We start from the raw sequence: 55,970 nt of genomic DNA on the forward strand, positions 1-55,970 counted from the left end.
CGGGGCGGGGAGTCGCGCCGCGCTCCGTGGCGGTGTCCGCGGCGCCCGGTCGCGGAATATCACCGCGCCAAGCGCCTGTTTCGCTGCCTCGTTCTTCGACGAAGTGCTTGAAGCGCTCGAGGTCACCGCTCACGCGGTGCTTCAGCACCCCGAGCTTGTCGGCGACGTTCTCCACGAACCCTTCGGGGTCGACGTCCATCTGCGCGGTCACCCGGGTGTGGGTGTCGTCGAGCCGATGGAAAGTGACGACGCCCGCGTGTTTGGGTCCGCTGTCGGACTTCCAGGCGATCCGTTCGTCGGGATGCTGCTCGGTGATCGTCGCGTCGAACTCACGCGTCGACGGGCCGACATGGACACGCCAGTGCGTGTGCCGGTCGTCGAGCTGGTCCACTGCTTCGACACCCTCCATGAAATGCGGAAACGACTCGAACTGCGTCCACTGGTTGTAGGCGGTACGAACCGGAACCTCGACGTCCACCGTGGCGGCCATTGTGCTCACTTGCTACCCCTTTCCTCGCCCACCCACACCATCTCGCGTGGACGGGCGTCTTTCGGTTGACAAGCGCTCCCTTGGGGGCGACTCGGGACATTCATCGCTTACCCGAGGGGTGGGAGGACAAACAGGCGCGGTCTACACCAGCACGGTCGCCGCGTAAACGTCCAGCTCCCGGACCGGTTGTGTCGTGGCCCACGGTTCGAATCCTGCCCGGGTTTCGGTGTATGCCCGGCGCAGCCGCGGCGAGGTGTTCCGCGCGGCCAGGTCGATGGCATGCCTGGCGGCCGCGCACGCGCGGTCGAGGTCACGTGGCACGGTCAGTCGCGCGAGGCTGAGATTCCACAAGGCCCGGTCGCGGGCCGCATGGACCGGAATCAGTCCCAGCACGCCGTCGATCGTGTCGGCCGCCGCTTCGAGCTCGCCACCCGTTTCCAGGCAGCGGGCGGTCATGGCGCCGGTCGTCCACGCGCTCTGGTAGTAGCAGTACGACTCGTCCGGAGTCGTCTGCTCGGTGAATTCGTCGCGTACTCGAAGCAGCTGTCGCCACGCGTCGAAGTTCCGTCCGTCGGAGGCGAATGCCTGCGCGGCGCACAGCTTGCGGAAGTCGTCGACGCGACCGTCCTTCACCTGCGGCCGCAGCATTCCGTCCGCGAGGGCGGCGGCAGTTCGGAATTCGCGCATCTGAACCGCCAGTTGGGTTCTGTGACAGAGGATGCCGGTCGCGATATCGGGGTCACCGGATTCGTCCGCGTGCTGATAGGCGATTCGAAACCGCTTGTCCGCGTCGACCAGATCGCCCTGATCCCACGCGGACCACGCGCTGCTGGCCATGGCCTCCGCCGTCAGCGATTGCAGTGCCGGGCGCAGACTCGCCGGACAGTCGCGCAGCAGCGATACGCATGTCTGCGCTTGGGCTTCGATGATCGGTCGCGCCGCGTCCGACCCCAGCTGGTCGTCCAGGAGTTGGGCGGAGTGCACGGTGTTGCGCAGATGGCCGATCGCGTCGGACGTGACGGTCGGACAACCACTGCTTCTGCTCATCGTCGCCACGCCGATGACCGCGCCGGTAGCGGCGATGAAGTGTCGCCGGTTCACGTCCAGGTCTCCAATCAACGCCCGGAAACGCTTCTGCGCCCCATGGTCCGCATCTTTCAACACGCCGTCCAGTCGCGCTTGATGACCGATACCTATGTGACGGTCCGGTCGACTCTCCCAAAAGCTCACCGTCCGTTGACCGCAACGCAGCAGGTCCGCGAGTTCGCTCTGCGTCAACCTGCACGCGTGGCGCAGCGTCTTCACATCCGCGCCGGTCCACATCGTCACTTCTGCCACGGTGCCCCCTCTGCCCCTGCTGAACGGTCGTTGCTGCCGATTGCTCGAACTTGCGTGTCCGTTGCCTTCCACCAGGCATTTTGCCCCGGCATTGTGACCTGTGTACCTGGAACCGGGAAACCTTGTCGCACAACCGAACCCTGTGGGACGGGACGTCCGAATCGTGCACGACACCTCGTGCGGGTGGCGTCGCGTCCCCGGTCCCGGCTCGACCGACGATCGCGAAGGGCCTGTCAGTGCAGAAAATTCCTGATGGGGACGCTCCGTCGCCCCGCCGCGGTCGACGACCACCAGCGCGACCCAGAGGCGACCGCATGATCTACGACGAACGCGCCGAAGCCGAGATAGCCGTTCTCACCGACGTCATCGTCGCCGTCGACGCGGCACTGGCGGTCGACGCGTGCGAGGGCCGCCACCCGAGCGATCAGCGCGCCCACGTGGTCGCGATCGTGCTCTACGAGTTGATCGCCAGCGCCCGAACCGTGTCCGGACCCGACACCGGCCGCCTTTACGCCGCCCCCCTCCTAGATCATCCTGTCGAAAACGCGGCCCCCGACCTGTCCCCGCTCGACCTCTTGATCCCCCTCCTCGTCAACCGGCACACCTCCTGACGCCCTTCGCGCAGCCACCTCGGGCCAGGTGCGAGGACCACCCGAAATGTGCGAAGACATCCGAGAACGCGCAGCGCCATTCTTGTGGATGCGGCAATGACCGCTTGCGTAATGGCGAGTGCACATGACCATCGAGTCGAGGAGGGTGATCGCGGCCACCGGGGCGGAAGAGAACAACAGCAACGACAGCACATGTCTCGACCAATTCGCGGATTCGCTACCGGGCTGGCTGAGCCGCCTCGGCTTGAACCTGGACGTCCACGCGTGCGGTGTCCTCCACACGGCGGACGGCAACAACACCACCGATCGTGGCGACGCCTCATCGATCTATTGGACGATGACCGGATTCAGCGACCGCCCTCGTGTCTACGAGGCCATCGCTTTCCCAGCCGGTACACCGGCGCCTTCCGGCTCGTTGATCCAGCAATACGATGGCTGGTCAAACAATGCCGCCAGGATAGCGGAGGAGGAGTCCAGTGACTCGGCGCGATTCTCCGCGTTCGTGGAAGCGATGTCCGGCTCGCTGAACTCCTCGGGCAAGAACTTCGGCGGAACCTCCTTCAGTTACTGCACCTGCGACGGCAGCGAAACGTACACGCCCGCCGATGATCCCGAAGTAACCTCTCCAGGGAGCGCGTTCAGCGGCAGCAGTTGGGGTCGAGGACTACGCAAAGGGCTGCCAGGGCGTCGCGGCGGGCGCGGTGGAAGGTGTTCATGCCGCGACGTTCCGACTCCACCAGCCCGGCCTTGCGGAGCTGGCCGAGATGATGGCTGACCGTCGACTCCGACAGTCCCACCGCTGTGGCGAGGTCGCCGCCGTTCTCTTCGCCAGGAGCGCTGGTCAACAGCAGGGACAGCAGCTTCACCCGCACCGGGTCGGCGATCGCTTTCAACCGCAACGCCACTTCCAGCGCGGCCTTGTCGTCCACCGGCGCGGCCGCGACCGGCCGGCAGCAGACCGGGGCGGACATGTCGATCACGGGCAGCGTCTTGGGCATGCGATCAACCCTACCGACTCCATTGACATATGTCGAAAAGGTGGCAGACTCGGCTCGAACCGGTTCTTCGATATATGTCACACAAGTGGAGGTAGTCATGTCCCGTATCCAACTCGCCCTCAACGTCGACGACATCGATCGGGCCGTGCGGTTCTACTCGACGCTCTTCGGCGCCGAGCCCGCCAAGCGCAAGCCCGGCTACGCCAACTTCGCCATCGCCGAACCGCCGCTGAAACTCGTGCTGATCGAGAACCCCGGCCACGGCGGCAGCGTCAACCACCTCGGCGTCGAGGTCGAGTCCTCCGACCGGGTGCACGCCGAGATCGGCCGTCTGTCCGAGGCGGGGTTGTTCACCGAGGAGCAGATCGCCACCACGTGTTGCTTCGCGACCCAGGACAAGGTCTGGGTCACGGCCCCGGACGCCGAGCGCTGGGAGGTCTACACCGTCCTCGCCGACAGCGACACTTTCGGCGCCGCCCCCGCCGGCGCGGCCGGGCTCACCGACGCCGAAGCGGTTCAGGCATGCTGCGGCACCGCCGAGGAAGCCGCCGCCGAAGGTGCTTGCTGCGGCTCGAATGCGAAGAAAGCGGCAATCGCCTCCGGCGTCACCTGCTGCAACTGATCCGGCACGGCGCACGGGTTCACCGAGTGTTCGCTTGCCCGTGGATTCGATATACATCAATATCGACGAGTGTCGAAATCGGAGTTACCGCTGATCGGCGTGACCTCACCGTCGTGTGAGGTCACGCCTATGGTCCGTCGTCCGCTGACCACCGGCGCCGCCGTGGAGCTGGCGGGCATTTTCAAAGCACTGTCCGATCCGGTCCGGTTGCGGCTGCTGTCGACGGTCGCCAGCCGCGCGGGGCAGGAGGCCTGCGTCTGCGAACTCGCGGAGGGCTTCGATGTCGGCCAGCCCACCATTTCCCACCACTTGAAAGTGCTGCGCGAAGCCGGGCTGCTCAGCAGTGAGCGGCGCGGATCGTGGGTGTACTACCGCGTCGAACCCGCAGCGCTGCGGCAGCTGTCCCAGTTGTTGGATATCGCCGCTCCCGAAGCGGCGGCGCGATGACCGAGCTGGCGCGCAGGCTGCTGGCCGAATACCTCGGCACCGCACTACTGGTGACCGTCGTGGTCGGCTCCGGCATCGCCGCCCAGCAGCTGTCCCCGAACGACATCGGCGTGCAATTGCTCGAGAACTCCACCGCGACCGTGCTCGGACTCGCGGTGTTGATCCTGGTCTTCGGCCCTGTCTCGGGCGCCCATCTCAACCCGGTCGTCTCCCTCGCGGACTGGTTACTGGGTCGCCGCCACGGCACCGGTCTACCGCGCGGAGATCTTCTCGGCTACGTCGCCGCCCAGGTCGCGGGCGGCGGCAGCGGGGCGATCCTGGCGAACGTCATGTTCGACCGACCGGCAGTGCAGATTTCGACGCAGCACCGCATAACCAGCGGACACCTCATCGCAGAAGTCGTCGCCACCGCCGGACTCGTCGCGGTCGTCTTCGCCCTCGCGCGATCCGGGCGCGCCGCGCTGTCGGCGGCTGCGGTCGCCGCTTACATCGGGGCCGCCTACTGGTTCACCAGCTCCACTTCTTTCGCCAACCCCGCCGTGACCGTCGGCCGCGTCTTCTCCGACACCTTCGCCGGAATCGCGCCCGCCTCCGCGCCCGGCTACATCGCAGCCCAGATCGTCGGCGCGCTCATCGGCCTCGCGCTCGTCACCGTCCTCTACCCGGCCACCGCCGCGACAGCCGCAGACAACGCCGTCGTTCCCGGCGACACCACCGCCACCCACTGAAAGGCGCCGAGCCGAATGTCGATCAAACCAACCGTGCTATTCGTGTGCGTCCATAACGCGGGGCGTTCCCAAATGGCCGCCGCCTTGCTCGCTCACCTCGCGCACGACCGAGTCGAAGTCCGCTCGGCGGGCTCCGCGCCCGCCGACCGCATCAATCCCGTCGTCGCCGATGTCATGCGCGAGATCGGCATCGATATCACCGATCGCAAACCGAAGATCCTCACCCCCGAAGCCGTCGAATCCTCCGATGTCGTCATCACCATGGGTTGCGGTGACGCCTGCCCCTACTATCCGGGAAAACGTTATCTCGACTGGAAACTCGACGACCCCGCCGGACAAGATCACGACACCGTGCGTGCCATCCGCCACCAGATCGAACGACATGTACGCACCCTGCTCGCCGACCTCGCGATAGCGACGATATGACGTAGCCCGCCGCATATCGGGACCAGGCGCATTTTCACAGAGAAAGCCGGGTGGGTTCGTGACCCGCCCGGCTTGTGTGGATACTTGGAATTCGGTCCTCCGTATCGATCAGAACGGCGTGAAGAAGAAGCCGATCCAGGCACCGATGGCAGCGCCGACCGCGCAACCGACGACGGCGCCGACGACGAAGAACCAGATACCGATGGCAATGCCGATCGCGCAACCGATCGCCGCGCCGAGCACGGCGCCGCCGAACAGGGCGTCGTGCATCAGGCCCTGCACCTCGGGTGCGACCGCGCCGGGTGACGGCACACCGGCCGCCGGTGTCAGCGTCAGTGTCCTAGCCGACGGATCGACCGACGGTATGACGCTGAAATTCTGACCGGTCTCCATACGCAGTGTCGTCGGGATCGCACCGACGATCGCGCCCTCGTCGGAGAGCACGTTGACCGCTGCCGGTGTGACTTCGAACCGTCCCGAAGACAGATCGACCGTAGCGGTGCGGTGATCCGCTGCGAGCGTTGTCGTGTAGGAAATCGGCCCATCCACCCCGTTCATCGTGAGGTCTGCCAGGGTGCCCTCACCGTGTGCTGTGGCCATTGCTATGCCCGTTGACGCGACGGCCAACAGGGCGGTAGCCACCAATTTCTTGATAAACATTTGGAAGTCCAATCATCGGACGATGTTGTTGGATTTCCCCCGGACGGGCGACAGTGACCGTCGCGTATAATCTTTCACCCTCAACCTGAGCACTGTCGATAGGTATCGGGTATGAGAAATTTTCGTATTCGCGGTCGGATTTTTCCCCTAAACATCGGCGTCGCGGCCCCCCTCCGCTTGCTACTCGGCGGCATTGAACCGGCGAAGCTCTACCGCGCGCAAGCTCTTTGATTCTTCCTCAGGAGAATGGACCGGGTCGGAAATCGATACTCCTCCCCGGCTCGAGCCGAAGCCCCGGGCCCTGGAGCTGGGGCCGGGGCCGGGGCCGGGGCGAAAAGATTACTTCTGGGGTTCGGGTGCCTTGGGCATGGGCGAGTTGATCGTGGACAAGTTCGAAAAGAGGTGTCTACGTCGTACCGTGGGGATATGCCTCTGAATCCTCATGATTTTCCTGATCTAGCGCCGTGGATCTACGGGCGCAACTCGCAAGACAAGAACAAGGGTCTCTCCGTGCCGCAGCAGGTTCGGTGGGGTCGGGAGCAGTGCGAGCGGTTCGGATGGGCTGACCCGCGTGTCACGACTGACACCGACATCGGGGCGACACGGCACACGGTCAAGCAGAGGCCCGGCTATAAGGAGTTGGTTGAGGGCCTGGCGCGGAGTGCGCCGGACGGTAAGCGCTGGGTGCTGGTGACGCGTTCGTCGTCGCGTGCGAATCGCCAACTGTTGGATTTCGCCATCCTGCGAGAGATGTGTGCCCGGTTGGGGGTCTACTGGTACTCGGGCGGGCAGCTGTATGACATGAACAACCCGCACGATCGGCGGGTGCTCGCCCAAGAGGCGGTGGACAACGAGTTCCAACCGGAGCAGAACCGATTCGATTCGATGCAACAGTTGCGGCAAAACTTCCTCGAGGGCAAACCGCACAGCCGAGAGGCGTACGGGTATCGGATCGTTTACCGGCGCGGTAGGGCGGTGGAACGCGTTCATGATGAGGTTCACGCGCCGATCGTGCGCGAGATGGCGCGGCGGATTCTGGCTTCGGAGTCAACGCGGAGTGTGTGCCGTTGGCTGGCCAGTGAGGGCGTCCCGGTGCCGAGTGCGGGCATGGCGTTGCCGTGCCGGGTGTGCTCGGTGACTGAGGGGCGCAAGGTCCTGCAACCGGTAGACCGCCGCCACTGCCCATGTGAAAAGGACTGGATGACTCGCTGGGATGTCGCCACCGTCCGGCGTGTGTTGATGAACCCGACAATCGCCGGTTTGCGAGCCCACCGCAACAAGGACAACGGAGTGATGGAAACGGTGACGGCCACGTGGGAGCCGATCATCACCCTCGAACAGCATCGTGCGCTGGTCGCGCTGTTCGAGGACCCGAAGCGGATCAGCCACCGAGGCAGTGCACCGCGCTGGTTGTTGTCGGGTATCCCGCGATGCGGCAAATGCGGCGGAGCGTTGCGGTCCAGGCAGCCGGTCCAGCCACGGGAGAGGGTGTATGACTGCTCACGGTTCTGTGTCTCCCGGAACGCGCAATTGGTGGACGATCTTGTGGAAGAGACGGTGTTACGGAAGCTGGAAGACCCCGCCCTGTTGCTGGCGTTGCAGCGTACCGACGCCGAAGCCGACGCCGCTGCCGAGGAGGCCACACGCTTGCGTGAGGCGTATGAGAAATGGTTGGCCGAAGCGATCGACGCCGACCTGTCCCCGGCCGAGATCAAGCAGTACAAGGACCGCAAGCTGCCCGCAATCAAGGCCGCCGAGGCGCGCGCGCAAGCTGCGATGCCGATGCCACACGTGGTGTCGGCAGCAGGGCCGGATGCCCGCGCGAAGTGGGATGACCCCGAGCAGACACCGTTGCAGGCCAAACGCGACATCATTCGATCGTTGCTGGCGATCACCATCCACCCCGCCGGTAAGCGTCGCGGATTCGGCGGACGGCCCGGTGTGGAAACGATCGACATTCAACCGCTGGTCGCCTGATCAGCGCCGTCCCGGTGGTGGGACGATGCATAGCCGCCGTTCCACCACCGCCGCAATACCCCTAGCTGGTGTTGCGTCAGCGGCCCCGCCAGCCGTTGTTGCACCTCATCGAGATACGCAAGTTCTTCAGAGGTCCATTCCCGCCGCTGCTTCTGCTGCGATTCGGCCATGACATCACCCGTCGGCCTCGATTGCCGAAACATCGACCGCGCCCGGTTGCGGGGAGTAACCCATCTGTTCTGTGGTGGGTTCTGGTGGATGCTGCGAGGCGAGTAGCGCTTTCTCGTACTCCGCGCGCCAACCGAGACGTTCTGCGACGGCGTGCATGAGCAGATACGCGCGCGAGGGTATTCGGGTGCCGGGGGCGATGGTGTTCCACGTGTAGCGGTGTGGGTCGCGGGCAGGCCGGACGATACCCACCTGTGCGAGCAGTTGCCGAACAAATTCGATGCGGTCGGCTTTGTGGTCATCCAGTGTCTTGCCCGTCCACAGCTGCGAGCACAGGACCCGCCGCCCCGGCAGCCCGAGCGTGGTCCGCCGATGCGCCCGCCCCCGGCACTGGCCCGGTTGCATCCGTGACTTCGCGGCCTTGGGCACGATCCCGTACATAAGCCACACCGCACACCGAGGCGAACACGGAGTACGGCACAACGCCTCATGCAACCGGTCGTAGTGCGTCTGCTGACGCGCCGTCCGCGCTTCCAGGACCTCATCCACCGACTTGGTGAGGTACTTGCACAGATATCCGATATGCCGCTTGGCTTCCTCGGTGCCCCCGAGAACGCCCCGGATGTCCATCTGGGAGCCGAACACGGCCATGTGCGCCGGATCGTCCTCCGGGCCGATGACAGCGATTGCGTCGTCCCAGGACTGCAACGGCTGCCGGGTGTCCGGGTCGACGAACGTGCGCTGTGCGCGGTCCCACAACGGCACCCGATCCGGCCGATAGATCATCTCCGTGCGCCGAGGCCACCAGGTTTGCCGATACGTCCCAGCGGTGACCTGCCGCAAGATGCGGCGGGGAATACTGCCGCGGATCGCGATGTGGATGTGGGGGGCTCCGCGCCGTTGCGGTTCGACCGTGGCGAAGTACTGCACGTTCCAGCCGACCGCGCGGCGTAGGTTCTGTATCCACCGGTCGAACAACGCCGCGAAGCAGATGGCGTCCCACGCTGCCCGTGCGTAGTCGTAGCTGTCGGGATCGATCGGTGTGCCGTCGTCGCGGTGCACCGGCCCGTAGCTGTCCAGGGTGAGCGTGACGAACGTGGAGGGTTTGTACCGTCCGGCGTATTCCCGCCCGATGGTGCGGGAATGGATCGGCAGCCGAGGCAACTCCGGCATCCCCTCGGGCCGCCTGGTCGAACGACCCACCGGCCCCGACTCGTCAGGATCGTCCGCGCCATCCTCGCCGGCCTCTTCCGGTGCCAGCGCGGCCGGCGGTTCCGGCGAGGGTGGTTTGCCCCGCGCACCGAGCGCTTTGAGTTGCTTGTCCGCCCAGTCGATTTCGGCGCGTATCTCTGCCGCGTCACTGTCGCGGCCCTCAGCGACAGCGTCTTGGTAGGCGGCGGTCTGATCGGCCCGGTACAGGATCAGCCCGAGCTGATCGAAGGTGGGGCGCGGTTTCGGCCTTTCTGGCTCGCTCTCCAGATGCCAGCCCTCCCGCAGCTGCGTTTGCCGCAACGCTTTGGCCTTGGCCGCACACGCCGGGCAGATCGCGGCCATCGTGTTGCCGCAGGGCACGGCCACGAATTCCACCCGTCCGGTCTCGGTGTCGGTTTGTTCGAGCACCATGGGCCGGATGCACACGCCGTGGGTGCGGGCGGCTTGCATGGCTATGTCATCGAACGACGCGGCCCGTGTTTGTTCGTCCTGGTCGGTGTGTGGCCGGTCATCGAAGTTGTCGGCTGTCATGAGATCCCCTGTTCCGTGGTCGAGGGCGCGACGCCGAACCGACTCGCACAGCCGGTTCGGCGTCGCGTGATGTGAACGAGAGTTCAACTGCCGGAACAGATTTGAAAGTGTGGTGACGCCGCCGGTACGGCTGCCACGAGCGCTACCCGCGCTGAATAGAGAAAGAAAGAGTTGCGCTGCCCGCGCTGAGTGAGTGTGCCGCTCGCAAAGGGGGTGGTGTTCACGTGTCGCCCGGCGCGGCTTATTCCAGGCTACCTATGGTGTTGAAATATGTGGTTCCCCTGGTCATCGGGGTATTGATTGCTTCGATCGTTTACAGCAGGTGTCAGCCGCTCAGGCAGGGTCGGGGCCGTCCTCGAGGCGGGGTGTGCCGTCCGGGTGGCGGGGTAGCGGCGGGTAGGTCCGCATAATCCACTCGATATCGTCGTCGGTCACCCAGTAGGCGCGAACCCTGGTGATCTCCACCGATTCCTCGTGCTCGACATAGGCCACCCCCGGTGTGGTTTCGGGGATCTCGTCACACAGAGCGCCCCGGTCCCGTCCGCTCGGCCCGAACAGCATGTTCGGTTGGGTCGGCTCACTCATGCGCAGACCAACGCGGTAGGGGTAAAGCTGGCGCAGCTCCAAGACGTCCTTGGACGGGTCCTGAAGGGCTCCGACCATGGGCACCGCCACCGCACGCGATTGGGTGAGCACGATGCCCATCAACCGCGTGATCTCGTCTTTCACCTTGCGGTCGCTGTAGTACGCGGTCAGGCTCGCCGCCTCGTCGATGATCACCACGACCAAGGGTTCGGCCACGGTCGGGGTGATCTTGCGTTCGGCCTTGGGCATGTAGAGCACGCCCCGTTGCTGCACCAACGCCGCAGCGTCCCGCAACAGCTCGAGCGACATCGGTCCGTTGTCAAACGCAAAGCGCGCGAACCAGTTTCGTGCCGCGCCGTACTCCATGCCGCCCTTGGGGTCGATCATCCACAGCACCACGCGCCCGTCCCGGATCGCTGGACCGAGTGCGGCGATCAGTGACCACACCACCGACCCCTTGCCCGAGCCCATCTTCCCGGCTACAAGCAGCTGGTTGCCGAGCAGGCGAATCCGCCACGGTTCCCCGAGTTCGGTCATGCCGATCGTGAGTGCTTCCAGGTCCACGGTTTTCGGCACCACCCGAGGCAAGGGGATGGGATCGATCAGCCGATCGGTGTGGATGACCTGGAGGCGCACGAACCCGGATTTCGCGTTGCGGACCCGGACTCCGACCGCGCCGAAAGCGTGCCGCAGTGCATCGGACTGTTTCGCCCACGTCTGCACGGTCTGGCTACCCACCAGCTTGATAAGCAGTTCATCGGCCGTATCACCGATGGTGACCTTCACCAGTCCAGGGGTTTGCACCCCGTGGTCGAGGATCTTGGTCAGTCCGTGTATCGCTGTGAGGGTCTTCCAGCGCCGCTTGTAGCGCTTCCACGACAGATACCGTGACCGCATCCGACCCCACACCCAGCGATGCCACGAGGACGGCCACCACGCCCACCACGTCACCCACGAGGCGACCGAGACCGCCGCCACGATGACGCCGAACGGCCAGCCCAGCCACCACCAGGCCGCGCCAGCCGCCGCGATCGGTAGCGAGATCATCGGGAACAGCAGTGCCCACCACAGCAAATACACCGCCGACACCACCAGCGCCTCGAGCACCGCCATCAACGCTTGCCCGAGATCATCCATGATCGTCGGCGGACCGGCCGGGGGCTTCTCATACTCAGCAGAACGAACCACGTGCATCAACCTCCATCAATTGCGTTCCATCGAATGTGCTTGCAGCACAAATACTTTGAGAGCGGTGCATCGCTACTCCTGGTTGGGGCGGGTCGGCCCATCGGAGTAGGGCCGACCCGCCGATTCAGATATCAGGCTGCGGTCTTGCCCGCGCCCGAACTCCCTGCCGACCGGTTACCGGACCCCGGTGGGGTCGCGTATCCCGTCGCGCGGACGGTGTAGGTCAGGTACTTGAATTCGCCCTGCCCGCCGACGCGCGGCTGAACGGTGACCTCCTTCAACGCGATCGGGCGGATGCCCGGCGCGATCTCCGGAGTCGTCGGTTCCGGTTCGGTGTCCGACAACAGCAGAACCTCATAGCTGGCCCGGCGAGCGTTGCGCTCACCCGGATCACTGACGGTGGCCTTCCACACCAGCGCACCGGTCAACTCGTCCCGCTTCTGCGGTCCCGGTCTGTCCGGGTTCCCGGTGTACTCGAGATCAGGGCGCACCGGCCCCATCTGGTACAGCCCTTCACGGAAGAAGTCCGCGAAATCCACAGCGAATCGAAAGGTTTTGCGAATGTCGGGAGTTTTGCTGTCGTTGGCCACGACGGCCGCCTTTCAGGTTGTGATGAATCTGTTTCAAGAAGCGACCCCGCCCACACCGGACGGCGGTCCACACGCGGCACCACGCACCGCACGCAAGGGCACTACCAGCCCAAACCGGCGGATCACGCCCCCCGCACACACCCCGGCGACACCGGGTTGTCAAGGGGGCCAGAGCAGCCAGACGACCCCCACCGCTGCGGGTTTTACGCTGGGAGCGGTAACGCACGCAGCGTGAATCGACTACTCTGGACACAGCAGAGACCCCGTTTCTGCACACGAATGAAAAGAGGGACTCCGAAAGGCTGTGGTGCTACCCGTATGCCTCTTGGAGTGTTTTTCGTTCAGGTTGTCCCCCCGTTGCAGCGGGGGGACAACCGCGAAAGCAGGTCAGCTCTCAGCTGAAAGTTCCTACCTTGACAACACCTCCGTTCGTCCTCTTATCCATGCTCGCACGGAACGCCGACACCGCGTGCTCGTCACGGTCCCAGCGTCTTTGGGGAATCCACCACAGATTCCCCACTTCCAGTGTGTGGCCTGCCCGACCGGTTTCCTGTCGGTTCTCCGTGACTTGGACCACATTCGCTGCGGTGATCCGTGGGCAATCCCCCGATCGCACCCCATGACACGTATGCGGCGGCGACAGCGACAGCACCGGTACGCCGCCACAGACCCGGCGAGCCCACATCACCGCTGTCGCGATCAAGGGCGGGGAAACCCGACACAGTGCCGCTTCCTTCCTGTCCGTGTCCCCCTAGCCGATGCTTCTACCTTCAATAATCCCGGCAAACGGACCAAGGTCAAGAAAAAAGCTTGATTTGCCACTCTGGCAGTCAAATTGCCTTGGAGAGCAAACAAAATGTACCCACGGTGGGTGTGTTAATGACAGCGTGTCGCCTTGACATACAGGACAATTCCCGACTCATACGCATATACGCCACCGTCGGCGGAGCCAGCAATCCGAGGCTCGCATTCCGAAACATGCTCCACGAACGACAACAGACCCCGAAGTCGCCGGGGCCTGTTCGCCAGTAGCGGTGTGAGCTGCTCAGTATGGGACCTGCACGAAGTCTGCTAGTTCACGGACTTCTGCTGTGAGCGTCCGCCGCTTCTCGATCATGCCTGCGAGGATGTCACGCGCAAATCTCTGTTTCACCAACCATTCCGGCAGCTCTCGCCGGATCTGTTGAAGTACGGCCAGCGCTTCGGGGTACTGCCGCATCGCTGCGTGTGCTGCTGCGACGTCGAGGCGGTGACGCTGCCACGGCCATGGAAGAGGGTATTTCGTTCCCTCCAGTTGTGCCCCGATCGTCAAAGTAACTTGCGGCTTGTCGATCACCATGGCGTTCTCCGCAGCCAGCATCTGTACCGTGACCGGGCCGAATGCGTGCAGCAGGCCGTCTCTCGAATCGTGTTCACCGTGGCGAATCGCCATCCCCGCTACACGGGCGAAAGCCAGCGCGTCATCGGCCTCGCCAGGTCTGTTGTCCCGTATCGCCGCTGTGGAGACCCGTTGCAGCATCAGTCCCCAACCGGCGAGATCTTCCCGCGATGCCTTGGAGATTCGGCGCGGTTCGAGATCGTCTGCCCACTTGGTTGCAACCTCGCGCGCCTTGGCCAGATCACCCTTCCGGATCCATCGCCAGCAATCCGCATCCGCCAACGGCGCAGCTGCGCGCAGATCCGGCGCGTCATCCAGCGCCAATGCGATTGCGTGGTCTGCTGCGTCGAACTGCCAAGTCAGACACATTTGCCATGCCACCATCTGGCGAATCCGAGATCGCAGTCTCCGCGCATCGGTCGTGCCCGAGTCCGCTGCGGAGACCAGATAATCCGCATCGCGCAACATCGGCACCAAGTGTGGGGCAAGCTCAGCGAAGTGACCACCGCGGAACAACGGCTTGACTTCCGCGAATGTTGCGCTGACACCGGCGACGGTCGGCGGCTCGCTGTACTCATCGACCGGATAGATACCTGCCAGCGCCTGACGGACATCGGCCCACAACTCGACATCAGTCACGGCTGGATCGGCGGCATCCGGCTTCACAATCAGGGCAGAGGTTTCGACCCGGAGTGCACTCGCCAGCCGACGCGCCGTTTCGGTTCTCGTCGACTCCTGCGCGCCCTGCTCGAGCAGCCTGATCAGCTGAACCGATACGCCGGATCGTTCTGCAAGTTCGGTCTGAGTGAGCCCACGCCGTTTGCGAATACTGCGCAGGCGGTCCCCTAGTTGTGCGCCCATACGCCAACGGTACGCGGGCGCAACCTACTTCGAGACGGCTCGGAATTAGTAGTTTGTAACACCGCTGCTCAGTACTGCCATTGTGACCCTTGTTCCAAGCGCAGAGCCTGGATTAAGCCCCGACGCCGGGTGTCGCCGGTCCCTCATCCCGGCACCGCCGATTGCCCGACGACGTGCAGCCCGGCGGTTCGGCCCCGGCGTCGGGTGCACACCATCGTTCGAGTCAGGGGAGACGTTTATGGATTCGCCGAAAAGGATTGGGGACACACCGTTGTCGGTGTGCCATTTCTACCGACGAGTGTGTGATCTGCCCGCCGAGGTCCACCCGCCGCATCTGGGGCGTATCACGCTGCGTGCGGGCCGGGTGTGTGGGTTGATGATGCCCGCCTTCATCGGCGCGGAGGTCAAAGCGTGGATGCACCGCCATGACCACCGTGTGGGACCGGTCTTGACTCACCCGCGCTATCAGCGTTGGACGTTTCTGACCCACCCCGACCTGCCAACCGACGTCCGGTTGTATGCGGAGTTGTCGCGGCTGAACGTTTCCATCCTCCGTGCCGGAGGCAGCATCAGCTTGCCCGGACCTGGCCAGCGCCCCGGCCTGTTCCGGGCGTGGGTACATCCGCCCCGCGACGCCTACCGCCCACCGGGGCGGCTCGTGGTCGAGGCCATCCGGGGATGCGCCGCCCAGCACGCGCGGCAACGCCGGGCGGTGGCGTATGCCTGAACTCCTCAGCACCGCGATGCCGTTCGGGTGTGGGCCGACCTGCCAGCCGTGGATCACCGTCGAGCAATGCGGCCTGTTCACCTTCGACCAGCAGACCGGGGAAGTCTTGTCGGTCAAGTGCCCGTCGATGAACTGCTTCGGGCAGATGGTGAAGGTCGTTCGCGGTCGCATGGCCGACCACGACTCCCCGATGGACATCGCACTCGGAGGGCAGAAATGCCCATGGATCGGCATCCGCGTCGTGTTCGACCCCACCCGCTATCCCGACCTCGCCGCCCAGCCTGCCCCGCCACCAAAACGGCAGCCGCAGGCCGGTCGATGACCGATGATCAGGACGCCGAGCGATCCGCCGCCGAACTCGACGTTCTCACCGACGTAGTCGGCACCCTCATGACCGCCACCGCGGACGCCGTACTGGCCGGGATGAGCGACACCACTCGTGTTCGTGTGATGGCGATGGTGGTCTATGAACTGATCAGCAGCGCCCGCACTGCCGCCGCGCCGCACACCGGCCGCTTGTATGCCGCCCCGGTGCTCGATCCGATCATCGAAAACATCCCCGCCGCCGAGGACCTCACCTTTCTGGACCTGTTGATACCCGCGATCATCGGCCAGCACATTAACCGCACCTGAACCACCCAGACCGCCCCAGCACACCCACGCGCCCCCTGGTCCCCCTTTGCACCACAAGGGAAGCGCGCCACGTGCCGGGGCACCCGAAAGGGGGAAGGCTGCGCGGACGGGACTCCATCGGTGTGCCCAACCGAACCCGCCCGCCAGCCTTCCCCCGATCCGGCTCAAATCAACTGGCTCACAACATTATTCGCTTCCGCGCAACGCCCTTTCACGGAAGGTCCGCCTATGCATACTCCCAGCACGAAGCGGGGTACGTGATGACCTCCCCGCTGCCGAACGAACCGGATGTGCACCTGGTCGTGCGGCTGCGCGGCTACCACCTGCACTACGCGGCATGCCTCACTGCCGCTTTGATCTTCGTCCAAGACGAAGGGGTACGGCACCGCACAGACGGGGTGTCCGTGGCTGGTGACGCATCCGGCCGTCTGCCGAGGTTGCCGGGGGAACGGCTGTACGTGGAGAGATGATGGTTCCGTTTCGGGCATCCGACGAGCGCGACACCCCGCCTACGGCTCTCGCTTGCCTGCTGGCGCGCTCGAGCGCGAAACTGACTGCTCGAACCGCCATACCCATCCAGCCAGCACGAAAGGCGCGTCCAGTGGACGACGAACAAATCGGTTTCGATATCGAATTCGATGACAAAACCCAAGCATTTCTTGATTGGGTTGCGCCCGAACTAATGGAATCTCGGGTGCGGGCATTCCTCGCCGCAACGGTTCCGAATGTAGATGATGATTCGCCATGGTGGAAACCTCCACTGTCGACGCAGGTGATGGAAGCGGCGAAAGAGTTGTTCGGGGAGGCGGGTTTGACTGCCACCGTAAATCGCGAACTCGCCGATGGGTTCATTCGATTCCTGGGCGAATGCTATGTACGACGTGGCGGTCTGCAATGGACGAACCGCCCCGAGTGGGGACCGCCGCTGTACACCGAATTCGGTCCGTCTGTGCAAGGCGATGACACCCGTAGCATGGTTTGGATAGCGAATCGGCTATTCAAAGATGATGGTCCTCAGATGATCGAATACAACATCGATGAGGCCGTACGTCAGACGCGGAGATCTCGAACCGCTACATAATAAACTGACTTCACCTTAATCGGGGGTGGGTACAGCCGTGCCCGACGAATACGATGCCATCCGCAGTAGACTGACCAATTACGAGAAGGGGCTGTTTTTCGAACTCGGCAGGGCGCATGAGCGAGGGGAAACCCCCGAAAAAGGATGGGTCCGTCAGTTCAGACTAGAAACACCAGCAGGTGCGCGCATCCTGGACTCGGCGCGAACCGAAGGTCGAGGTACGCGAGGGATTGAGCGTAAATCAGGACGGGTCAACGAGATAGATGCTCGCGAACAGCTAGATAAAGAACGAGCAGGGCTAGAGGCTGGAATGCTGACCAACAGCCGATGGGAGACAGTGGCCGGTGAGAAAATTCCTCCCAAAATAGCCAAAGACCTTCAGGATATGACACGCGATTTCGGTGAAAAGTTCCAGCACGTCGTCATTTCTCGCGCCGACGCACTTCGCGCAATGCAACTCGGACGATCGCTTGTATCTCAGCAATTGGAGCTGATCCGGCCGTACGAGTTGAATAGAGCCGACCGCGCGCGGGAACGGTTGGCGAAGATACGCCAGATTGTGCGGGCACAAGAGCGAGCCGAAAAGTTCCGGAAGGTGCAGCAGTTCCGCGAAGCCGCTGCGCGTGGCCGGGCGGATGCCCCGCAGCAGGTCGAACGCGACCGGCAGGCCCGCGAGCAAGCCGAGCAAGTCAGGCAAGCAGGCCGAACGCCGGAAACCGAGCGGGCGCGGGTGGAACGGGAGGCGGCCGAACGGGTGGCGCGGGAATTCCCGCCACCGAGCCAGTACCCGCAACGGGAAGCCGTCGACGCTGGAGAACAAGCGGCCCGAGAAGCGGCCGACGCCGCCAGAGCGGAGCGGGAAGCAGCCGAGGCACGCACGGCAGCCGAGAAGGAACGCGAGGCTTCCTTGCAGGAGCTGAACAAGGCGCGGAACGCGGCGTTCAAGGAGTTGGACGAGAAAGGCCGTCTGTCGGAGGTGGAAAAAGTTCTCTGGCTTGGGCAGGCGCAGCACCCACTAGCAGCTGTGAGACAGCCGCCTGGTTCTGCACCGAGCGTTGAGCGTGGCGGCACCGGACAAGGACAGGAACGCGCACGCGGACTATCCCGCGACCGATAACCATCACAGCCGATCGGCTCAAGTGTGGTCGGCCTCTTGGTCGGGGTTGGGGTTCGGGTCGCACGCTGGGTTGTGCGGCAGCAGTGCCAGCCCTTCGCGTCCGCTCGTCCTAGGGTGCAAGGGAGCATTCGCGGGTGAGTGGGGTGCGGGATGTTCTCGAGATTCGTTGTAGCTCAGGGAGATAAGTTGGCGCGTCCTACTGGGGAGAAGAAAAAGAGAAAAGGGAAGTAGGAAACCTCCAACAGAATTTGCCGAATTTCCCTCTACAGAATCAAGAACGGCGCGGCTACGCCGCGCCGCGCCAGGCACCCCGTCCTCGCTCCGCTGCGGGCGGGGCGCTGCTGGCGCACAACCAGGGTGGGACACGAACCACCCCAACCAACCCACCACACTAACCAGCCCCACCAGACCTAGCACTGCCGCGCCCCTGCGGGGCTTGCCACACAATCCACAGCCCCACTAGGCCCCCGGTGCCGGAACTGCAACCAGTCCTGACACCGAGGGCCTTTTGTGACGCAGATCACCATACCTGTGAAACCGCAGGTCAGGCACCCTGCCTAACGACGTATTCGCAGGTCAGATCATTGCCCCCTGAAAGGTGCGTTGATCGTGCTGAAGTACATGATCGCCGCGCCGATGGCGACGGGGGCGGTCACGAGGATCTGGCCCGCGACCGTGCCGAGGGCGCCGACGGCGACGATGCCGCCGAGGCAGCCGACGGCGGCGGCCGGGATGAACGGGCCGAACATGCCGACGATGGTGGCGGCGGCGACGGTCGCTCCGGCGATGCCGCCGAGGATGCAGCCGACCGAGGCGCCGCCGATACCGCCGACGAGCGTGCCGATGGTGGCGCCCATGCCGACGGTGCTGGTCAAACGCGACCAGGCGGCCTGCTCACGGTCGTACTCGGTCTTCCACGGCGCCTTGTCCTCGAACGGCAGGGCCACCGGCTTGTAGGTCGCGTGCGCCAGGTCGAACTGTGGCGTCAGCGTCGCGGTGCGCTCGGAGATCTCGGCGGCGATGGGGAATTCGAACTCGTCGAGGTGGAAGGTCAACGGCGCGCCCGCGACGACGGTGCCGTCGGCGGCCTTCAGCTTCAGCACCTGGTCCTCGACCACCAACGAGCCGGAATCGGTGGTGATGATGCTGGAGGTCTCGGTGGCGTGGGCGGTGAAGCCGACACCCCCGGCGGCAGCGGCCTCGGTAGTGGCGGCCTCCGCGGCCGCGGCGTCTGTGGGAACGGCGGGCGCGGTGGGCGCGGCGTCTGCGGGAACGGCGGGCGCGGCGGAACTCGTGCCCGCGCAGATGCTCACGGCAGCGGTCGTGAACGCGGCGGCCAGGGCGAGTTTCGTGATGTGCATGGAAATCCTTGGTTTCGGAGGCATGGCGAAGCGACGGCCATACCTTGTGCGGTTCGGTAGGTCGTGGAAGAACGGGCGTTCGCCCGTGGATATGTGGGATCTACGCGGTGGCGCGCCTGCGTCCGGCGACGCCGATCAGCACGTCGATCGCCAGGAAGACGAGCAGGCTCCATCCGACCAGCGGGACGAACCACCCCACCACCAGCGCGGCGGCCGCCAGTGGGATGACCAGCCACAGCGAGGACCTGCGCAGCGCGCCGCGTCGCGGAGCCCGGCCGAGGGCGAACCGGCCCGCATCCCGGGTCGGCCGTCTGCGCCACCACATCAGGTAGCCGCGCACGATCACGGTGATCAGGCCGATCATCGCCGCGAGCAGCAACACCTGATTGAGCAGCCCGAACATCAGCCCCATGTGGAACTGGATGCCCCAGTTGGTGAGCTTGGCCATCAGCGGCCACTCGGCGTAGGGCAGCCGGTCGGTGACCGTGCCGGTCGCGCCGTCGACGGCCACCGAGTCGACGGTGTAGACGCCGGACATCCGGCGCTCCTTCACCGCGAACGCCTTGCCCGGCGCGGCCGGGACGGCGATCTCGGCCGCCTGCGTGATGCCTTCGGCGCGGGCGCTCGCGTACACCCGATCCAGCTGGGCGATCCGCTCGGCCGGGTCGGCGGGCGCGTGCTGCGCGTGGCCGCCGCCGTGATGGTCGGAGTCCGAATCATGCTCGGACGCAACCGCTCCCGGCAAGGCGGTGCCGACTGCGGGTGTGGTCCAGCTGAGCTGCTCACGCAATTCGGTGATGTTCTCACCCGCGTAGGTCGACCAGGTCATGCCGGTGGCCGACAGCAGCAGCGCGAGCGGAAGCACCCACATCCCGACCGCGCCGTGCCAGTTCAGGGTGCGGCCCCGCGCGCGCTGTGAGCGATCGGCCGCCCAGAGCCATCCCCAGCCGTCGCGGGCCCGGCGGCCCCGCACCCGGCGCACCCAGATGACCAGACCGGCCAGCGCGACGATCCACAGCCAGGACGCGGCGAGCTCGCTGTAGAGCCGGCCGGGCTCGCCCAGATGCAGGTCGCGGTGCAGACGATCGATCCAGGTGCGCATCGGCAGCGCCCCCGAGCTGCCGTACACGACGGCGTCGCCCACCGGCTGCGCGGTGTACGGGTTCACGAACACCGCCCGCCGCTCGGATTCGCCCAGCGACGGGTCGCTGAACAGCACGCGGGTGGTGTCTTCGGCGCCCGCGGCCGGGGCGACCGCGACGAGTTGCAGGTCCGGCCGGACGGCCACGGCCGCGCCGACCTGCTCCGACAGCGGCTTCGGTGTTCCGGCCTGCGCGACCGTCAGCAGATCACGCGACGCGATCGACTCCAGAGTCGGCGAGATGGCGTAGAGCGCGCCGGTGACGGCCGCTATCAAGATGAACGGCCCGACGAACACTCCTGCGTAGAAGTGCAGCCGCATGGTCAGCGCGTACAGGCTGTTTCGGGCGGTGGTCCGGCGTGGGCCGGGGGAGTCAGACGGCTCCGATAAGTCGGCGTCGGAAATTGTTTCTGTTGTACTCACGGTCGTTTCGTTTCTGACGGCGGAACCCGGTTCGGGCGCGAATCACTTCCGGGCGGGCACAGACCGGCACGGCGACAGCGCGTTCTCACGGACACGTGTCGCGGAAACAGGTGGGGCGAATGCCCGGTCGACGGCGAACGCGCTCAGTCGTGAGAGCGCGGCCGTACCGCCGCGTGCGGAAGGATGATTCGCGACCCCGGACGACGCAGCGCGCCGGCACGCTCAGGCGCGGGCACGAGGGTGCGAGGCGACGCTGTGCTGCACGGGAAAGTCCTTGACGGCGAGCGACACTCGCGCCACGGCACTACGTGCACCGGGTATGGGAAGAATTCAGAGAACGACCGCGAGGGGCGGAGCCCGCGTGCGCAGCGCCTCGGCGGCGAACACGCGAAGGACGACCCGATCGCGATGGACCGTGCGCAGCGGAGCGCGCTCAGCGACGACGGGCGGGGTGTGGCGCAACGGGAGCACACGGCGTACCACAGCGGTCCCGATCCGGTACGCGGCCTCCGCGCCGCGGATCACGATGGCCGCCGCGAACGCCGCGCACAGGTGCGCGGCCAGCATCGCCGGAGTCAGCTGGGCATCACCGTGATGCAGATGTCCCGAGCCGATCCCCATCGTGCAGTGCCCGAGGAGTTGTCCGGCGACCAATGCCGCGACCAGCCCGGCCGACGTGTCGCGCAGCGGGGCCAGGCCCGCCGCCAGCGCGCCGATCACGGCGGACGCGGCGGCGAGCAGTGCCAGCGACGTGGTGTCCGGCACCATGCCGCCGGAAGCCCAGCCGTGCGCCGCTACTGAAATCGCCCCCGAGATCGCACCGGCCGAACCACCGCGCACCCGCGCGACGGCGCCGCGACGTCCCGCGGCGGACCGGTACTCGTAACTCACCCGCTGATGATAGCGGACCGATTGCACGCCTTCGACCGCATCGGGCCGTCCGGACAGCGGCTCGACGTGCGGCTTCCGCGTGGGAGATTCGCCGGCCTTCCGGGCAGGGGAGCCACTGCCCGGAAGACCCGGGAGGCGCGCCGATCAGCCCGCCTCGACCTCCATCTCGATCAGCGGCTTGCGCAGCAGCTTGCCGGTCGCGTTGCGGGGCAGTTCGTCGAGGAAGACCACCTCGCGCGGAACCTTGTAGCGGGCGAGGTTCGCCTTGACGTAGTCCTTGATCTCCTGCGGGTCGCGCTTGGAGTCGGGGCCGGGAACGACGAAGGCGCGCAGCCGCTTGCCGAACTCGCGGTCGTCCACGCCGACGACTGCGGCTTCGAAGATGTCGTCGCGGCCCGCGATGAGGTTCTCCACCTCGAGCGGGAAGACGTTCTCGCCGCCGGAGACGATCATGTCGTCGTCGCGGCCGTCGATGTAGAGCAGGCCGTCGGAGTCGAAATGTCCCACGTCGCCGCTGGACATCATGCCGTCGACGACCTCTTTGGTGCGGCCGTCGGTGTAGCCGGTGAAGGCGAAACCGTTGTCCACGAAGATGGTTCCGGTGACGTCCGGCTCGGTGATCGGCTTGCGGTTCTCGTCCAGCAGCACGATCCGGATGCCGACCGGCGCCTTGCCCGCGGTGGTCGGCGCCTTGCGCAGATCCTCGGGGGTGGCGACCGTCATGACGGCGCACTCGGTGGAGCCGTACAGGTTGTAGAGGCTGTCGTTGAAGTGGTCCAGCGTGCGAGTCACCACGTCGGGCGCGATGGCCGAGCCCGCCGCGAAGATCACCTTGACGCTGCTGACGTCGTACTTCGCCAGCACGTCCGCATCCAGGTCGAGGATGCGTTGCAGCATGGTCGGGACCACGACCAGCGAATCCGCCTTGTAGGTCTGGATATTCGCCAGCGTCTGCTCGGGATTGAAACGGCGCTGCTGGAAGACCACCCGATTGCCCAGCGCGAGACCGAGGGTGAACTGGGACAGGCCGGTGCCGTGGAAGATCGGCGCCGCCATGAGCATGGTGCCGTTGTTGGGCAGCGGCACCCGGTCGATGAACTGAGCCGAGGCGAAGGGGCTGACCCGGTCGCGGGGCGCGCCCTTGGGGGTGCCGGTCGTGCCGCTGGTCAGGATGACCATGCCGCCCGGCTTGGCGGGCGCGGGCAGCGCTGCGCCGGACTGCCCGGTGATCAGCGAGTCGATGGTCGGTGTCGCGGGATCGGCGTTGTCCTTCTCGTCCACCCAGGTGAGGACGCGCGGGATCGCGGCGGGAATGGCGCTCATCAGGTCGATGAACTCGCTGTCGTGCAGCACCGCCTTGACGTTCTCCCGCTCGGCCACGTCGGCGAACTGCGGCTTGGCGAACCCGGTGTTCATCAGCACCCCGCGCACGCCGAGCTTGCCGGTGGCCAGCAGGCTCAGCACCATGCCGCGGTGGTCGCGGGCCAGGATCGCCACCACGTCACCGGGATTGATGCCTTTGTTCTGCAATCCGCGGGCCAGGGCGTTGGACTGCTCGTTGAGCTGGCCGAAGGTCAGCTCCCCGCCTTCGTCGACGATGGCCACGGCGTGCGGCCTGGTCTGCGCGGCGTGCATGACGACCCCGGCGAACGGGCCGAACTTCAAGATATTGAACGCCGACCGCGCCGCGTGGTCGGGGCGCAGCGGATTGAACAGCCGCCGCTTGACCATCACGTTCACGCCAAGGGCCAGATCGCCCGCCTTGCGGGCGGTGCCGCCCAGCGCGGGGAGGGAAAGAGACATCGACGACAACCTTCCGGCGGTGTCACCCGGTGGTCCTCCGGGTGGTGCGGACCGCAATTTCGGTACCCAGTGCTGGCGCTAACAGTAGCAAGCTCGTGTAACCGGCTGTGTCATGTATCTCAGCGGGTGCTACCCGCTGGTAGCGGGCCGGGCGGGGAAGCCCGGCCCGCTGCGGATCAGGCCTGGACCTCGTAGTCCACCAGCACGCGGCGCAGCAGCTTGCCGGTCGCGTTGCGCGGCAGGTCGTCGAGGAAGACCACCTCGCGCGGCACCTTGTACCGCGCCAGGTTGTTCTTCACGTACGCCTTGATCTCCTCGCCGTCGGGGGAGTGGCCCGGCTCGGGGACGACGAAGGCGCGCAGGCGCTTTCCGAACTCCACGTCGTCCACGCCGACCACCGCCACGTCGAAGACGTCGGGCCGCTCCAGCAGCAGGTTCTCCACCTCCTGCGGGAAGACGTTCTCGCCGCCGGACACGATCATGTCGTCGTCGCGGCCGTCCACCATGAGCAGGCCGTTCTCGTCGAAGTGGCCGACGTCGCCGCTGGACATGTAGCCGTCGATGATCTGCTTGTGCCTGCCGTCGGTGTAGCCCTCGAACGGCGCGCCGCTGCGGATGAAGATCCGCCCCGTGGTGTTGATGGCGGTGACGCGCTGGTCGTTCTCGTCGTAGAGCCGCACTTCACAGGTGATCGGCGCGCGCCCGACGGTGCCGGGCGCGAGCGCGAGATCCTCCGGATTCGCCACGGTCGCCACCGCGCACTCGGTGGAGCCGTAGAGGTTGTAGAGCACCGGGCCGAACGCCTCGGTGGCCTTGATGGTGAGTTCGGGCGACAGCGCCGAACCGGCCAGCACGATCGCCTTCAGCGAGGACGTGTCGTACTTCGCCCGGATCGCCGGATCGAGCTCGACCATCCGGTGCAGCATCGTGGGCACCGCCACGAGCATGTCGGCCTTGTGCTCGGCGACCAGTGCGAGCGTCGCCTCGGCGTCGAACCGGCGGCGCACCACCACCTTGTTGGACAGGGCCGCGCCGACCAGCCAGGTGGCCAGGCCGGTGCTGTGGAAGATCGGCGAGACGATCACCTGGGTGCCGCGCTGCGGGAACGGGATGCGATCGACCATCTGCGCGGTGGACAGCGGAGTGACCTTGGTGCGCGGCGCGCCCTTCGGCAGGCCGGTGGTGCCACTGGTCAGGATGATGAAGCCACCGGGCTTGCTCGGCGCGGGCAGCGGATCGGCGGAGTTGGCGGCGACCAGATCGTCGATGGTCTGCGCGCCATCGGGCAGCGCGGTGCCCTCGTCGACCCAGGTGAGGTAGCGCGGCAGGTCGGTGGGCAGCGCGTCGAGCAGGCCGAGGAACTCGCTGTCGTGCAGCACCGCCCTGACCTTCTCGCGCTCGCACACCTCGGCGAACTGCGGCTTGGCGAACCCGGTGTTCATCAGTGCCACCCGCACGCCGAGCTTGCCCGCGGCGGCCATGGCGATGATCAGGCCGCGGTGATCGCGCGCGAGCAGGCCGATCACCATGCCCTCTGTGATGCCCGCCGCCTGCAATCCGCGGGCGACGGCCGTGGACCGGTCGTCCAGTTCGCGGTAGGTCAAGGCGCCTGCCTCGTCCACGATGCCGGGCGCGTCCGGCGCCACCCGCGCGGAGTGCCTGATCAAGGTGGCCTGGGGGCCGAGGATGCGCGATTCCTTCATCGTCCGCAGCGTTTCCAGTGGCTTCCGGGGATCGGTGACACCCCGGGAGCGCAGCACACCCAGCGCCTTCACGGCCTCCAGCGTGTGGGCCAAGTTCATGTCGAATTACCTCCACAAAACCCTCGCGTCGGTCCTCGACCTAGCGAACCGGTACGGCGTGTTGACTTGCCACCGTAGCAGTGCGGAGTGTGACAGGTCACAATTGAACCGGACAAATCAGTCTCGGATCGGTAGCGTTCGCCGCTGGTAGGAGCGCTGCGCGGCACGATTCCGGGTTTCGGCTAGTGGCTACCGGTCGGTAGCGATACCCTCGCAACGTCCCGAGCCCGCTCGAAGGGAGATGCGGCCGATGTCCGATCCGCAGGACCGCAAACCGTTCATCGATGTTCCCGGCGATCTGCCCGGCATCCGGAGTCTGTTCGCGTTCAAGCCCGAAACCGGCGCGGCGCTGAGCGAATTCGCGCAAACCTTGTTGCGTGGGTCGTCTCCGCTGACGCCGGGGGAGCGCGAGACGATCGCCGCGTACGTGTCCTCGCGCAACGAGACCTATTTCTGCACACAGTCGCACGCGGCGACGGCGGCGGTGCTGGTGGACGGCGGCCGCGACGTGATCGATGCCGTCATCCAAGACGTGGAGTCCGCCGCGATCGATCCGAAACTCCGTGCGCTGCTGCGGATCGCGGACAAGGTGCGGCAGTCCGGGCTGGCGGTGACCCCCGAGGACGTCGAGCAGGCGCGCGCGGCGGGCGCGAAAGACGAGGACATCCACGACGCGGTACTGGTAGCGGCCGCGTTCTGCATGTTCAACCGCTACGTCGACGGCCTCGCCACGATCGCGCCCCGGGAACGCGCGGCCTACGAGCAGATGGGCGCGGTGCTCGCCACCGCCGGATACGTCGCCGCCGGGGCGGCGCCCGGATCAGCGCCTGGCGCTGGCGAGGGCGACCAGTAGGGGAACCACCCTGGCGGCCGGGACCTCGAACCGGCCGCGGCCCGCGGTGTGCAGCCAACCCACCGCGGCCAGCTGCCGCAGATGGTGATAGATCTGGCCGGAGTCGCCGACACCGTCCACCCCGGCGAGTTCGGCCGCGGTTCTGCGCCCGCCCATGATCTCGCGCAGCAGACGCAGCCGGACCGGGCTGCCCAGTGCGGCAAGGCATTCGGCGGTCTCGGCCCAGTCGTCCTCGATGAGGTCGCCGGTGGTGAACCTGGCCTGCCATGCGCGCTGCTGGTCGTTGGGCAGGCGGACCGACCCGGCGAAGACGACGCCGCCGTTGGGCTCGTCGGCCGCCGCGAACTCCTCCTGTAGGCGAGCCACCGCCCACTCCGGGGTGACCGGGGGAAGGCTCTCCGGCCGTACATTCTCTTCCAGCGCGCTGAGCCGCCGCTCCAGCTCGGCGACTCGGTCTTCCAGACTCACGAATCCAAAAGTTACGGAAGTGCGTATCCTCCGACAAACCGAGGGCTCCGGTCCCGCGGGCGGCGGGAGCCGGAGCCCGCGATCTCAGTTGTAGACGGCGCCGAACGAGGGGACCGAGATCGTGCCCAGCCGGTAGGCGTATCCGTCCGGGTTCTCGTCGCTCACGGGCACCGACCAGCGGTGCCACAGCGATCCGTACACCGCGGCGACGACCGGGCCCGCGCCGGTGTCCAGGGCGCGGGTGCGAATGGTGGTGTCCACCGGAACATCGTTGTGCTCGTAGAGAAGTTCGGTGCCGCTGCGTCCGTTGGCCAGGTTGACCCACAGCACTTCGAGCTTCGCGCCGCCCTGGTTCGGCGAGATGGTGCCCGGTCCGCCGAAGAACCCGAGACGGAATCCGTCGACTCCGAGAGCGATGCCCGATCCGTATACGCCGGGCCCCTCTCCTCGTCCGATATCCGACTGCGCCGGGATCTGGAACGGTTGCGCGGGCAAGGCCACCTGCTCGGCCTCGGCCAGCTGCCCGGAGGCGATCAGCCGATCCACCGCCTGCTCGGCTGCGGCGTTCCCGGCCGCGGCGGCACGCAGTTGCTGCGCGGCGGCAGTCCAGTCCACCATGGCAGGCTGCGCGGCGGCGTGCCCGGCGAAGGGCGCTACCAGCACCGCGGTGGCGGCGAAGGCGGTAGCGAGGCGACGCGTAAGACTCAGTCGTTGCATAACCAGTTCTCCTCGAAGTTTTCTGGTACAGCTCGAGTGAAAATACGTCCGCTGATTCGTCGATCCAGCGACTCAGGGCGATAGGCTGCCTGGTCGGTGCGCCGCCTGTCCAGGGGTGAGCGCCGAATGGCGTGATCGTGTCGTTGACTCATCGACGCAGCGGCGTGCTCGTCAGCGGGCCGAGCGCGATGGATACTAGGGGCGCAGCGGTTTCCACGCCGCGCGAGGCCTCTGCGAAACGGGCCGCCGACGACGTTCGGATGCTCGCTCGTGGACATCATGCGTCAACCGATATGGCTGCCTACCGGGGGCTGCGGGGGCGCATGCTCGATAAACCGTTCCGTATGGTCTGGCCGAGGGTAGTGTGGGGTTCGAGGCGACCGCCGAATCCGCGGCGGCGGTGACCGTATCTGTACGGTGTGCCACCCAATCGGGCGTCATCGATCGCGAATGAGCGGAGAATCCAGAAAATGCATCGAAGTAACCGGTCACCCCTGTTCAGCCATCCGAGTGAGCCCGCCGAGGTCGGCGCGCCTGCGGCCGGCGTTCCCGTGCCCGTATTCAGCGACGTCGTCTCCGCGACGCCGTCCGCGGCGACCGACGAAGCGGGACCGGTCGACTCCGGCGGCGATTAGTGCATCCGGCCGGCGGGGTGTGGGACCTGGGTTACGCCGCCGGCTGGCGGCTGGTGCGCGCCCTGCCGGAATCGCTGGCCGTCCGCCTCTTCGACGCGGGCGCCGAACGCGCGGCCCGCGACGGTGGACCGAACCAGTTGCGCCGCAATCTCTCCCGTGTCCTGGGCACCGCGCCGGAGGAGGTGCCGCATACGCTGGTCCGGGCGAGCCTGCGCTCTTATGCCCGGTACTGGCGCGAAGCCTTTCGGCTGCCGTCGATGGACCCGGTGCGACTGGCCGACACCATCGAATCCTCGGCGACCGGGCTGGAACACATCCACCAGGCGGTCGAACGCGGCACCGGCGCGGTACTCGCCCTGCCGCACAGCGGTAATTGGGACCTTGCCGGAGTCTGGCTGGTGCAACGCGTCGGCTCACCGACTGTGGTGGCGGAGCGGCTCGCGCCGGAATCATTGTTCCGGCGCTTCGTCCGTTTCCGTGAACGTCTGGGTTTCGAGATCATCCCGCTCACCGGCACCGCGACGCCGCCGTTCCCGCAGCTGCTCGCCAGGATCCGGCAGGGACGGATAGTCGGACTGCTCGGTGAACGCGACCTGTCCGGTACGGGAGTACCGGTCACCTTCTTCGGTGAGCCTGCTCGGCTGCCTGCCGGTCCGGCCCGGCTGGCGATCGACACCGGCGCGCCACTGCTTCCCGTGCACTGCTGGTTCACCCCGGACGGTTGGGGAGTCCACGTGGATCCCCCGCTCGACACCAGCCGTGGAGTGGGGGAGACCACCCAGGCGCTGGCCGATCGCTTCGCCGCCGGTATCGCCGCGCACCCCGCCGACTGGCACATGCTCCAGCCCCTCTGGACGGCCGACCTCACCGCCGCCCAGCTCGCGCGCCGGCGTGCCGCCCCGCCGGACTGAAGCCGCTCCACACGGGAAAATTCCGCCAACGACCAGCGCGGATGCGTGCCGTCACCGAGTAGAATCGAAGTATTCGGAGGCATCCCGCGCGCCGACCGCTCGAGGTCGCGCCGTCCCCGATCCGAAATTCCGGTCCCTCCGTGGATCGCGACAGGAGCGTCTCATGACGCAACAGCTACGCCCCATCACCAACCACGCCGACATGGGCGCTCACGCGGTGGGTTCCCACAGCGACCGACAACCCTTCTCCGCCCCGACCCGCACCCCTCGAGTCCTCCTGCGCCCCGCCGGCGGCGCTCCCGCCCGGATCGGCGGTGCGTGGTGGCCGTGGACGTCGAATCTCACCGCGGAACTCCACGACCTGATCACCGCTCTCACGCCCCGGCTCGGCGAACTCGATCGCATCGGATTCGACTGGAACGCCATCAGCGTCGCCCAGCGCCGCATAGATGACGACGACGGCATCCGTATCCACGGCCCGGTGACCGGCCAGCCCGCCTACACCATGCGACTGGTCGGAAGCAATGGCACCAGCCTGACCCTTTTGGTGATTCCCGCCGACACCGACCCCCGGATCGCCGACCGACGCATGCGCCGAGCAGCGGGACAAGGGGCCGACCGGGAATCCTCCACCGGAGCACCGCATCGCGACCTCATCCAAGAAAGCGAGCGAACCCGATCCTGAGATGCCTCAGTCGCCGGGCAACCCCCACGCGAATCCAGCGGCGATCACGAAACAACTGACAATCGAAATGAGAACAATGCTCCACATGTGCGCGAAGGATACGGAACATCCGGTCCGGAAGCCATAGCCTCCTGATCGCCTGGAAAACAGAAAATCCGGTGCGAGTCCGAGAAGCTCGCACCGGATTTCGCTACCCGGATCGTCTAAGCCGGTATCACTTCAGCTCGGCGCTGGTCTTGCCGAGGACGCGCCGGGCCACGATGAGCTGCTGGATCTGCTGGGTGCCTTCGAAGATGTCCAGGATCTTGGAGTCACGGCCCCACTTCTCCAGCAGGGTGCGCTGGGAGTAGCCGATGGCCCCGGCCAGTTCGACGGCCTTCAAGGTGACGTCGGTGCCGGTGCGGCCCGCCTTCGCCTTGGACATGGACGCCTCGAGCGAGTTGGGCTTCTTGTTGTCGGCCATCCACGCCGCACGCAGGGCGAGCAGGTAGGCGGCCTCGTAATCGGCTTCCATCCGCAGGAATTCGGCGGCGGCGGCGTGCTGGTTGTTGGCCGGGCTGTCGTAGGAGATCTCCACACCGGCGCCGGTCAGGATCGAGCGCAGCTCTTCGAGCGCGGCGCGGGCGACGCCGATCGCCATCGCGGCGACGAGCGGACGGGTGTTGTCGAAGGTCTGCATGACCCCGGCAAAACCCTTCTCCACGTTGACTTCCGGGCTGCCGAGGATGTTGTCCTTCGGAATCCGGCAGTCCTGCAACAGCAGCACGGCGGTGTCGGAGGCCTTGATGCCGAGCTTGTGCTCGAGCCGGGCCACCGAGAGGCCGGGAGCGTCGCGCGGCACGACGAACGACTTGATCGCCGCGCGTCCGAGGCTCTTGTCCACCGTCGCCCAGACCACGATGTGGGTCGAGCGCTGGCCCGCGGTGACGAAGATCTTCTCGCCGTTGAGCACCCACTCGTCGCCGTCGAGCACGGCGGTGGTGGACACGGCGGCGGAGTCGGAGCCGAACGACGGCTCGGTGATCGCCATCGAGGCCCACACCTTGCCGAAGCGCTTCAACTGCTCGTCGGTGGCCACGGCGGCGATGGCCGCGTTGCCCAGGCCCTGGTAGGGGATCGACAGCATGAGGCCGACGTCGCCCCACGAGGTCTCCAGCGCGTTCAGCAGCGCGGACATGTTGCCGCCGTTGGTGTTGCCGAGCAGCTCGGTGGCGTGACGGTCGGTGTCGCTGTCGTCGGAACGGCCACCGGCGGCGCCGCCGATCTTCTGGGTGCCGGAGTCGGCCAGACCCTCGACCATGGCGGCCATGGTGTCCAGCTCGACCGGGTAGTCGTGCTCGGCGAGGTCGTACTTGCGCGAGATCGGGCGGAAGATCTCCTGCGCGACCTGGTGCGCCTGGTTCGCGCTGGCCCGCAGCTTCTTGGGGAGTTCGAGATTGATCATGGGTGAGGTCTCCTGGAAAACGGAACGGGCCGGTTAGATGAGCACGACACCTTCGGCGATGCCGATGGCCCGCAGGTCGCGGTACCAGCGCTCGACCGGGTGTTCCTTGGTGAAGCCGTGACCGCCGAGCAGCTGCACGCCGTCCAGGCCGATCTGCATGCCCTTGTCGGTGGCGAGTTTGCGCGCCAGCGCCGCCTCGCGGCCGAAGGACAGGCCCTGCTCCGCGCGGGAAGCGCCGCGCAGCGTCACCAGTCGCAGGCCGTCGAGTTCGATGGCGATGTTGGCGACCATGAAGGCGACCGCCTGACGGTGCGAGATCGGCTCGCCGAACGCTTCGCGCTCGTTGACGTACGGGATCACATAGTCCAGCACGGCCTTACCGGTGCCCGCGGCGAGCGAAGCCCAGCCGAGGCGGGCCAGGCGCACGGCGTCGGCGTACTCCTCGGCGCGGGTCGCGGCGTCACCATCGCCCAGGATGGCGTCGGTGCCGACCGCGACGTTGTCCAGGATCAGGCGGCCCAGGCCCGCGGCGCGCAGACCCATGCTCGGGTCGGCCTCCACCACCAGGCCCGGCGCGTCCGACTCGACGATGAACAGCGCGGGACGGCCGTCCAGCTCCGCGGCGACGAGGAACAACTCGGCATCGGCCGCGGCGGGCACCAGGCTCTTCACGCCCGAGATGCGGTAGCCGCTGGGCGAGCGCACCGCCTTGGTGTCCAGGGCGAACGGATCGAACAGGGCGCGCGGCTCGCTGATCACCACGGAGGCCTGCGGCACGTTCTCACCGGTGAAGGACGGCAGGTAGGTCTTCTGCTGCGCGTCGCTGCCCCACTGCGAGAGCGCGACCGCGACGCCGCTGGGCGCCAGGATGGGCAGGGCCAGACCCATGTCGCCGTGCGCGAGCGCCTCGGCGACCAGCGAGTTGGTCACCGCACCACGCTCGGAGGCCGCACCCTCGAGTTCCTCGGGCACGTTGATCAGGGTGATGCCGAGTTCGGCGGCGCGCTCGAGCAGGTCGCGGGGCGCCTTGGCGGCGTTGTCGGCCTCGTAGGCGGCCGGGCGCAGGATCTCGGCGGCGAACTCCCGCACCGTCTCGACGATCATCTGCTGTTCGTCCGACGGCGTCAGGTCGAAGAAGTCCTTGTTCTTCGCCTCGTTGGTGGCCAGGCGCTTCGGCGCGCCGCTGCCCGCCACCCTGGCGAACGCGCGGGTGGCCGCGCCGAGCGTGCGGAAGCCGGTCTTGGTGCCCTCATAGGTGACGCGCTCGATCGGCTTGCGCAGGTTGTATTTCTCGGCGAGTTCCGACCCGGTGAGAGTCGTCATGACCCGCATCGCCGCGCCCATCCAATCCCGCTTGGGTTGGGTCAGGCCGACCGCGGACGTGTCTGGACGTCGCTTCGTTGCGCTGTCTCGAGTGCTCATCATCACCTGTTTTCTCGGACGGTTCGGTGCGGTCTGTCTCCGGCTATCTTACTCCAGAGTAAGGCTATCTTACTGCTGAGTAAGAACCGCGTCGAGAGGCAGCATACGCGGGGAATCCGGGCCGTGCCTGGACAAGTGCCCAAAGCTGGGCAGTCGGCGATCGGGCACCGTCTACACGAGGCGCACTACCGCGCCTGCTAGGGCGATGAGCTGCACTTTCCGGTGCTGGAGAAGCTGCCGCGCCGAACAGTCGAAGCGGCGGCCGCCGCTTCGCTCCGTTCCAAGGCGAAAGTGATGATCGATCCTGTTTCGTTACCGGCACTCGGCTGCCCGTCCGCCTCGCGACGACGGTATCGAGCTGTCGGTACCGACCGGCGCGGGAAGGCCGTCGCACACATGACGGCGATGCTGCCCTTGGTGGCGAACGTACTGGTGGTGGCGTGGTGAGATGTGGTCGGCGCGGGCTGCCGACCGTGCTGCCGTGATTACAATCCGACGCATGTCAGCGATCTTCGACTGGGCCCGGCCGGACAACGTGCAGCCGGAGCCGATCACGGTCGACATCTGGCGCGAGCTTCCCGACGAGTTCTGCCGCTTGGTGGAGGTGGCGAACGGGGACGCGGTTCGATGCGAATCCCCGACCAGGGCGCACCAGAAAGCCGTCCATCGGCTGCTTGCGATGCTGGAAGCGGCGGCCCGCGAGTATATGGCCGAAGATCCCTCGGCATGTCTGGATGCCAACCACGACTTCGACGTGGTGCTCTGGGAAGCGCCTCGCGCGACCATTCGGCGTCCCGATGTCGCCCTGTTCGAGTGCGTACCGGCGGACGTGCGACCGGTGCCCGCACGCTATTTGAAGATCGCCGTCGAGGTCATCTCGCCCAGTCATGTCAAAACGGACCGGCTCGAGAAAATGGGCGAGTACGCAGCTGCCGGAATCCCGTGGTACTGGCTGGTCAGCGTGTCGGACACCGAGGTGACCGCCATCGAGACCTATGGTCTCGACCACAGCGTCGGCCACTACCGGCTGGCCCGCGTCCTGAAGCCGCAGACCGCCTTCGCCGTCGACCTGCCGATCCGGATTCAGCTCGATTGGGATCAGTTGACCGACCTCGTGCTGTGAGGTTCGCATACGGGCAGGCCCGGGCTGGTCGAGCCGGTGGCGCGGCGGCCACCGGCTCCGGGGCTCACTCGCGCACGTAGTAGCGCAGCGTCGCGTAGGCCGTGATCGCCGCGAAGACGATGCCGACCGGGGCGATGACCAGCGCGGTCATCGCGATGTCGTCGCCGGTGATGCGGGGGAAGACCTTGCTGGCGAACAGGTCGCCGAGGGCGCGGTCGATCACCAGCGGGCGGGCGATGAGCAGACCCAGCACCGCGAGCACCGAGCCGGCCAGCGCGGCGACCATGGCCTCGAGCAGGAACGGCAACTGGGTGTACCAGCGGGTCGCCCCGACCAACCGCATGATGCCGACCTCGGTGCGCCGGGTGAACGCGGCGATCTGCACCATGTTGGCGATCAGCATCACCGCGGCCAGCGCTTGCAGCACGGCCAGACCGAAGGCCGCGTTGCGCAACCCGTCGAACAGGCTGACCAGCCGGTCCACGATGTCCTTGTCGTTGCGCACCATGCCGACGCCGGGGCGATCGTAGAACTTCTCGTAAATCGTTGGGTAGAGCTCCGCGTCCTCCATCTTCACCCGCAGTGACGCGGGCAGCGGCGTCTCGCTGACGTATTTGGCCAGCTCGGGCTGGTCCTTGAAGGTCTTCTCCTTGGCCTCGCGGACGGCCTCCTCGCGATTGAGGAACTGGACCGACTCCACGCCGCCGGTGGCTTTCAGGTCCGCCATCAGCGACCGGCACGGGTCCTGCGAGCAGTCGGGGTCGTTGGCCGAGACGTCCTCGGTGAGGTACAGCCGCACCTCCAGACGATCCAGGAAGTACTGCTCGGTCTTGTCCGCGATGCGCACCGCGAGCAGACCGCCGCCGAGCATGGTGAGCGAGACCGCCGTGGTCAGGATCATCGCGATGGTCATCGTGACGTTGCGGCGCAGGCCCGCGAAGACCTCGCCGAACAGGAAGCTCGCGCGCATTACCGGCCCACCCCGTACACGCCCGTGGCTTCGTCTCGCACCAAGCGTCCGTGATCGAGTTCCACCACCCGCCTGCGCATCGCGTCGACGATGTGGTTGTCGTGGGTGGCCATCACCACCGTGGTGCCGACACGGTTGATCCGCTCCAGCAGCATCATGATGTCGGCGCTGGTGTCGGGATCGAGATTGCCGGTCGGTTCGTCGGCCAGCAGGACAAGCGGCCGGTTCACGAACGCCCGCGCGATCGCGACGCGCTGCTGTTCACCACCGGAGAGTTCGGTCGGCAGCCGGTCGGCCTTGCCGCCGAGCCCGACCATGTCGAGCACTTCGGGCACGGTGCGGTCGATGAACTGGCGCCGCTTGCCGATCACCTCCAGCGCGAACGCGACGTTCTGGTACACCGTCTTCTGCTGCAGCAGCCGGAAGTCCTGGAACACGCACCCGATGCGCTGGCGCAACTTGGGCACCTTGCGGCTGGGTAACCGGTCGACCCGGAAATCGGCGACTCTGATCTCGCCCGCCGTCGGCGCATCCTCCTTCAGCAGCAATCGCATGAAGGTCGATTTGCCCGAGCCGGACGGTCCGATGATGAAGACGAACTCGCCCTTGCCCACATCGACGGTGATGTCGTCCAGCGCGGGTCGCGTCGAGGTCTTGTACGACTTGGTCACGTTCCGCATGGTGATCACGGGGAGCCAGTGTAACCAGCAACCGGTCTCGGCCTGCGTCGTCAACCATGGGTGACAGCGTGGCGGCGGGCCGTCGCGCTCGGCTCAGCGGCCCGGCGGTTCCGTGATCACCGCTGCTGGAACAGCGTTGACCAAGGTGGCCGGAGGGGTGGTGGTTTCGTCGGGTTTGACGAAGACGTACAGCACGAACGTGGCGACCCAGGTTGCCATCAGGATCGCCGTGGATCTACGTGGTCTCACTGATTCCCTCCCGGCGCAGCGCCGCGGCGACTCGCACCCGCAGCTCGCGTCCGACTTCGAACTGTTTGCCCGGCAACGTCCGGGCAACCATTCGGATGTTCATCTGGTCGACGGTGAGGTCTTCCACACCCATGACGGTGGGCTCGTCGAGCAGCAACGGCTTCAGACGAGCGTCTTCGTACGCCTTTGTACCGACCTCGTGCAGGATCTCGTTGACCCTGGTGATGTCAGCGCTCGCGGCCACCGGCACGTCGATCGCGGCGCGTGCCCAGTCCTTCGACAGGTTCGTGACCTTCACGATCTGGCCGTTGGGCACCGTGATCACTTCACCGTCGGCGTTGCGCAACGTGGTGATCCGCAGCGTGACGTCCTCGACCGTACCTTCCGCCTGCTCCGCGGCTCCAGTCACCGCGATGCGGACCACATCGCCGAACCCGTACTGCCGCTCGGTGATCAGGAAGAATCCGGCGAGGATGTCCTGCACGATGCGCTGCGCGCCGAAACCGAGCGCGGCGCCGAGCACCGCGGCGGGCGCGACCAATCCGGTGACGGCGAAGCCGAGCCGCCGCAGCACCTCCATGGTGATCAGCACGTAGACGATGGTCAGCACCACCCAGGTGATCACCTGGGCCAGCGCGTGCCGATGCTTGGCCGCCTCGGTGCGCACCAGGGCGTCGCTGCTGTGGAATCCGGCGTCGATCCGGCGGGTGACCCGGTCCCTCAGGTAGGTGGCGAACCGGCTGAACAGGATGGCACCGAGGATGAGCAGCACGATCTCCAGGCCCGCGCCGCGTAGCCACGTGGTGAAACCGGTGGAAGCGATCGCCTGGATGCCCGCGACATTCATCTAGCTCGCCTGCTCTCGCATTCGCCAGCGGATACCCGACTCGATGAACCCGTCGATGTCGCCGTCGAGCACCGCCGACGGATTGTTGACCTCGTAGTTCGTCCGCAGGTCCTTGACCATCTGGTAGGGGTGCAGCACGTAGGAGCGCATCTGATTGCCCCAGGACGCACCCTCGTTGGTCTTCAGCGCGTCCATCTCGGCGCGCTCTTCCTGCCGCTTGCGCTCCAGGAGCTTGGCCTGCAGCACGCGCATGGCCGAGATCTTGTTCTGCAGCTGCGATTTCTCGTTCTGGCAGGTGACCACGATGCCGGTGGGCAGGTGGGTGATGCGGACCGCGGAGTCGGTGGTGTTGACGCTCTGGCCACCCGGGCCCGACGAGCGGTACACGTCGACGCGGATCTCCGTCTCCGGCACCTCGATGTGGTCGGTGGTCTCGACCACGGGTAGCACCTCGACCTCGGCGAAGGAGGTCTGGCGGCGGCCCTGGTTGTCGAACGGGCTGATCCGAACCAGCCGGTGGGTGCCCATCTCCACCGACAGCGTGCCGTAGGCATAGGGCGTCTTCACCGCGAAGGTGGCGCTCTTGATGCCCGCTTCCTCGGCGTAGGAGGTGTCGTAGACCTCGACCCCGTACTTGTGCCGGTCGGCCCAGCGGATGTACATGCGCATCAGCATCTCGGCCCAGTCGGCGGCATCCACGCCACCGGCGCCGGAGCGGATGTTCACCAGAGCGTCGCGCTTGTCGTACTCGCCCGACAGCAGCGTGCGGACCTCCATCGCCTCGACGTCACTGTGCAGCGCGACCCGCTCGGCGTCGGCCTCGGCGAGCGCGCTGGTCCTGGCCTCGCCCTCTTCCTCCTCGGCCAGTTCGTAGAGCACCGGCAGATCGTCGAGCCGCTGACGCAGCTCCTCCACCCGGCGCAGTTCGCCCTGGGCGTGCGACAGCTCACTGGTGACCTGCTGGGCGTGGTCCTGGTCATTCCACAGGTCGGGGTCGGCGGCCTGATGCTCGAGCTCGTCGATACGACGGCGTAGCTCGTCGATGTCGAGGACCGATTCGACCGTCTTCAGGGTGGCGTCGAGTTCGGCGAGATCAGCGGAAACGTCAGGATGCACGATGGTCAAGCCTAGCTGCCCCTCTGTGGCGGCAGCACACGAGTGCGCGCGGATGACCGGGGACGGCGTCGCCGGGGGTGGGTGCCGTCGTGCGCGGGCCGGCCGGTCGGGTGGCCGGGACGTCACACGCACGTTCCCGGCTCCCCGCCGGACGGGTGCGCTGTGACGGACGCCTCATGGGTTTCCACCCTAAACGGCGACCGCGCTTGGCGCAGTTGGTGATTGGAATTCGTGGGGTCGATGACCGTTCTGTCGCGCGGTGAGATGCCGTCGCAGCCGATCGTTCGTCTTGCCGGACCGCCGGACCGGGCCCGGGCGGGCGGTGTGTCGAACTCCACTGATTCCGCCTGTGGGTGACCGCCCGCGATACCGACCGCTCAGCCCGAGACCGCGTGCAGTCCGCCGGGACGGCGTCCGTTGAGCGCGTCGAGGGCGGCGGCGGTGGCGTCGTCGGCGGGCAGGTAGACGGTCACCCGCTGGTCGTCGTCGGCTGAGAGCTCGAGGGATTCGTAGGCCAGGCGCAGCGAACCGGCCTCGGGATGGGCGAGACGGGTGATGCCGGTGGCGGCGGCCAGGCTCGGCACCGTCTCGACCCGGTCGGCGAACGCCGCGCCCACGGTGACGGTGAGTTCGTCGGCGAGGGCGGCGATATGCGGGTCGGCTCGGAACGGTCCCTGTTTCAACGTGGCGACCGTCGCGTCGGCGATGTGCTCCCAGTCCGGGTAGAGGTTCCGGGCGCCGGGCAGGCAGAAGACGAAACGCGCCAGGTTGGGCGGGGTGTGCGGGCCGTCGAACAGTCCGGTCGGCGCCATCAGCCGGTGGTAACCGCCGGTGTAGGCGAGCACTTCGGTGAGGCGGTTGACCACGACGGCGGGCGCGGGTTCGAGCCGATCCAGGATCGCGCGCACCGTCGGCCGCACCTCGCGCAGCGGCTGCGCGTCGCCCATGCAGGTGAACCCGCTGTCCACCGACTTGCTCAATCGGTGCAGGTGGATCCGCTCGGCGGGGCTCAACCGCAACGCGTCCGCGAGCGCGGACAGCACCGAGGGCGAGGGATGCCGGTCACGCCCCTGTTCGAGGCGCGTGACGTACTCCACGCTGACCCCGGCCGAGGTGGCCAGCTCGGCGCGCCGCAAGCCCGGGGTGCGCCGCCGCGGGCCGGTGGGCAGGCCGACCTGCGCGGGTGTCACCGCTTCACGGCGGCTGCGCAGGAAGAGCCCGAGTTCGTTGTCGCTCACCTCTCGAAGCTAACAAGGCGCGCCGCCCGGAGGGTGTCCCTGTCACTACCACTCTTACGGCGGTCTCCCTGCTCCGCGCGCCGGGCAGCAGATTGAGTGGGCGGCCCGAGCCGGGCCGCTTCGTGATCCGAGGAGGAACAGCATGTCCAACGCTCCCTTGAAGCTCGCGGTGATCATCGGCAGCGTCCGGGAAGGCCGCTTCGGGCCCGTGGTGGCCACATGGTTCAGCGAGCAGGCGCGGCGGCACGGTGGGTTCGAGGCGGACGTCATCGACTTGGCGGAGGCGCACATTCCCCTGGAGTTGCCCGCGGTGCCTCCGGCGATGGACCCGAACCCGCAGCGGCCCGAAGGCATGACCGACCTCACGCGCAGGCTCGCGGCGGCCGACGCCTTCGTCATCGTCACGCCCGACTACAACCGCAGCATCCCCGCCTCCCTCAAGGCCGTCATCGATTGGCACTTCACCCAGTGGGACGCGAAGGCGATCGGCTTCGTCGGCTACAGCGGAGCCTCCGGCGGCCTGCTCGCCATCGAGCACCTGCGGCAGATCTTCAACGAACTCAACGCGCACACCGTCCGTCACTACGTGTCCTTCCCGCGCTACTACCTGCTGTTCGACGACGAGGGACGGTTGCGGGAGCCGGAAGAGCCCGCGGCCGTCGCGACGGCGATGCTCGACCAGCTGCACTGGTGGGCGAGCGCGTTGGCCGCGGCACGGTCGCTGGAACCGGTGGGGTGAGCGCCGGACGGGAACGGCGGCAGCCGGGCGTACCGATAGGGTGCGGAGCGTGGCTGTGTACTCCTCCGATCTCGAACTCGCCCTGCGGCTGGCCGACGCCGCCGACGCGATCACCCGGGCTCGCTTCGGTGCGCTGGACCTGAAGGTCGACGCGAAGCCGGATCTGACGCCGGTGTCGGACGCCGATCTGGCCGTGGAGCAGGCGATCCGGCAGGTGTTGTCCGAGCAGCGACCGGACGACGCGGTGCTCGGCGAGGAGTTCGGCGGCGACGCCGAATTCCGCGGAAGGCAATGGGTGATCGACCCGATCGACGGCACGAAGAACTTCGTGCGCGGGGTGCCCGTCTGGGCGACGCTGATCGCGCTGCTGGTGGACGGCGAACCGGTTGTCGGCGTGGTGAGCGCGCCGTCTCTGGTACGGCGCTGGTGGGCGGCCGCGGGATCGGGCGCGTGGTCGAGCTTCGACGGGCAGGCGGCCGAGCCGATCTCGGTCTCCGCCGTCGGCGAGCTGGGTTCGGCGAGCCTGGCGTTCTCCAGCCTGTCCGGCTGGCGCGAGCGCGGCCTGCGCGAACAGTTCATCACCCTGACCGACGACGTGTGGCGCGTGCGCGGCTACGGCGATTTCCTCAGCTACTGCCTGCTCGCCGAAGGCGCCGTCGACATCGCCACCGAACCGGAGGTCTCGCTGTGGGACCTGGCCGCCCTGGACATCCTCGTCCGCGAAGCGGGCGGGCGCTTCTCCGCGCTGGACGGCGAACCCGGTCCGCACGGTGGCGACGCGATCGCCACCAACGGCCTGCTGCACGAGAAGGTCCTCGACCGCCTGCGCGGCTGAGTTGTTCAGCCGTCGCTCGGCATCGCCGGGTGGCCGCCACCATGGATGCCACTTCGACCACGGCTTCCCCTCGGATGTGGAGAACGCGGCGACCTCCGCATGCCGGAAGTCTCTCGAGCTATCCGGCCCGCGCCGGGTTCGCCGGGGTGAGATCGATCCCCGGCGGTGGGCGCAGGCGGCGCAGGGTGCCGTCCATGCTCGTGACGTAGAGCGCCCACGCATTCCCGTCCCGGTCGATGCGCACCGACGTGGCGCCGTCCGGCGGATTGCGCAACGGGCCTGGCTTGATCAGGCCCGTGATGATCGCGCAGGTGGCGCCGGTCGTCGTATCCACCCGGTAGACGGCGCCGAGTATGTGATCGGCGACGAACAGCGCGCCCGCCCGGGTGGCCTCCATATCGTCGGGCAGCGCGACCAGGTCCGGGATGCCGGAGACGACGGTGGGATGCGCCGGATCGTCGAGCCGCACGCGCAGGATCTGCAGTGTCATGGTGTCGACGAAGACCGATTCGCCGTCGGCGGCCAGCGCGAGGCCGTTGGACGGCGGCAGCGCCGACCAATCCCGCTCGTACTCGTTCGTCTCGGGCCAGTAGCGGGAGATGCCGCTCGGACCGCTCAGGCCGATGGTGGTGAACAGCAGGCTGCCATCCGGCAGCAGCAACAGGCCGTTCGGCCCGTTCAGCCCGGTCAGCAGGACGTGCACCGCGCCGGTCTCGATGTCGTAGCGCTGGAGCGTGCCCGGCGGTTCGCTGAGGCCGTCCCCGGTGAGGAAGTAGACGTAACGCCCGGCAACGCGCACCCCCGCCGGGCGGTGCAGATCGGTGACCAGCTTCGTCATTCGCCCGGCGCCGTCGACGTGCGCCAGGTAACCGTCCATCAGACCGGTGACGTAGAAACCGCCGCGTCCGTCGGAATCGAGATTCTCCAGATTGCCGACTCCTTCGACGACGGTCGTGGTCTCCCAGCCGTCCGAGCACATGGCGGGAAATGTCTCCGCCTGTGCTGCCGGCATCGCCGTGGTGAGCCCGGCGACCACGGCGACGGCGCTCAGTACCGCGGCGCGCACCCGGATCCCTGTCCCTTTTGCCATGAGCGACAACATAACAGCGCCGAACCGAGCGGGAAGCCTCGAGATTTCCGCCGGATCGGAGAAAACCCGAGGTCGGTGCGCCGCGGCGGAAGCTCCCGGATCCGGGTTGTCCACATGTGCACAACTCGGGTGCCCACCAGGGTGAACGCCGAACCGTGCCGGTACCGCCCCGCCCTGGCGCTCGTAGGATGGGCCGGGTGACTTCCCCCGATGATTTCGCGGCTGTAGCGACCGGTGTCGCGTCCGGATCGGACGCCGGATCCGTTGCGGCGCAACAGGTCCTACGCCGAGTCTTCGGTTACGACAGCTTCCGCGGCGATCAGCAGGCGATCGTCCAGCACGTGATCGACGGTGGCGACGCGCTGGTGCTCATGCCGACCGGCGGAGGCAAGTCGCTCTGCTATCAGGTCCCCGCACTGGTGCGCCCCGGCGTCGGGGTGGTGGTCTCCCCGCTGATCGCCCTCATGCAGGATCAGGTGGACGCGCTCAGCGCACTGGGCGTACGTGCCGGCTTCCTCAATTCCACGCAGTACCCCGACGAGCGGCGGACCGTCGAGGCGCAATTCGTCGCGGGCGAACTCGATCTGCTGTACCTGGCGCCGGAGCGGTTGCGCCTCGACTCCACCGGACAGCTGCTGGATCGCGGCAAGGTCGCGCTGTTCGCCATCGACGAGGCGCACTGTGTCTCCCAGTGGGGTCACGACTTCCGGCCCGACTACCTGGGTCTTTCCATGCTGCACGAGCGCTGGCCGGACGTACCGCGGATCGCGCTGACCGCGACCGCCACCGAGAAGACGCGCGACGAGATCATCCAGCGTCTCGACCTCGGCACCGCCCGCCGGTTCGTGTCCAGCTTCGACCGTCCCAATATCCAGTACCGGATCGAGCCGAAGAACCGCCCCGAGCGTCAGTTGCTGGAATTCATCCGCAACGAGCACGCGGGAGACGCGGGCATCGTCTACTGCCTGTCCCGCAACTCGGTGGAGAAGACCGCGGCGTTCCTCACCGAGAACGGCGTCACCGCGGTGCCCTACCACGCGGGCTTGGACCATCGCACCCGCGCGGCGAACCAGTCGCGCTTCCTGCGCGAGGACGGACTGGTCGTCGTGGCGACCATCGCCTTCGGCATGGGCATCGACAAGCCCGATGTGCGCTTCGTCGCCCATCTCGATCTGCCGAAATCGGTCGAGGGGTACTACCAGGAGACCGGGCGCGCCGGCCGCGACGGGCTGCCCTCGACGGCGTGGATGGTCTACGGCCTCAACGACGTGGTGCAGCAGCGCAAGCTGATCGACTCCTCCGAGGGCGACGCCGCCCACCGTCGCCAGCTCCAGCTGCACCTGGACGCCATGCTCGCGCTGTGCGAGACGGTCGGCTGCAGGCGCACCCAATTGCTGGCCTACTTCGGCGAGCCCGGATTGCCCTGCGGCAACTGCGACACCTGCCTGTCCCCACCCCAATCCTGGGACGGCACGGTGGCCGCGCAGAAGCTGCTGTCCACGGTGCTGCGGCTCCAGCGGGAACGTGGCCAGAGCTTCGGCGCCGGTCACATCGTCGACATCCTGCTCGGCAAGAAGAACCCGAAGGTTCTGCAGTACGACCACCACGAGCTGAAGGTGTTCGGCGTCGGCACCGACCTGCGCGATACGGAGTGGCGCGGCGTGGTGCGGCAATTGCTGGCCCACGGGCTGCTGGCGGTCCACGGAGACTACGGGGTGCTGACGCTGACCGAGGCCAGCAGCGAAGTGCTGTTCGACGGACGGCGAGTACCGCTGCGCCGCGAGCCCGAACGCGCGACCAAGCCCGCGCGGGCCGCGAAGGCCGCCAAAGCGGCCTCGGCCGAGCTGCCGCCCACGGACCTGCCGCTGTTCGAGAAGCTGCGCGAATGGCGCGCGGCCACCGCGAAGGAGCAGGGCGTGCCCGCCTACGTCGTCTTCCACGATGCCACCTTGCGCGAGATAGCGGCACGCAAACCCGCGAGCCTCGCGCAGCTCGGCGGCGTCAACGGTGTCGGTGAGAACAAACTCGCGAAATACGGCGAACAGGTGCTCGAAGTGCTCGGCGCCGAATGAGCCGCTACCGTCACGCGGGTCACCGAGGGGTGAGGATGGCGACCGGACGAGGCCGTCGAAGACTGTGGAGGACAGCGTGAGTCGGAGCGAGACGATCGGGCGCCGGGAGTTCCTGGCCGGTGCGGCCACTCTCGCGGCCGGGGCCACGTTGGTCGGCCGCACTCCGGCACGCGCGGTACCCGTCGCGGAGGGGGTCACCAAGTTTCCCTTCCCGGCCGAGCGCCGGGTGCGGGTGCTGGTGACCGGCGACGCGGGCACCGGTACCCGCACCCAGTGGGCGGTCGCCGACGCCATGCGCGCGCTGCACGGTCGCGAACCCGTCTCGCTGGCACTCGGGCTCGGCGACAACATCTACGAACACGGGCCCGACGGCGCCGCCGACCAACAGTTCGCCGACAAGTTCGAAAATCCCAACACCGGTTTGGATTTCCCTTGGCTGATGGTGTTGGGCAACCACGACAACAGCTCGGTGCTCGGTGGTGACGGCGGGTGGCTGCTGCGCGGCAACGCCGAGGTGGAATACCACGCCGGCTCCAGGCGCTGGTGGATGCCGAGCCGCTACTACTCGGTGCGCATTCCCGAGGAGAACCCCGTCGTCGAATTCTTCGTCCTCGACGTCAACCCGCTCGCCGCCTACCTGCCGCCGGTCTTCACACCCTATTGGGCGGTCGACGGACAGTTCATGAACGAGCAGCGCGACTGGCTCGATCGCGCTCTCACAGAATCGCCCGCCACGTGGAAAATCGCCTGCACCCACCACCCGTATCTGAACAACGGCCCGCACGGGGACGCGGGCCGCTACGAGGGCTTGTCGCTGGAGCCGATCAACGGCGTGCCCGTGAAGCGGTTCATCGAAGACCATGTGATCGGCCGCTGCCAGTTCATCCTGTCCGGGCACGACCACTCGCTCCAGGTGCTCGAACCCACGGCGGCAACGAAGGGAACCAGGCAGATCGTGTCCGGCGCGGCCGCCAAGACGGTCGGGGCCGAGCCGCGGCTCACCGCGAGCGCGGGCCACAGTGCGCTGTACGAGAACTATCACGAGCTGGGCTTCATGGTGCTCGAGCTCACCGAGGACGGAGTCGAACTGGGCGTCCACACCGTCGACCTGACGACCGGCGCGTCCGCCGAGGCGTTCCGGCGGCGCCTGGCCTGAGTTCCAACTGGGTTGCGCCGCGCGGGAATTGCGGCGGGTCGCCGTCGTGGGGGCTACCGTTCTGGCTATGGCACCGGGTGAGGGTTCCAGTGACGCGGGCGACGACATTTCTACCGGCTCGATGGGCGGTGAGACTCCGGACGCGCCGCCGTACGTCCGCAGCAGAACCGATCCAGCCGTGGAGAACGTATGGCTGCGGCGCAGGCCACCGCCACCGCGCCCCGGCCTGCCGCGAATGTCGACGGTGGCGCTGCTCGCCGCGTTCCTCGCCGTCCTCACGCTCTACGTGGCGCTGCATCAGGGTGGCTAGGGCCTACGCGACCTGCGGGAATAAACCGGTTGCCGGGTCACTTAGAGTGGACCGTTATGAAGGAGAAGGGGCGCAAGGTCATCGCGACCAACCGCCGGGCGCGGCACAACTACACGATTCTGGACATCTACGAGGCCGGAATCGCGCTGGTCGGCACCGAGGTGAAGAGCCTGCGCGAGGGCAAGGCCTCGCTGGTGGACGCGTTCGCGACGGTGGACAACGGCGAAGTGTGGCTGCGTGGGCTGCACATCCCCGAGTTCAGCCACGGCACCTGGACCAACCACGCGCCGCGCCGGGTGCGCAAACTGCTGCTGCACAAGCGGGAGATCGAGCGGTTGGTCGGCAAGTCGCGGGAGGGCAACCAGACGCTGGTGCCGCTGTCGATGTACTTCTCCGACGGCAAGGTGAAGGTCGAGCTGGCGCTGGCCAAGGGTAAGCAGGACTACGACAAGCGCCAGGACTTGGCCCGGCGCACGGCCGAGCGAGAGGTCACCCGTGAACTAGGACGGCGGGTCAAAGGCATGCGGTGACCGCCGTCCTGCTCGCGCTGGTAGCCGCGGTGGGCTACGGCGTGAGCGATTTCTACGGCGGCGTGGCGTCGCGGCGGGTGACCGCACTGCGCGTCGTCATCTATTCCTATCCGTTCTCGGTGCTGCTGGTGCTCGCGCTGCTTCCATTCGTGTCCGGGAGCGCGGACGCCGCTTCGCTGTGGTGGGGCGCGGCGGCGGGTGTCGCCAGCGGTGTCGCGGTGTGGTGGTTCTACGCCGCGCTGGCGGGCGGTCCGATGGCAGTGGTCTCCCCGCTGACGGCGGTGCTGGTCGCGGGCATTCCGGTACTCGCCGGGCTGGTGACCGGCGAGCGCCCCGGCCCGCTCGCCTTCGCGGGCATCGTGTTCGCGCTGGTCGCGGTGCTTCTGGTGAGCCGGGAGTCGCCGGACGAGGTGACGGAGGAGATCACCGGGGGACGCGAACTGCGGTTCACCCGCAAGGTCGCCGCGCTGACCATCGGATCAGGCGTCGCGTACGGTTTCGCCTTCGTCTTTCTGCACGAGACATCGGCGCAGTCCGGACTGTGGCCGCTGCTCATGCAGCGCCTCGCGGCCACCGCGGTGGTATGGCTCACCGCGCTGACCGCCCGCGATTTCGGGCGGCTGCGGGGCGAGCCCCTACGACTGGCCTGCTATATCAGCGTGCTGGACGTCATCAGCAACGCCGCGCTGCTGTATGCCTTCCACGGCTCGCTGCTGTCGCTGGTGAGCGTCATCGGCTCGCTCTATCCGGCCGTGACCGTGCTGCTGGCGATGGTTCTGCTCGGCGAGCGGGTCCACCGGCAGCAGCAGGCGGGCTTGGTCCTGGCGTTGGCCTCGGTCGCGCTCATCGCCGCGGCCTGAATACTTGGCGGCCATCGAGACGCGCGGCTGCGCGGCCGGGCTGTCCTGCGTCCGATGCGATGCGGCAACGGAACCAGCCGCTGGACAAGACTTACCGGCACGCCTGCTGGCGGCCGTACCGGCCGAACTATGTACGGACGTGTCGAACGGCCGCACAGAACGACTACGATTTGCGGCGCCGGGTCACTCGGGCAACGGCCGATCCCGAAGTTGCTCGCCGTCCGAGCGAGGGCGGAGGCGGGCGACGAGTGTACGTCGCCCCGATCCGTACCCGAGCTACCCGAATTCGGTCCTACCGCAGGCCGGACGCGCGGCTCATCGCGTGCACGGTTCGCGCAGCGATATCCGTTTCAAGGTCGGACTGCGGTAATCGGCGACCACGGTGCGCGACCCCAATGACGTGGACGGATCGGGCACGTTGACCACCGCGCGTTGCGCCGCGACGTCGGGTTCGTCCCGCCCGTAGACCTGCTGCGCCGCCATTCCCTCGGAGTCGACGGTGAGCCCGGCAAGGGTCTTGCGCAGGGTCGGCCGGTCCAGTCCGCCGGTCTCGGCTGCCTTGGTGAGCAGCGCCTTCAGCGGATAGGAGATCGCCCAGCCCAGGTTGTAGCCGAAATTCGTCGGTTCGCTCGGCGCGGCGTTCCTGGCCCGTTGGGCGCCGAGGCTCATGCCGTCCCAACCGTCGAACGGGGAGGTGTAGTTGTACAGCGACATCAGCGCGGGCGCGGCCGGGGTCTTGAGCAGGGCGCTGTTCCAGGTCGGTGTCGATCCGAGGAACCGGCCCGTGTAACCGGATTTCGCCAGTTTTCCGACGATCTCGGCGGCTTCGGCCGGTCCGGTGGCCAGCAGGACCACGTCGGGCGGATCGGCCATGATCTCGGCGACCGGGTAATCCTGGTTGCCGACTTCGGGGTTGGGCCCGGTGTCGACCCGGGCGGTGATGGTCGCGCCGTTGTCCAGTGCCCACTTGAGCGCCCCGCTGGCGTAGTCACCGCCGTAGTTGCCGCGGTAGGCGACCACGCCGAGCGTGCGCGGCTGGTAGTGGTTCTGCGCGAACCAGTCCAGACCCAGCACGGCTTCGGTGCAGTACGAGAAGCCGTCGTCCAGCACCAGGTCTCGGTCGGTGGAGCGGTACTGCCAGCCGGACCAGAGGGTGCCTGCCCCGGTGACCAGGTCCGCGTCGTCCATCTCGCCCAGGACGGCCAGGGTCTGCGCGGTCCCGAAGCTCATCGCGAGGGCCAGCACATGGGGGGCGATGTTCTCGAACTCCGCGACGTGCCTGCGCGGATCGTAGGCGGTGTCTCGCGTGTAGGTCGCGATGTCGATCTCGTATCCGCCGATACCGCCTTGCTTGTTCACCTCGTTCCAGAACGCGAGCTGTCCGTCCTGCAGCGACTTTCCGAGCGGAGCGAAGGGGCCGTTGTTCAGGTCCGACAGAACACCCAGATAGATACAGCCCTTGTCGCGGTGGATCGCGTGCGGGCACGCTTCGCGGGTGACGCCCGGGGCAGCGGCGGACTCGGAAGCCGAACAGCCGCCGGTCAGGACGAGCCCGAGCGCGAGGGGGGCGGCCACGAGACGCAGCAGCCGACGAAGATTACGGTGGAGAGGCATGTCTTGCTCGCTTACGGCTGCACGCAGGGCTCGGTGAGGGTGACGCGGTCCTGGGTCGGGCCGTGATAGTCGGTCGCCAGGGTCTTCGCGCCCAGCGGCGCGGTCTGATCCGGCGCTTCCATGACCGCACGCTGGCGGGAGAGGTCGGGTTTCGCCGCGCCGTAGATGTATTCGGGTATCGCGCCCTCGTAGTCGACGCGCAGGCCGTGCACGGCTTGACGGACGCCCTTGCGGGTCAGCTTGCCTTCGTTGACCGCTCGGGTGAGCAACGCTTTCATCGGATAGGAGAACATCCACCCAGCGCTGTAACCCCAGGTGGAGGGCTCGCGAGTCGCCGAGGCCCTGGCCTTCTTGGCGCCGGCGCTGATGCCGTCCCAGCCGTCCAGCGGCGAGGTCATGTTGTAGCGCGTCGTGATCGCCGACGCCGCAGGGCTTTTCAACAGGCCGCCGTTCCAGGTCGGGCCCGAGCCGAGAAACCTGCCCGGAAAACCGGCCAGCGCCGCCTTGCCCATGATCTCGCCCGCCTCCGCGGGACCGGTGGCCAAGAGCACGAGATCCGCTCTGGCATTGAGGATCTTCGCGACGGCGGCGTCCTGGTTGCCGATCTGGGTGTTCGGCTCGGTGTCGATCTGCGCCACCATGTCGACGCGGTTGGCGGAGGCCCATTTCTTGGCCCCGGTGGCGTAGTCGCCGCCGTAGTCGCCCTGATAGCTGACCGTGGCGATCGAAGACGGCTTCGCTTGGTGCTCGGCGATCCAGTCCAGGGCGATGATCGCCTCGGAACAATAGGAGTAGCCGGACTCCAGCAACAGACCCTTGTCGCTGTTCTCGAATTGCCAACCCGACCACAGGGTTCCGGCAATGGCGACCATGTTCGCCGCGTCCATCTCGGGAAGTACCTTCTGCGTCTGCACGGTGCCGAAGCTCATGGAGAGCGCGAGGACGTGCGGCTCGATTCGCCGGTACGCCTCGGCGTGCTTCTGCAGATCGTAGTTCGTGTCCTCGGTGTAGGTGGCGATGTCCACCTCGTACTTGCCGCCGATGCCGCCCGCTTCGTTCACCGCCTTCCAGAACGCCAGCTGGCCGTTGTGAATGTCCTTGCCCAGCGCGGCGAACGGCCCGCTGGTGAGATCGGACAGCACGCCCAGGTAGATACACCCCTTGCGGGAGTCGACCGCGTTCGGACACGGGTCGGAGGTGACCCCGGGTTCGGACGCGGCGGCCGACTTGTCGCCCAGGACGGAGCACCCGGTCAGGACGAGTCCGGCGATGGCGGTGAGGGCGGACAGGCGCAGCAACCTGTCCCGAATGGTGCGAACTGCCAAAGTGTTTCCTTAGTCTGAAATCGAGATCCGCTGCTCAGAGCCGATCGTACGGCTCGTGCAGTGTAAGTCGGGTTCCTCGCCGGGCCCGGAGAACCGGCTACCAGCATCCGGGAAGGATGGGGTGTTCGAGCGGGCGGTGAGGGGGATCCGGTTGAGCTGCGTGCCGTGACCCCCGGACCATATCGGAGGAACAGAGAACACGGTGCGTTCTCGACACCGCCCGAGGGTGGGGAGTTCGGAGGTTCCGGTCCGGGAACATGGCGACTCAGAATGTCTCCTCCGATCCGCGGGGTCCCTTACCTCACCCGCGTCAGGGGCCCCGGCCGCCGCTGCCGGTGTGGGGTCCACCACGACCGGATATGGGGATGATCCGGCCTCTCGCCGGTGTTAACATGAACAGCCCGGCAAGACGCCGGGGCGTACGGGGCTGAACGGTTTCGACTGCGTACGTAGATCTAGGGGAAGCGTGTCGGTGCAGGCAAGAGACCACCGTAAGCGTCGTTGCAACCAATTAAGCGCCGATTCTCATCAGCGCGAGTACGCTCTCGCTGCCTAACCAGCGAAGCGTCTCTGTCGGCCCGGGGCATGCCCTCGGCTCCGGTGCCGGCATCAGCTAGAGGGCTAACCGTCCTACTCGGTCGCGGAGTAGGACGGGACATCGAACAGCGACTGGGATCGTCATCCGGGCTTGTTCGCGGGACCCGGAGATCCGAGTAGAGGCACAGCGGACTGCACACGGAGAAGCCCTGGAGACGCGGCGGAGGACCCGGGTTCGATTCCCGGCAGCTCCACCACAGCGGCCTTACTTGAACCGGGGTCCGTAAGGACCTGGGTGAGGGTAAGGCCGCTTTTTGGTTTCTGACCTGCAGGGTTGTGGGGTCTGGCGGCAGGCTGTACGCAGGCGGGGCGGGTTCCGGCGGCTTGGTGCAGGTCGGCGAATGGTTGGTGAAGCTGGTCGCTTGTGACGCCGCCAACGTCGAGGTAGAACCGCTGGAAAAACGCCTGGTTAAGGTGGCGGCGGACGGTGTCGGTCCTGGCTCGGTAGAGCTGGGCCGGGTCGATGAGCAGGTCGAGGCCACGTTTGAGGACGTCAACACCGACGGCCAGCTCGGCACTGGTGGCGGTGAGGCTGACTTGGACCTTGGCGCGGTCGGTGTGGATAGTGCGCAGTCTGGCTTTGATCTTGGCCTGGGGGAGGGTGCCGTCAGCGGCGAGGTCGAGCAGCCGTTCCTCTTTGGCGTCGAGTTCCTTGAGGCGGGTGGTGAGGCTGGCGTGCATCGCGCGGACGCTGGTTTGTTCGTCAGCCAGTGCTTCGTCCAGGAGTTCCCGGAGGGCAGTGTGGAAGCTGGTCGGTAGCCGCAGAGTGGCGTAGTGGTCAACGATGGCTTGTTCGACCCGCTCAGCTGGTAAGTGAGGTAGATCACAGACGCGTTCTTGGCGTCCTCGGCACAAGAAATAGCCGTAGTAGTGGCCGTTGCGTCCTCTGGCTTCGGTGTAGATGAGCCGGGAGGTGCGGTTGTGGCGGCGGCAGCGGTCGCAGAACAGATCCCCTTTGAGGTAATGCTGCAGTACGCGGTCGCGCTGCCCGCGGCGGCTGCGCATGTCCATGACGTCCTGGACACGGTCGAACAGTTCTTGGCCGACAATCGGCTCGTGCCTGCCGGGCCGGAGCTGGTCGTCGACCAAGACCCAGCCGGCGTAGTACGGATCTTTGAGCATGCGGTGCAGCAGTTTGAACGAAAGCGGGCGCTGGGGGATGGTGCCGCGTGCGCGGGCGGTCAGCCCGAGGTCTGCCATCGTGGCTTCGAGGTGTTCGAGACCGTACTCGCCGGTGGCATACAGTTCGAACGCCCGGCGCACCAGGGGTGCGCGTTCGGGGTCGAGGGTGATGGTGTTGATCTGTTTGCCCTCGTACTCGACACGGGTGTTGAGGTAGCCGACCTTTGCGAATCCGAGGGTGCCGCCGTTCAGCGCTTTGGTGCGCATCTTCTCCTGGATGTCCAAGCCTTGCAGCGTGTTCATCAGGTGATTCATCACGTCGAGCATGCCTTCCATCGCCACGGCGTGCGGGCCTTCGCCGAAGTCTTCCTTGGCGCTGATGAGGCGGACGCCCATCTTGTTGAGCTGGGTCTCGATGATCGCCGCGTCGAAGCGGTTGCGGAAGGCACGGGAGCGCATGTAGACGATGACGTAGCGGACTTCGGGATGCTCGGCGAGGTACTTGAGCAGATCCCGGAAGACCGGCCGCTTGTCGATGGTCTTGGCCGAATAGCCGGGCTCGATGAACTCCGTGGCGACTTCGACGCCCATGGCGTTGGCCTTGGCGTTCCCGTGGTCGCGTTGGGTGGCGATGGACAGGCCATCGGGGTCAATGTCGATGGCGGTGTCGAGCTGCTTCTTGGTGGAAACCCGTAGTAGGAGGACGGCTTTCTCATCCACGCGAGCTCGGTTCGGCAGGGTTCGTCGGGCCATCGGATACCTCCGTGTTCGGTTCGGCGGAAAGCGATTTCGTGTTCGCGGCGGGGACCGTGTGATGTGGGATCCATAACCAGAAGTTTGGCGGGCTGTTGGCCTTCTGAGGCTCGGAACTTTTGACGGCAAATGTGACGGCAACACAGCCAAATTTCCACGTACGTTCGCGTGCTCGTACAGCCTTGTTTATAGAGTTCAGACGATCTTGTAAGGTGGCTTCGATCGCTCTGAAGAGCCTTGTGTCCCCAGTTCGAGTCTGGGAGGAGCCACCAACGAAACCGCCTACCCCATCAGGGGTGGGCGTTTTCGTTGGTGCGGTTTCAGTGCTTGCCGACGTGCTCGAATCCGCGGCCTGACGGCAATTCTGACGGCTACGCCCCCTGTTGACGGCTGCCGTGAACAAACGGTCCTCGACTTTGGTCAGGGCGTTGCGTTTGCTGGCGAGGTCGACGTGTTCGTAAATGCCGGTGGTGCGGACATCGCCGTGGCCGAGGATCGCCTGGATGTCACGGGAGTGGACGTCGAGGCTCTTCTGGGTGGTGGCGTTGCTGTGGCGCAGCCCGTGCAGGGTGACTCGTGGCAGGTCAAGCCGCTTGCAGATCCGCATGAACGATCTCGCCAGGTTGTGCGATTCCAACGGCCGTCCGGTGCTGGTTGTGAAGACCAGCTCGTTTTCGTCGCCAGCGCCTTGCCAGGCTGCACCGGCCGTGTCCCTGGCTACTGCTTGGCGCGCTCTGTGTTGCAGGAGCGCATCGTGAGCTGTGGCGAGGAGGGGTTCGTCTCGCCTGCTGGATTCTGTCTTGAGTTCGACCTGCCGTAGTTCGCCGTTGATGCGTTGTACCTGTTGGCGGATGCGGAGCACACCGTGGTCGAAATCGACGTCACACCAGCGGGTGCCGACGACCTCCCCGGCACGCAGCCCGTAGAGCGTGAGCAGGACGAAGGCCGGATAGAGCGGGTTGTCGCGGGCGGCATCGAGAAACTGAACAGTCTCATCGGGAGTCCAGTGCGCTGCTTCTTTCGCCCGGTGTCGCGGCAGCTCGACCAGACGGGCGACATTGCGTGGGATCATTTCCTGACGCATCGCGTAGGTGAGGGCGGCGCTCAACACCTTACGTGTTTGATGGATTGTCGCCACTGATCTGCCGTTGGCAAGGAGGTCGTCAAGAAAATTCTGCACCGTGCGGACGGTGAGGGTATCGAGCCGGTAATGCCCCAGGCCAGGTTTGATGTGGAGGCGAACGACCGCCTCATGTCTCTTGCGTGTGAGAGGCCGACGTTTTTCCCGTTCGAGCCAGAAGTCCAGGTATTCGCCGACCTTCCAGAACTTTTCTGGTGGCAGGATTCCCTGCCGAGCTTCGTCAATTATTCGTGTGAGTTTTGTGTGCGCCTCTGTACGAGTCTTGCCGTAGACCCGCAAACGACGCGTTTTCCCGTTGACGGTGCCGAGGTGCACCGCGCCTTCCCAGCGTCCGTCCTTGCGCTGGTAGAGGGTGCCTTCCCCGTTGGTTTTTCGGCCGCTCATCGGGGGCCTCCGACCTCGGCTAATCGCCCGATGAAGCGCTCTATCTCGGCTGCGGGAACGAACCGTCGTCGGCCGATCTTCAACGTCGACAGTTCCCGGCGGTGGATGAGCTGATAGACGCTCCAGCGGCTCAACCGCAACTGCTCACAGGCTTCGGGAATTGTCAGCAGCCGCGACGGCGAGACTGCGGGCATCTGCTCGATGGGAGCGGCGCCATAGGTGGGATGCGGTCGCGCGGGACCGTCGACGCCCTCATCCGCCAGTTTGAGTGCCAGAATTCCCAGGGTTCGCAGCATCGCTCGTGTCTTGTGCGACAACCCTGCCGCTCGCGTGAGGGTCGGGCGTGTGGTGGTGACTTTCGTCATGCCCATGCCTTCCCCAGCGAATCGGCCGCGTGCCCTGGATCCGGGGCCTCCAGGAGGATCCCGACGCCGAGGCGTTGCAGGTGGCCGCACAGAAGTCGGGCGTGAGTGGCGGTCCGTGCGAACCGGTGCGGCGCGGGGACGATGACGTAGCGGATGTCGGGATGCTTGGTGAGATAAGTCAGGAGGCGGCGCACCGCTGGGCGTCGGCGCAGGCTGGTTGCAGGCGCGCCGATTTCGATGAACTCCTTGATGATCCCGACGCCGTGCCGCATCGCGACGCGGTGTCCGGCCTCGCGTTGCAGTCCGATCTTGATAGGCTCCCCGCCGCCAGCGGCCTGGTCGGCCACGGTGGTGGCGGCGATGGACAGAAACAGCACGGCGGGTACAAACGGCTCGACGGCGAATGGGCACGGAATAGTCACGCTGCCCCGGGCATCAGGAGCGCTCATACGGCTCTCCCGCTGACCACAGCAAGGTTGAGCGGCCGGTGGTAGGTGGTGCGGCTGGCGTACGGCCCGAGCCTTGTTTCGGCCAGGCGTTGACGAATCATGACCTCGGGAACCACGAAGTGATCGGACAATTCCTCCGGCGTGGTCAGGCCGGCTTTCCAGGCGCGCCTGAGCAGCCGACTCGGTACGAGTAGCTGGCCAGCGAAGTACTCAGCTGCCCGGTTGGCCTCGTAACGGCCGCTGACAAGGTCGTTGCCGAGGTAGAGGTGGGTGGCGCGGTGATAGTCGAGGACGTGCTTGAACTCGCGCGCCACGGCGACGCGTTGTTGCTTCCGCTGGACGGTCGCGGCAATTTGGATGACCCATCGTCGGGTGGTTGTGTCCCAGAATCCAGCACTTGGAAGCCGTTGATCGAAGACGTACTCGACGCGTATGTGACGGAGGTCGGTAATAACGTCAATGGGGATCATCGTGGCGGACGATCGGCGGCCAGATAGAAGTGCGGTCGCTTGCTTTCGTGCAAGTCGCAGGCTGTCGGCAAAAGCCGCCGGACGTTCCGTCATCATGGCGCGTAGTCCGGCTAGCGTCGCGTGTTTGCGACTTGGCGTTCGACGCGCCTGAGCGCTGCCTGTAGCGGTTGGTCCTGTTTTTCTTGGCATATGGTCCTCCTTTCAATCAGTTGTTTCTTGGCGCTTGTTTCCTTTCCTTATGTGTTTGCATGTCGATCAGTAATAGCTACTATTTGTGACGATGGTTCGCAACCACGCAATCATGGCGAAAGCACCTCCGATATCGAGCGGCGACGGCGTCGATCGCGGCTTCGATCTCCTCGATGGCTTCGCGCGGAACGCCGTGGTAAGAGACGCGAACGAACGGCTCGGCCCGTGATTGTCTCGTGGACAGCCACCCTGCTATCGCGAACAACTCGTCACACGGCAGGTCGATCGCTTCGGCGATGGCACGCAGGCTGTCAGGCGTCGGCTTGGCAAAGAATCCCTGGGCGATCCGCGTGATTGTCGATCTGCTGAGTCCGGATCGGTCGGCTAGTATCGCACGGGTGATATGAAGTTCTTTTCGTCGCGTTTCAATTACTTCGGCTAGTCGTAAGGCGGTCTCATTGCGAGATGTTGTTTTCATAGTCTTCTCCATTTTCATTCCCCCTCTAGTAACCATAACTCCGTTGTTGCGTGAAAGCAATTATTGTAGGAAATAAAACAATAATTTAAAGAGCGGAATTTATGATTTTCTACGCTCGCTCATCAAATATCCACACCCCACTCCCATCTGCCGGAAAGGCCACAACATCGCCCTCTTGGAGCATCTCCTCGCCAATAGCCGAATAGTCGACATATACGAAATCCTTCAATGCTTGAGGTACCGCATGTTTGAGCGTCGCTTCGATTTCGAGCGGTTCAAATAGCTGGCGGACGTAGGCGGCCATGCTCTCGTGATGGCCCTTGTAGGCAGTTGCGAAGTGGTCG

General features: G+C 66.4%; 59 protein-coding genes, 1 other RNA gene and 1 pseudogene (1 of these 61 running past the window's edge). 27 read left to right on the forward strand and 34 right to left on the reverse strand.

Annotated features, from left to right (window positions below; genetic code table 11):
• Both NG1_RS07640 and NG1_RS07645 read right to left on the reverse strand, forming a co-directional pair.
• Window positions 1-499 (reverse strand): SRPBCC family protein (locus NG1_RS07640; protein WP_063910295.1); only part of this gene is annotated, 499 nt, incomplete at its 3' end.
• A gap of 132 nt (window positions 500-631) precedes the next feature.
• A complete protein-coding gene (locus NG1_RS07645) occupies window positions 632-1,828 on the reverse strand; it encodes a helix-turn-helix domain-containing protein (RefSeq protein ID WP_157113902.1) in 1,197 nt (398 codons plus the stop codon).
• Between the two features lie 314 nt (window positions 1,829-2,142).
• On the opposite strand from NG1_RS07645, the gene NG1_RS07650 reads away from it, so the two are divergent.
• A complete protein-coding gene (locus tag NG1_RS07650; protein WP_062969350.1) occupies window positions 2,143-2,439 on the forward strand; it encodes a hypothetical protein in 297 nt (98 codons plus the stop codon).
• Window positions 2,440-3,077: 638 nt separating this feature from the next.
• On the opposite strand, the gene NG1_RS07655 is transcribed toward NG1_RS07650, so the two are convergent.
• The gene (locus tag NG1_RS07655; RefSeq protein ID WP_062969351.1) at window positions 3,078-3,437 is read right to left on the reverse strand and encodes an Rv2640c family ArsR-like transcriptional regulator; all 360 of its coding nucleotides are present in this window, start codon (window positions 3,435-3,437) and stop codon (window positions 3,078-3,080) included.
• 97 nt (window positions 3,438-3,534) lie between these two features.
• Between NG1_RS07655 and NG1_RS07660 the strand changes: the two genes are divergently transcribed.
• From NG1_RS07660 to NG1_RS07675, 4 genes are all read left to right on the forward strand, one after another.
• On the forward strand, window positions 3,535-4,059 hold the full coding sequence (locus NG1_RS07660) for an ArsI/CadI family heavy metal resistance metalloenzyme (protein WP_062969352.1): 525 nt from the start codon (window positions 3,535-3,537) through the stop codon (window positions 4,057-4,059).
• A 69-nt stretch (window positions 4,060-4,128) separates the two neighbouring features.
• Window positions 4,129-4,506 carry an ArsR/SmtB family transcription factor gene (locus tag NG1_RS07665; RefSeq protein WP_373686131.1) on the forward strand — a complete coding sequence of 126 codons (378 nt, stop codon included), beginning with the start codon at window positions 4,129-4,131 and terminating at the stop codon, window positions 4,504-4,506.
• Entirely contained in the window at window positions 4,503-5,234 is a 732-nt protein-coding gene (locus NG1_RS07670) for an aquaporin (RefSeq protein ID WP_062969354.1), read from the forward strand. The genes NG1_RS07665 and NG1_RS07670 overlap by 4 nt, the downstream gene beginning before the upstream one ends.
• A 15-nt stretch (window positions 5,235-5,249) precedes the next feature.
• The gene (locus NG1_RS07675) at window positions 5,250-5,660 is read left to right on the forward strand and encodes an arsenate reductase ArsC (RefSeq protein ID WP_062969355.1); all 411 of its coding nucleotides are present in this window, start codon (window positions 5,250-5,252) and stop codon (window positions 5,658-5,660) included.
• A gap of 108 nt (window positions 5,661-5,768) precedes the next feature.
• On the opposite strand, the gene NG1_RS07680 is transcribed toward NG1_RS07675, so the two are convergent.
• Window positions 5,769-6,332, reverse strand: a complete 564-nt coding sequence (locus tag NG1_RS07680) for a DUF8020 domain-containing protein (protein ID WP_210750385.1) — start codon at window positions 6,330-6,332, stop codon at window positions 5,769-5,771.
• A 414-nt stretch (window positions 6,333-6,746) separates the two neighbouring features.
• Here NG1_RS07680 and NG1_RS07685 point away from each other — a divergent pair, with 414 nt between their 5' ends.
• Entirely contained in the window at window positions 6,747-8,297 is a 1,551-nt protein-coding gene (locus NG1_RS07685; protein ID WP_062969357.1) for a recombinase family protein, read from the forward strand.
• On the opposite strand, the gene NG1_RS36435 is transcribed toward NG1_RS07685, so the two are convergent.
• The 5 genes from NG1_RS36435 to NG1_RS07705 all read right to left on the reverse strand — a co-directional run bounded on the left by NG1_RS36435 (window position 8,279) and on the right by NG1_RS07705 (window position 14,810).
• The gene (locus NG1_RS36435; RefSeq protein ID WP_157113903.1) at window positions 8,279-8,467 is read right to left on the reverse strand and encodes a hypothetical protein; all 189 of its coding nucleotides are present in this window, start codon (window positions 8,465-8,467) and stop codon (window positions 8,279-8,281) included. The genes NG1_RS07685 and NG1_RS36435 overlap by 19 nt on opposite strands.
• A 4-nt stretch (window positions 8,468-8,471) precedes the next feature.
• Window positions 8,472-10,208, reverse strand: coding sequence for a replication initiator (locus NG1_RS07690; protein ID WP_062969358.1), 1,737 nt, complete (start codon window positions 10,206-10,208; stop codon window positions 8,472-8,474).
• Between the two features lie 333 nt (window positions 10,209-10,541).
• Window positions 10,542-11,981 (reverse strand): cell division protein FtsK, encoded by a 1,440-nt coding sequence (locus NG1_RS07695; RefSeq protein WP_157113904.1) that lies wholly within the window; start codon window positions 11,979-11,981, stop codon window positions 10,542-10,544.
• Between the two features lie 131 nt (window positions 11,982-12,112).
• Window positions 12,113-12,571: a hypothetical protein gene (locus NG1_RS07700; protein WP_062969360.1), complete on the reverse strand. Its 459-nt coding sequence runs from the start codon at window positions 12,569-12,571 to the stop codon at window positions 12,113-12,115.
• Between the two features lie 1,045 nt (window positions 12,572-13,616).
• On the reverse strand, window positions 13,617-14,810 hold the full coding sequence (locus NG1_RS07705; protein WP_062969361.1) for a helix-turn-helix domain-containing protein: 1,194 nt from the start codon (window positions 14,808-14,810) through the stop codon (window positions 13,617-13,619).
• A 298-nt stretch (window positions 14,811-15,108) separates the two neighbouring features.
• Here NG1_RS07705 and NG1_RS07710 point away from each other — a divergent pair, with 298 nt between their 5' ends.
• The 6 genes from NG1_RS07710 to NG1_RS36445 all read left to right on the forward strand — a co-directional run bounded on the left by NG1_RS07710 (window position 15,109) and on the right by NG1_RS36445 (window position 18,368).
• Window positions 15,109-15,537 carry a hypothetical protein gene (locus NG1_RS07710; RefSeq protein ID WP_062969362.1) on the forward strand — a complete coding sequence of 143 codons (429 nt, stop codon included), beginning with the start codon at window positions 15,109-15,111 and terminating at the stop codon, window positions 15,535-15,537.
• On the forward strand, window positions 15,530-15,859 hold the full coding sequence (locus tag NG1_RS07715) for a hypothetical protein (RefSeq protein WP_062969363.1): 330 nt from the start codon (window positions 15,530-15,532) through the stop codon (window positions 15,857-15,859). Before NG1_RS07710 ends, NG1_RS07715 begins: the two co-directional genes overlap by 8 nt.
• Window positions 15,856-16,170 carry a hypothetical protein gene (locus tag NG1_RS07720; RefSeq protein WP_062969364.1) on the forward strand — a complete coding sequence of 105 codons (315 nt, stop codon included), beginning with the start codon at window positions 15,856-15,858 and terminating at the stop codon, window positions 16,168-16,170. The genes NG1_RS07715 and NG1_RS07720 overlap by 4 nt, the downstream gene beginning before the upstream one ends.
• 260 nt (window positions 16,171-16,430) lie before the next feature.
• Window positions 16,431-16,640 carry a hypothetical protein gene (locus tag NG1_RS07725; RefSeq protein WP_062969365.1) on the forward strand — a complete coding sequence of 70 codons (210 nt, stop codon included), beginning with the start codon at window positions 16,431-16,433 and terminating at the stop codon, window positions 16,638-16,640.
• A 131-nt stretch (window positions 16,641-16,771) separates the two neighbouring features.
• The gene (locus NG1_RS36440; protein ID WP_157113905.1) at window positions 16,772-17,251 is read left to right on the forward strand and encodes a hypothetical protein; all 480 of its coding nucleotides are present in this window, start codon (window positions 16,772-16,774) and stop codon (window positions 17,249-17,251) included.
• A gap of 37 nt (window positions 17,252-17,288) precedes the next feature.
• A complete protein-coding gene (locus NG1_RS36445) occupies window positions 17,289-18,368 on the forward strand; it encodes a hypothetical protein (protein ID WP_157113906.1) in 1,080 nt (359 codons plus the stop codon).
• 581 nt (window positions 18,369-18,949) lie between these two features.
• Here NG1_RS36445 and NG1_RS07735 read toward each other — a convergent pair.
• The 5 genes from NG1_RS07735 to NG1_RS07755 form a co-directional block, all read right to left on the reverse strand.
• Window positions 18,950-19,729, reverse strand: a complete 780-nt coding sequence (locus tag NG1_RS07735; protein WP_062969367.1) for a DUF8020 domain-containing protein — start codon at window positions 19,727-19,729, stop codon at window positions 18,950-18,952.
• 100 nt (window positions 19,730-19,829) lie between these two features.
• Window positions 19,830-21,293 (reverse strand): PepSY-associated TM helix domain-containing protein, encoded by a 1,464-nt coding sequence (locus NG1_RS07740; RefSeq protein WP_084498765.1) that lies wholly within the window; start codon window positions 21,291-21,293, stop codon window positions 19,830-19,832.
• Window positions 21,294-21,623: 330 nt separating this feature from the next.
• Complete coding sequence (locus tag NG1_RS07745; protein WP_245659824.1) at window positions 21,624-22,184, reverse strand: hypothetical protein; 561 nt, start codon at window positions 22,182-22,184, stop codon at window positions 21,624-21,626.
• 144 nt (window positions 22,185-22,328) lie between these two features.
• Complete coding sequence (locus NG1_RS07750; protein ID WP_062969369.1) at window positions 22,329-23,987, reverse strand: acyl-CoA synthetase; 1,659 nt, start codon at window positions 23,985-23,987, stop codon at window positions 22,329-22,331.
• Window positions 23,988-24,163: 176 nt separating this feature from the next.
• Window positions 24,164-25,789: an acyl-CoA synthetase gene (locus NG1_RS07755; RefSeq protein ID WP_062969370.1), complete on the reverse strand. Its 1,626-nt coding sequence runs from the start codon at window positions 25,787-25,789 to the stop codon at window positions 24,164-24,166.
• Between the two features lie 250 nt (window positions 25,790-26,039).
• On the opposite strand from NG1_RS07755, the gene NG1_RS07760 reads away from it, so the two are divergent.
• Complete coding sequence (locus tag NG1_RS07760) at window positions 26,040-26,642, forward strand: carboxymuconolactone decarboxylase family protein (protein WP_062969371.1); 603 nt, start codon at window positions 26,040-26,042, stop codon at window positions 26,640-26,642.
• Here NG1_RS07760 and NG1_RS07765 read toward each other — a convergent pair.
• A complete protein-coding gene (locus NG1_RS07765) occupies window positions 26,610-27,110 on the reverse strand; it encodes an ArsR/SmtB family transcription factor (protein ID WP_062969372.1) in 501 nt (166 codons plus the stop codon). The two genes, NG1_RS07760 and NG1_RS07765, sit on opposite strands and share 33 nt — an antisense overlap.
• Window positions 27,111-27,194: 84 nt before the next feature.
• On the reverse strand, window positions 27,195-27,827 hold the full coding sequence (locus NG1_RS07770) for a hypothetical protein (protein WP_062969373.1): 633 nt from the start codon (window positions 27,825-27,827) through the stop codon (window positions 27,195-27,197).
• Between the two features lie 470 nt (window positions 27,828-28,297).
• Between NG1_RS07770 and NG1_RS36450 the strand changes: the two genes are divergently transcribed.
• The 3 genes from NG1_RS36450 to NG1_RS07780 all read left to right on the forward strand — a co-directional run bounded on the left by NG1_RS36450 (window position 28,298) and on the right by NG1_RS07780 (window position 30,058).
• A complete protein-coding gene (locus tag NG1_RS36450; RefSeq protein WP_157113907.1) occupies window positions 28,298-28,462 on the forward strand; it encodes a hypothetical protein in 165 nt (54 codons plus the stop codon).
• A complete protein-coding gene (locus NG1_RS07775) occupies window positions 28,462-29,373 on the forward strand; it encodes a phosphatidylinositol mannoside acyltransferase (RefSeq protein ID WP_062969374.1) in 912 nt (303 codons plus the stop codon). The genes NG1_RS36450 and NG1_RS07775 overlap by 1 nt, the downstream gene beginning before the upstream one ends.
• Before the next feature lie 163 nt (window positions 29,374-29,536).
• The gene (locus tag NG1_RS07780; RefSeq protein ID WP_063910285.1) at window positions 29,537-30,058 is read left to right on the forward strand and encodes a DUF5994 family protein; all 522 of its coding nucleotides are present in this window, start codon (window positions 29,537-29,539) and stop codon (window positions 30,056-30,058) included.
• A 214-nt stretch (window positions 30,059-30,272) separates the two neighbouring features.
• On the opposite strand, the gene NG1_RS07785 is transcribed toward NG1_RS07780, so the two are convergent.
• Window positions 30,273-31,502, reverse strand: coding sequence for an acyl-CoA dehydrogenase family protein (locus NG1_RS07785; RefSeq protein ID WP_062969375.1), 1,230 nt, complete (start codon window positions 31,500-31,502; stop codon window positions 30,273-30,275).
• Window positions 31,503-31,535: 33 nt separating this feature from the next.
• The gene (locus NG1_RS07790) at window positions 31,536-32,930 is read right to left on the reverse strand and encodes an acyl-CoA dehydrogenase family protein (RefSeq protein ID WP_373686132.1); all 1,395 of its coding nucleotides are present in this window, start codon (window positions 32,928-32,930) and stop codon (window positions 31,536-31,538) included.
• 216 nt (window positions 32,931-33,146) lie between these two features.
• On the opposite strand from NG1_RS07790, the gene NG1_RS07795 reads away from it, so the two are divergent.
• Window positions 33,147-33,371 (forward strand): hypothetical protein, encoded by a 225-nt coding sequence (locus NG1_RS07795; RefSeq protein WP_062969377.1) that lies wholly within the window; start codon window positions 33,147-33,149, stop codon window positions 33,369-33,371.
• A 52-nt stretch (window positions 33,372-33,423) separates the two neighbouring features.
• On the forward strand, window positions 33,424-34,047 hold the full coding sequence (locus NG1_RS07800; RefSeq protein ID WP_062969378.1) for a Uma2 family endonuclease: 624 nt from the start codon (window positions 33,424-33,426) through the stop codon (window positions 34,045-34,047).
• 64 nt (window positions 34,048-34,111) lie between these two features.
• Here NG1_RS07800 and ftsX read toward each other — a convergent pair whose 3' ends face one another.
• From ftsX to NG1_RS07825, 6 genes are all read right to left on the reverse strand, one after another.
• A complete protein-coding gene (ftsX, locus tag NG1_RS07805; protein ID WP_062969379.1) occupies window positions 34,112-35,017 on the reverse strand; it encodes a permease-like cell division protein FtsX in 906 nt (301 codons plus the stop codon).
• Complete coding sequence (gene ftsE / locus NG1_RS07810) at window positions 35,017-35,706, reverse strand: cell division ATP-binding protein FtsE (protein WP_062969380.1); 690 nt, start codon at window positions 35,704-35,706, stop codon at window positions 35,017-35,019. Before ftsE ends, ftsX begins: the two co-directional genes overlap by 1 nt.
• An 84-nt stretch (window positions 35,707-35,790) precedes the next feature.
• On the reverse strand, window positions 35,791-35,916 hold the full coding sequence (locus NG1_RS38765; RefSeq protein ID WP_281032555.1) for a hypothetical protein: 126 nt from the start codon (window positions 35,914-35,916) through the stop codon (window positions 35,791-35,793).
• Between the two features lie 16 nt (window positions 35,917-35,932).
• A complete protein-coding gene (locus NG1_RS07815) occupies window positions 35,933-36,793 on the reverse strand; it encodes a mechanosensitive ion channel family protein (RefSeq protein ID WP_062969381.1) in 861 nt (286 codons plus the stop codon).
• The gene (gene prfB / locus NG1_RS07820; protein ID WP_062969587.1) at window positions 36,794-37,909 is read right to left on the reverse strand and encodes a peptide chain release factor 2; all 1,116 of its coding nucleotides are present in this window, start codon (window positions 37,907-37,909) and stop codon (window positions 36,794-36,796) included.
• Between the two features lie 377 nt (window positions 37,910-38,286).
• Window positions 38,287-39,147: a helix-turn-helix transcriptional regulator gene (locus NG1_RS07825; RefSeq protein WP_062969382.1), complete on the reverse strand. Its 861-nt coding sequence runs from the start codon at window positions 39,145-39,147 to the stop codon at window positions 38,287-38,289.
• A gap of 142 nt (window positions 39,148-39,289) precedes the next feature.
• On the opposite strand from NG1_RS07825, the gene NG1_RS07830 reads away from it, so the two are divergent.
• Both NG1_RS07830 and hisN read left to right on the forward strand, forming a co-directional pair.
• A complete protein-coding gene (locus tag NG1_RS07830; RefSeq protein ID WP_062969383.1) occupies window positions 39,290-39,886 on the forward strand; it encodes an NADPH-dependent FMN reductase in 597 nt (198 codons plus the stop codon).
• Between the two features lie 49 nt (window positions 39,887-39,935).
• Window positions 39,936-40,721, forward strand: coding sequence for a histidinol-phosphatase (gene hisN, locus NG1_RS07835; RefSeq protein ID WP_062969384.1), 786 nt, complete (start codon window positions 39,936-39,938; stop codon window positions 40,719-40,721).
• Window positions 40,722-40,839: 118 nt separating this feature from the next.
• Here the strand turns inward: hisN and NG1_RS07840 are convergent, their stop codons facing one another.
• Window positions 40,840-41,811 (reverse strand): NHL repeat-containing protein, encoded by a 972-nt coding sequence (locus tag NG1_RS07840; RefSeq protein ID WP_062969588.1) that lies wholly within the window; start codon window positions 41,809-41,811, stop codon window positions 40,840-40,842.
• Between the two features lie 188 nt (window positions 41,812-41,999).
• Here NG1_RS07840 and recQ point away from each other — a divergent pair, with 188 nt between their 5' ends.
• The 5 genes from recQ to NG1_RS07865 all read left to right on the forward strand — a co-directional run bounded on the left by recQ (window position 42,000) and on the right by NG1_RS07865 (window position 46,739).
• Window positions 42,000-43,883 (forward strand): DNA helicase RecQ, encoded by a 1,884-nt coding sequence (gene recQ, locus NG1_RS07845; protein WP_062969385.1) that lies wholly within the window; start codon window positions 42,000-42,002, stop codon window positions 43,881-43,883.
• Window positions 43,884-43,959: 76 nt separating this feature from the next.
• A complete protein-coding gene (locus NG1_RS07850; protein WP_062969589.1) occupies window positions 43,960-45,039 on the forward strand; it encodes a metallophosphoesterase in 1,080 nt (359 codons plus the stop codon).
• Between the two features lie 67 nt (window positions 45,040-45,106).
• On the forward strand, window positions 45,107-45,349 hold the full coding sequence (locus NG1_RS07855) for a WLR motif membrane protein (protein WP_062969386.1): 243 nt from the start codon (window positions 45,107-45,109) through the stop codon (window positions 45,347-45,349).
• 56 nt (window positions 45,350-45,405) lie between these two features.
• The gene (gene smpB, locus NG1_RS07860) at window positions 45,406-45,879 is read left to right on the forward strand and encodes an SsrA-binding protein SmpB (protein ID WP_062969387.1); all 474 of its coding nucleotides are present in this window, start codon (window positions 45,406-45,408) and stop codon (window positions 45,877-45,879) included.
• Window positions 45,876-46,739 (forward strand): DMT family transporter, encoded by an 864-nt coding sequence (locus tag NG1_RS07865; protein ID WP_174315398.1) that lies wholly within the window; start codon window positions 45,876-45,878, stop codon window positions 46,737-46,739. Before smpB ends, NG1_RS07865 begins: the two co-directional genes overlap by 4 nt.
• A 315-nt stretch (window positions 46,740-47,054) precedes the next feature.
• Here NG1_RS07865 and NG1_RS07870 read toward each other — a convergent pair whose 3' ends face one another.
• Both NG1_RS07870 and NG1_RS07875 read right to left on the reverse strand, forming a co-directional pair.
• Entirely contained in the window at window positions 47,055-48,353 is a 1,299-nt protein-coding gene (locus tag NG1_RS07870; RefSeq protein ID WP_062969388.1) for an ABC transporter substrate-binding protein, read from the reverse strand.
• Window positions 48,354-48,364: 11 nt separating this feature from the next.
• Window positions 48,365-49,678 carry an ABC transporter substrate-binding protein gene (locus NG1_RS07875; RefSeq protein ID WP_062969389.1) on the reverse strand — a complete coding sequence of 438 codons (1,314 nt, stop codon included), beginning with the start codon at window positions 49,676-49,678 and terminating at the stop codon, window positions 48,365-48,367.
• A 423-nt stretch (window positions 49,679-50,101) separates the two neighbouring features.
• Here NG1_RS07875 and ssrA point away from each other — a divergent pair.
• Window positions 50,102-50,472, forward strand: a transfer-messenger RNA (tmRNA) gene (ssrA, locus tag NG1_RS07880).
• Between the two features lie 127 nt (window positions 50,473-50,599).
• Complete coding sequence (locus NG1_RS07885; protein ID WP_157113908.1) at window positions 50,600-51,034, forward strand: hypothetical protein; 435 nt, start codon at window positions 50,600-50,602, stop codon at window positions 51,032-51,034.
• 306 nt (window positions 51,035-51,340) lie between these two features.
• On the opposite strand, the pseudogene NG1_RS38950 reads toward NG1_RS07885, so the two are convergent.
• The 7 genes and pseudogenes from NG1_RS38950 to NG1_RS07920 form a co-directional block, all read right to left on the reverse strand.
• Window positions 51,341-52,150 (reverse strand): annotated as a pseudogene (locus NG1_RS38950) (recombinase family protein); the annotation flags it as partial.
• Complete coding sequence (locus tag NG1_RS35250; RefSeq protein ID WP_084498767.1) at window positions 52,110-53,675, reverse strand: tyrosine-type recombinase/integrase; 1,566 nt, start codon at window positions 53,673-53,675, stop codon at window positions 52,110-52,112. The gene NG1_RS35250 and the pseudogene NG1_RS38950, both read right to left, overlap by 41 nt.
• The gene (locus NG1_RS07905) at window positions 53,672-53,971 is read right to left on the reverse strand and encodes a helix-turn-helix domain-containing protein (protein ID WP_210750387.1); all 300 of its coding nucleotides are present in this window, start codon (window positions 53,969-53,971) and stop codon (window positions 53,672-53,674) included. The genes NG1_RS35250 and NG1_RS07905 overlap by 4 nt, the downstream gene beginning before the upstream one ends.
• 65 nt (window positions 53,972-54,036) lie before the next feature.
• Window positions 54,037-54,489: a recombinase family protein gene (locus tag NG1_RS07910; protein ID WP_084498768.1), complete on the reverse strand. Its 453-nt coding sequence runs from the start codon at window positions 54,487-54,489 to the stop codon at window positions 54,037-54,039.
• The gene (locus NG1_RS07915; protein ID WP_062969395.1) at window positions 54,486-54,959 is read right to left on the reverse strand and encodes an ImmA/IrrE family metallo-endopeptidase; all 474 of its coding nucleotides are present in this window, start codon (window positions 54,957-54,959) and stop codon (window positions 54,486-54,488) included. Before NG1_RS07915 ends, NG1_RS07910 begins: the two co-directional genes overlap by 4 nt.
• Before the next feature lie 268 nt (window positions 54,960-55,227).
• Window positions 55,228-55,644 carry a helix-turn-helix domain-containing protein gene (locus NG1_RS35255; protein ID WP_168434129.1) on the reverse strand — a complete coding sequence of 139 codons (417 nt, stop codon included), beginning with the start codon at window positions 55,642-55,644 and terminating at the stop codon, window positions 55,228-55,230.
• A gap of 91 nt (window positions 55,645-55,735) precedes the next feature.
• Window positions 55,736-55,970: the end of an antirestriction protein ArdA gene (locus NG1_RS07920; RefSeq protein WP_168434130.1), read on the reverse strand. It continues 446 nt past the right edge of the window; 235 of the gene's 681 nt are visible here — the last part of the coding sequence; its start codon lies off the right edge, out of view; it ends in the stop codon at window positions 55,736-55,738.

The organism is Nocardia gamkensis NBRC 108242 (assembly GCF_001612985.1).
GTDB lineage: Bacteria > Actinomycetota > Actinomycetes > Mycobacteriales > Mycobacteriaceae > Nocardia > Nocardia gamkensis.

What these genes read in the sequence shown, in the direction of transcription:
- NG1_RS07650 (WP_062969350.1), top strand. Translation starts at nt 2,143, where the DNA reads ATGATCTACGACGAACGCGCCGAAGCCGAGATAGCCGTTCTCACCGAC.
- NG1_RS07655 (WP_062969351.1), bottom strand. Translation starts at nt 3,437, where the DNA reads ATGCCCAAGACGCTGCCCGTGATCGACATGTCCGCCCCGGTCTGCTGC.
- NG1_RS07660 (WP_062969352.1), top strand. Translation starts at nt 3,535, where the DNA reads ATGTCCCGTATCCAACTCGCCCTCAACGTCGACGACATCGATCGGGCC.
- NG1_RS07670 (WP_062969354.1), top strand. Translation starts at nt 4,503, where the DNA reads ATGACCGAGCTGGCGCGCAGGCTGCTGGCCGAATACCTCGGCACCGCA.
- NG1_RS07675 (WP_062969355.1), top strand. Translation starts at nt 5,250, where the DNA reads ATGTCGATCAAACCAACCGTGCTATTCGTGTGCGTCCATAACGCGGGG.
- NG1_RS07685 (WP_062969357.1), top strand. Translation starts at nt 6,747, where the DNA reads ATGCCTCTGAATCCTCATGATTTTCCTGATCTAGCGCCGTGGATCTAC.
- NG1_RS36435 (WP_157113903.1), bottom strand. Translation starts at nt 8,467, where the DNA reads ATGGCCGAATCGCAGCAGAAGCAGCGGCGGGAATGGACCTCTGAAGAA.
- NG1_RS07690 (WP_062969358.1), bottom strand. Translation starts at nt 10,208, where the DNA reads ATGACAGCCGACAACTTCGATGACCGGCCACACACCGACCAGGACGAA.
- NG1_RS07705 (WP_062969361.1), bottom strand. Translation starts at nt 14,810, where the DNA reads ATGGGCGCACAACTAGGGGACCGCCTGCGCAGTATTCGCAAACGGCGT.
- NG1_RS07715 (WP_062969363.1), top strand. Translation starts at nt 15,530, where the DNA reads ATGCCTGAACTCCTCAGCACCGCGATGCCGTTCGGGTGTGGGCCGACC.
- NG1_RS07720 (WP_062969364.1), top strand. Translation starts at nt 15,856, where the DNA reads ATGACCGATGATCAGGACGCCGAGCGATCCGCCGCCGAACTCGACGTT.
- NG1_RS07725 (WP_062969365.1), top strand. Translation starts at nt 16,431, where the DNA reads ATGACCTCCCCGCTGCCGAACGAACCGGATGTGCACCTGGTCGTGCGG.
- NG1_RS07735 (WP_062969367.1), bottom strand. Translation starts at nt 19,729, where the DNA reads ATGCACATCACGAAACTCGCCCTGGCCGCCGCGTTCACGACCGCTGCC.
- NG1_RS07750 (WP_062969369.1), bottom strand. Translation starts at nt 23,987, where the DNA reads ATGTCTCTTTCCCTCCCCGCGCTGGGCGGCACCGCCCGCAAGGCGGGC.
- NG1_RS07755 (WP_062969370.1), bottom strand. Translation starts at nt 25,789, where the DNA reads ATGAACTTGGCCCACACGCTGGAGGCCGTGAAGGCGCTGGGTGTGCTG.
- NG1_RS07760 (WP_062969371.1), top strand. Translation starts at nt 26,040, where the DNA reads ATGTCCGATCCGCAGGACCGCAAACCGTTCATCGATGTTCCCGGCGAT.
- NG1_RS07770 (WP_062969373.1), bottom strand. Translation starts at nt 27,827, where the DNA reads ATGCAACGACTGAGTCTTACGCGTCGCCTCGCTACCGCCTTCGCCGCC.
- NG1_RS36450 (WP_157113907.1), top strand. Translation starts at nt 28,298, where the DNA reads ATGCATCGAAGTAACCGGTCACCCCTGTTCAGCCATCCGAGTGAGCCC.
- NG1_RS07780 (WP_063910285.1), top strand. Translation starts at nt 29,537, where the DNA reads ATGACGCAACAGCTACGCCCCATCACCAACCACGCCGACATGGGCGCT.
- NG1_RS07785 (WP_062969375.1), bottom strand. Translation starts at nt 31,502, where the DNA reads ATGATCAATCTCGAACTCCCCAAGAAGCTGCGGGCCAGCGCGAACCAG.
- NG1_RS07800 (WP_062969378.1), top strand. Translation starts at nt 33,424, where the DNA reads ATGTCAGCGATCTTCGACTGGGCCCGGCCGGACAACGTGCAGCCGGAG.
- ftsX (WP_062969379.1), bottom strand. Translation starts at nt 35,017, where the DNA reads ATGCGCGCGAGCTTCCTGTTCGGCGAGGTCTTCGCGGGCCTGCGCCGC.
- NG1_RS38765 (WP_281032555.1), bottom strand. Translation starts at nt 35,916, where the DNA reads ATGGCAACCTGGGTCGCCACGTTCGTGCTGTACGTCTTCGTCAAACCC.
- NG1_RS07815 (WP_062969381.1), bottom strand. Translation starts at nt 36,793, where the DNA reads ATGAATGTCGCGGGCATCCAGGCGATCGCTTCCACCGGTTTCACCACG.
- NG1_RS07830 (WP_062969383.1), top strand. Translation starts at nt 39,290, where the DNA reads ATGTCCAACGCTCCCTTGAAGCTCGCGGTGATCATCGGCAGCGTCCGG.
- NG1_RS07840 (WP_062969588.1), bottom strand. Translation starts at nt 41,811, where the DNA reads ATGGCAAAAGGGACAGGGATCCGGGTGCGCGCCGCGGTACTGAGCGCC.
- recQ (WP_062969385.1), top strand. Translation starts at nt 42,000, where the DNA reads ATGGGCCGGGTGACTTCCCCCGATGATTTCGCGGCTGTAGCGACCGGT.
- NG1_RS07855 (WP_062969386.1), top strand. Translation starts at nt 45,107, where the DNA reads ATGGCACCGGGTGAGGGTTCCAGTGACGCGGGCGACGACATTTCTACC.
- smpB (WP_062969387.1), top strand. Translation starts at nt 45,406, where the DNA reads ATGAAGGAGAAGGGGCGCAAGGTCATCGCGACCAACCGCCGGGCGCGG.
- NG1_RS07870 (WP_062969388.1), bottom strand. Translation starts at nt 48,353, where the DNA reads ATGCCTCTCCACCGTAATCTTCGTCGGCTGCTGCGTCTCGTGGCCGCC.
- NG1_RS35250 (WP_084498767.1), bottom strand. Translation starts at nt 53,675, where the DNA reads ATGAGCGGCCGAAAAACCAACGGGGAAGGCACCCTCTACCAGCGCAAG.
- NG1_RS07905 (WP_210750387.1), bottom strand. Translation starts at nt 53,971, where the DNA reads ATGCTGCGAACCCTGGGAATTCTGGCACTCAAACTGGCGGATGAGGGC.
- NG1_RS07910 (WP_084498768.1), bottom strand. Translation starts at nt 54,489, where the DNA reads ATGAGCGCTCCTGATGCCCGGGGCAGCGTGACTATTCCGTGCCCATTC.
- NG1_RS07915 (WP_062969395.1), bottom strand. Translation starts at nt 54,959, where the DNA reads ATGATCCCCATTGACGTTATTACCGACCTCCGTCACATACGCGTCGAG.
- NG1_RS35255 (WP_168434129.1), bottom strand. Translation starts at nt 55,644, where the DNA reads ATGAAAATGGAGAAGACTATGAAAACAACATCTCGCAATGAGACCGCC.